This is a genomic window from Streptomyces sp. NPDC087310 (genome assembly GCF_044744405.1).
GTDB lineage: Bacteria > Actinomycetota > Actinomycetes > Streptomycetales > Streptomycetaceae > Streptomyces.
On the sequence record NZ_JBIUYF010000013.1, the window covers coordinates 1 to 54,524 of the forward strand.

Annotated in this window: 59 protein-coding genes (1 of these 59 running past the window's edge); 27 read left to right on the plus strand and 32 right to left on the minus strand. The window is 70.9% G+C overall.

The features are described from left to right. Positions 1-398: 398 nt before the first annotated feature. Entirely contained in the window at positions 399-1,040 is a 642-nt protein-coding gene (locus ACIO3P_RS36515) for a DNA-3-methyladenine glycosylase (protein ID WP_329826299.1), read from the minus strand. A gap of 85 nt (positions 1,041-1,125) precedes the next feature. Here ACIO3P_RS36515 and ACIO3P_RS36520 point away from each other — a divergent pair, with 85 nt between their 5' ends. The 3 genes from ACIO3P_RS36520 (at position 1,126) to ACIO3P_RS36530 (ending at position 3,196) form a co-directional block, all read left to right on the plus strand. Further along, positions 1,126-1,908: a sporulation protein gene (locus ACIO3P_RS36520; protein WP_401850206.1), complete on the plus strand. Its 783-nt coding sequence runs from the start codon at positions 1,126-1,128 to the stop codon at positions 1,906-1,908. A gap of 67 nt (positions 1,909-1,975) precedes the next feature. Next, positions 1,976-2,515, plus strand: coding sequence for a YbhB/YbcL family Raf kinase inhibitor-like protein (locus ACIO3P_RS36525; RefSeq protein ID WP_401850207.1), 540 nt, complete (start codon positions 1,976-1,978; stop codon positions 2,513-2,515). 162 nt (positions 2,516-2,677) lie between these two features. After that, on the plus strand, positions 2,678-3,196 hold the full coding sequence (locus tag ACIO3P_RS36530) for an HNH endonuclease (RefSeq protein ID WP_329826296.1): 519 nt from the start codon (positions 2,678-2,680) through the stop codon (positions 3,194-3,196). Between the two features lie 3 nt (positions 3,197-3,199). On the opposite strand, the gene ACIO3P_RS36535 is transcribed toward ACIO3P_RS36530, so the two are convergent. The 4 genes from ACIO3P_RS36535 to ACIO3P_RS36550 form a co-directional block, all read right to left on the minus strand. Next, positions 3,200-3,976, minus strand: coding sequence for a sulfite exporter TauE/SafE family protein (locus tag ACIO3P_RS36535; RefSeq protein WP_401850209.1), 777 nt, complete (start codon positions 3,974-3,976; stop codon positions 3,200-3,202). An 88-nt stretch (positions 3,977-4,064) separates the two neighbouring features. Continuing rightward, positions 4,065-4,994 carry an SPFH domain-containing protein gene (locus ACIO3P_RS36540; protein ID WP_030353811.1) on the minus strand — a complete coding sequence of 310 codons (930 nt, stop codon included), beginning with the start codon at positions 4,992-4,994 and terminating at the stop codon, positions 4,065-4,067. Positions 4,995-5,086: 92 nt separating this feature from the next. Beyond that, positions 5,087-5,518, minus strand: a complete 432-nt coding sequence (locus tag ACIO3P_RS36545) for an NfeD family protein (RefSeq protein ID WP_329826294.1) — start codon at positions 5,516-5,518, stop codon at positions 5,087-5,089. 77 nt (positions 5,519-5,595) lie between these two features. Beyond that, positions 5,596-6,387, minus strand: a complete 792-nt coding sequence (locus ACIO3P_RS36550; RefSeq protein WP_329826293.1) for an ABC transporter ATP-binding protein — start codon at positions 6,385-6,387, stop codon at positions 5,596-5,598. 127 nt (positions 6,388-6,514) lie between these two features. On the opposite strand from ACIO3P_RS36550, the gene ACIO3P_RS36555 reads away from it, so the two are divergent. After that, complete coding sequence (locus ACIO3P_RS36555; RefSeq protein WP_329826292.1) at positions 6,515-7,315, plus strand: hypothetical protein; 801 nt, start codon at positions 6,515-6,517, stop codon at positions 7,313-7,315. Between the two features lie 217 nt (positions 7,316-7,532). Here the strand turns inward: ACIO3P_RS36555 and ACIO3P_RS36560 are convergent, their stop codons facing one another. The 3 genes from ACIO3P_RS36560 to ACIO3P_RS36570 all read right to left on the minus strand — a co-directional run bounded on the left by ACIO3P_RS36560 (position 7,533) and on the right by ACIO3P_RS36570 (position 9,793). Then, positions 7,533-7,781 carry a chaplin gene (locus ACIO3P_RS36560; RefSeq protein WP_329826291.1) on the minus strand — a complete coding sequence of 83 codons (249 nt, stop codon included), beginning with the start codon at positions 7,779-7,781 and terminating at the stop codon, positions 7,533-7,535. 175 nt (positions 7,782-7,956) lie between these two features. After that, positions 7,957-8,586, minus strand: coding sequence for a response regulator transcription factor (locus ACIO3P_RS36565; protein ID WP_329826336.1), 630 nt, complete (start codon positions 8,584-8,586; stop codon positions 7,957-7,959). A 61-nt stretch (positions 8,587-8,647) separates the two neighbouring features. Beyond that, entirely contained in the window at positions 8,648-9,793 is a 1,146-nt protein-coding gene (locus tag ACIO3P_RS36570) for a GAF domain-containing sensor histidine kinase (RefSeq protein WP_329826290.1), read from the minus strand. A 293-nt stretch (positions 9,794-10,086) separates the two neighbouring features. On the opposite strand from ACIO3P_RS36570, the gene ACIO3P_RS36575 reads away from it, so the two are divergent. The 3 genes from ACIO3P_RS36575 to ACIO3P_RS36585 all read left to right on the plus strand — a co-directional run bounded on the left by ACIO3P_RS36575 (position 10,087) and on the right by ACIO3P_RS36585 (position 13,048). After that, a complete protein-coding gene (locus ACIO3P_RS36575) occupies positions 10,087-10,785 on the plus strand; it encodes an SDR family oxidoreductase (RefSeq protein WP_329826289.1) in 699 nt (232 codons plus the stop codon). Next, the gene (locus ACIO3P_RS36580; RefSeq protein WP_329826288.1) at positions 10,782-11,984 is read left to right on the plus strand and encodes an S-adenosylmethionine:tRNA ribosyltransferase-isomerase; all 1,203 of its coding nucleotides are present in this window, start codon (positions 10,782-10,784) and stop codon (positions 11,982-11,984) included. The genes ACIO3P_RS36575 and ACIO3P_RS36580 overlap by 4 nt, the downstream gene beginning before the upstream one ends. A 281-nt stretch (positions 11,985-12,265) precedes the next feature. Then, positions 12,266-13,048 (plus strand): transglycosylase SLT domain-containing protein, encoded by a 783-nt coding sequence (locus ACIO3P_RS36585; protein ID WP_329826287.1) that lies wholly within the window; start codon positions 12,266-12,268, stop codon positions 13,046-13,048. 171 nt (positions 13,049-13,219) lie between these two features. Here ACIO3P_RS36585 and ACIO3P_RS36590 read toward each other — a convergent pair whose 3' ends face one another. Then, entirely contained in the window at positions 13,220-15,841 is a 2,622-nt protein-coding gene (locus ACIO3P_RS36590; RefSeq protein WP_329826286.1) for an FHA domain-containing protein, read from the minus strand. Positions 15,842-16,377: 536 nt separating this feature from the next. On the opposite strand from ACIO3P_RS36590, the gene serB reads away from it, so the two are divergent. Then, complete coding sequence (gene serB / locus ACIO3P_RS36595; protein WP_329826285.1) at positions 16,378-17,643, plus strand: phosphoserine phosphatase SerB; 1,266 nt, start codon at positions 16,378-16,380, stop codon at positions 17,641-17,643. A 131-nt stretch (positions 17,644-17,774) separates the two neighbouring features. Here serB and ACIO3P_RS36600 read toward each other — a convergent pair whose 3' ends face one another. From ACIO3P_RS36600 to ACIO3P_RS36615, 4 genes are all read right to left on the minus strand, one after another. Next, positions 17,775-18,293 (minus strand): histidine phosphatase family protein, encoded by a 519-nt coding sequence (locus ACIO3P_RS36600; RefSeq protein WP_329826284.1) that lies wholly within the window; start codon positions 18,291-18,293, stop codon positions 17,775-17,777. A 93-nt stretch (positions 18,294-18,386) separates the two neighbouring features. After that, positions 18,387-18,596, minus strand: a complete 210-nt coding sequence (locus ACIO3P_RS36605) for a hypothetical protein (RefSeq protein WP_329826283.1) — start codon at positions 18,594-18,596, stop codon at positions 18,387-18,389. Positions 18,597-18,758: 162 nt separating this feature from the next. Further along, positions 18,759-18,875 carry an SGM_5486 family transporter-associated protein gene (locus ACIO3P_RS36610; RefSeq protein WP_267899034.1) on the minus strand — a complete coding sequence of 39 codons (117 nt, stop codon included), beginning with the start codon at positions 18,873-18,875 and terminating at the stop codon, positions 18,759-18,761. Between the two features lie 4 nt (positions 18,876-18,879). Continuing rightward, complete coding sequence (locus tag ACIO3P_RS36615) at positions 18,880-20,259, minus strand: CynX/NimT family MFS transporter (protein ID WP_401850211.1); 1,380 nt, start codon at positions 20,257-20,259, stop codon at positions 18,880-18,882. Positions 20,260-20,376: 117 nt separating this feature from the next. On the opposite strand from ACIO3P_RS36615, the gene ACIO3P_RS36620 reads away from it, so the two are divergent. After that, on the plus strand, positions 20,377-21,057 hold the full coding sequence (locus tag ACIO3P_RS36620) for a FadR/GntR family transcriptional regulator (RefSeq protein ID WP_329826281.1): 681 nt from the start codon (positions 20,377-20,379) through the stop codon (positions 21,055-21,057). On the opposite strand, the gene ACIO3P_RS36625 is transcribed toward ACIO3P_RS36620, so the two are convergent. The 5 genes from ACIO3P_RS36625 to ACIO3P_RS36645 all read right to left on the minus strand — a co-directional run bounded on the left by ACIO3P_RS36625 (position 21,038) and on the right by ACIO3P_RS36645 (position 24,898). Beyond that, entirely contained in the window at positions 21,038-21,376 is a 339-nt protein-coding gene (locus ACIO3P_RS36625) for a hypothetical protein (RefSeq protein ID WP_329826280.1), read from the minus strand. The two genes, ACIO3P_RS36620 and ACIO3P_RS36625, sit on opposite strands and share 20 nt — an antisense overlap. A gap of 181 nt (positions 21,377-21,557) precedes the next feature. Further along, entirely contained in the window at positions 21,558-22,328 is a 771-nt protein-coding gene (fabI, locus tag ACIO3P_RS36630; protein WP_329826279.1) for an enoyl-ACP reductase FabI, read from the minus strand. A gap of 4 nt (positions 22,329-22,332) precedes the next feature. After that, the gene (fabG, locus tag ACIO3P_RS36635; RefSeq protein ID WP_329826278.1) at positions 22,333-23,052 is read right to left on the minus strand and encodes a 3-oxoacyl-[acyl-carrier-protein] reductase; all 720 of its coding nucleotides are present in this window, start codon (positions 23,050-23,052) and stop codon (positions 22,333-22,335) included. A gap of 254 nt (positions 23,053-23,306) precedes the next feature. Beyond that, positions 23,307-24,359 (minus strand): helix-turn-helix transcriptional regulator, encoded by a 1,053-nt coding sequence (locus tag ACIO3P_RS36640; protein ID WP_329826277.1) that lies wholly within the window; start codon positions 24,357-24,359, stop codon positions 23,307-23,309. A gap of 191 nt (positions 24,360-24,550) precedes the next feature. Further along, the gene (locus ACIO3P_RS36645) at positions 24,551-24,898 is read right to left on the minus strand and encodes a hypothetical protein (protein WP_329826276.1); all 348 of its coding nucleotides are present in this window, start codon (positions 24,896-24,898) and stop codon (positions 24,551-24,553) included. Positions 24,899-25,287: 389 nt separating this feature from the next. Here ACIO3P_RS36645 and ACIO3P_RS36650 point away from each other — a divergent pair, with 389 nt between their 5' ends. The 3 genes from ACIO3P_RS36650 (at position 25,288) to tyrS (ending at position 29,576) form a co-directional block, all read left to right on the plus strand. Beyond that, a complete protein-coding gene (locus tag ACIO3P_RS36650; RefSeq protein WP_329826275.1) occupies positions 25,288-26,811 on the plus strand; it encodes a TldD/PmbA family protein in 1,524 nt (507 codons plus the stop codon). Next, entirely contained in the window at positions 26,808-28,223 is a 1,416-nt protein-coding gene (locus ACIO3P_RS36655; protein WP_401850213.1) for a metallopeptidase TldD-related protein, read from the plus strand. The genes ACIO3P_RS36650 and ACIO3P_RS36655 overlap by 4 nt, the downstream gene beginning before the upstream one ends. An 84-nt stretch (positions 28,224-28,307) precedes the next feature. Next, positions 28,308-29,576, plus strand: coding sequence for a tyrosine--tRNA ligase (gene tyrS, locus ACIO3P_RS36660; protein ID WP_401787690.1), 1,269 nt, complete (start codon positions 28,308-28,310; stop codon positions 29,574-29,576). A 73-nt stretch (positions 29,577-29,649) separates the two neighbouring features. Here tyrS and ACIO3P_RS36665 read toward each other — a convergent pair whose 3' ends face one another. Further along, the gene (locus ACIO3P_RS36665; RefSeq protein WP_329826272.1) at positions 29,650-29,949 is read right to left on the minus strand and encodes a GlsB/YeaQ/YmgE family stress response membrane protein; all 300 of its coding nucleotides are present in this window, start codon (positions 29,947-29,949) and stop codon (positions 29,650-29,652) included. A 242-nt stretch (positions 29,950-30,191) separates the two neighbouring features. Between ACIO3P_RS36665 and ACIO3P_RS36670 the strand changes: the two genes are divergently transcribed. Both ACIO3P_RS36670 and ACIO3P_RS36675 read left to right on the plus strand, forming a co-directional pair. Then, positions 30,192-30,581: a DUF3099 domain-containing protein gene (locus tag ACIO3P_RS36670; protein WP_329826271.1), complete on the plus strand. Its 390-nt coding sequence runs from the start codon at positions 30,192-30,194 to the stop codon at positions 30,579-30,581. A 287-nt stretch (positions 30,582-30,868) separates the two neighbouring features. Then, positions 30,869-31,177: a hypothetical protein gene (locus tag ACIO3P_RS36675; protein WP_329826270.1), complete on the plus strand. Its 309-nt coding sequence runs from the start codon at positions 30,869-30,871 to the stop codon at positions 31,175-31,177. Here the strand turns inward: ACIO3P_RS36675 and moaA are convergent. From moaA to ACIO3P_RS36690, 3 genes are all read right to left on the minus strand, one after another. After that, a complete protein-coding gene (moaA, locus tag ACIO3P_RS36680; RefSeq protein ID WP_329826269.1) occupies positions 31,160-32,149 on the minus strand; it encodes a GTP 3',8-cyclase MoaA in 990 nt (329 codons plus the stop codon). The two genes, ACIO3P_RS36675 and moaA, sit on opposite strands and share 18 nt — an antisense overlap. Before the next feature lie 213 nt (positions 32,150-32,362). Then, on the minus strand, positions 32,363-34,015 hold the full coding sequence (locus tag ACIO3P_RS36685; protein ID WP_329826268.1) for a cation acetate symporter: 1,653 nt from the start codon (positions 34,013-34,015) through the stop codon (positions 32,363-32,365). Beyond that, positions 34,012-34,353 (minus strand): DUF485 domain-containing protein, encoded by a 342-nt coding sequence (locus ACIO3P_RS36690; RefSeq protein WP_401850822.1) that lies wholly within the window; start codon positions 34,351-34,353, stop codon positions 34,012-34,014. Before ACIO3P_RS36690 ends, ACIO3P_RS36685 begins: the two co-directional genes overlap by 4 nt. A 356-nt stretch (positions 34,354-34,709) precedes the next feature. Between ACIO3P_RS36690 and ACIO3P_RS36695 the strand changes: the two genes are divergently transcribed. Further along, a complete protein-coding gene (locus ACIO3P_RS36695; protein WP_401850215.1) occupies positions 34,710-36,299 on the plus strand; it encodes a S8 family peptidase in 1,590 nt (529 codons plus the stop codon). 115 nt (positions 36,300-36,414) lie between these two features. Here the strand turns inward: ACIO3P_RS36695 and ACIO3P_RS36700 are convergent, their stop codons facing one another. Continuing rightward, the gene (locus ACIO3P_RS36700; protein ID WP_401850217.1) at positions 36,415-37,458 is read right to left on the minus strand and encodes a zinc-dependent alcohol dehydrogenase family protein; all 1,044 of its coding nucleotides are present in this window, start codon (positions 37,456-37,458) and stop codon (positions 36,415-36,417) included. Positions 37,459-37,631: 173 nt separating this feature from the next. On the opposite strand from ACIO3P_RS36700, the gene ACIO3P_RS36705 reads away from it, so the two are divergent. Continuing rightward, positions 37,632-40,562, plus strand: a complete 2,931-nt coding sequence (locus tag ACIO3P_RS36705; RefSeq protein ID WP_401850218.1) for an NACHT domain-containing protein — start codon at positions 37,632-37,634, stop codon at positions 40,560-40,562. On the opposite strand, the gene ACIO3P_RS36710 is transcribed toward ACIO3P_RS36705, so the two are convergent. Continuing rightward, positions 40,559-41,296 (minus strand): VIT family protein, encoded by a 738-nt coding sequence (locus tag ACIO3P_RS36710; RefSeq protein WP_329826262.1) that lies wholly within the window; start codon positions 41,294-41,296, stop codon positions 40,559-40,561. The genes ACIO3P_RS36705 and ACIO3P_RS36710 overlap by 4 nt on opposite strands. Positions 41,297-41,413: 117 nt before the next feature. On the opposite strand from ACIO3P_RS36710, the gene ACIO3P_RS36715 reads away from it, so the two are divergent. From ACIO3P_RS36715 to ACIO3P_RS36740, 6 genes are all read left to right on the plus strand, one after another. After that, positions 41,414-42,493 (plus strand): DEDDh family exonuclease, encoded by a 1,080-nt coding sequence (locus tag ACIO3P_RS36715; protein ID WP_401850220.1) that lies wholly within the window; start codon positions 41,414-41,416, stop codon positions 42,491-42,493. Positions 42,494-42,603: 110 nt separating this feature from the next. Beyond that, positions 42,604-42,837: a hypothetical protein gene (locus tag ACIO3P_RS36720; RefSeq protein WP_329826260.1), complete on the plus strand. Its 234-nt coding sequence runs from the start codon at positions 42,604-42,606 to the stop codon at positions 42,835-42,837. A gap of 108 nt (positions 42,838-42,945) precedes the next feature. After that, entirely contained in the window at positions 42,946-43,764 is an 819-nt protein-coding gene (locus ACIO3P_RS36725) for an SURF1 family protein (RefSeq protein WP_329826259.1), read from the plus strand. 75 nt (positions 43,765-43,839) lie between these two features. Beyond that, on the plus strand, positions 43,840-45,711 hold the full coding sequence (locus tag ACIO3P_RS36730; protein WP_401850221.1) for a glycoside hydrolase family 15 protein: 1,872 nt from the start codon (positions 43,840-43,842) through the stop codon (positions 45,709-45,711). A gap of 4 nt (positions 45,712-45,715) precedes the next feature. Then, entirely contained in the window at positions 45,716-46,471 is a 756-nt protein-coding gene (locus ACIO3P_RS36735; protein ID WP_329826257.1) for an SDR family oxidoreductase, read from the plus strand. 242 nt (positions 46,472-46,713) lie between these two features. Beyond that, complete coding sequence (locus ACIO3P_RS36740; RefSeq protein WP_401850222.1) at positions 46,714-46,938, plus strand: hypothetical protein; 225 nt, start codon at positions 46,714-46,716, stop codon at positions 46,936-46,938. 1 nt (position 46,939) lies between these two features. On the opposite strand, the gene ACIO3P_RS36745 is transcribed toward ACIO3P_RS36740, so the two are convergent. After that, on the minus strand, positions 46,940-47,344 hold the full coding sequence (locus tag ACIO3P_RS36745; RefSeq protein ID WP_329826256.1) for a hypothetical protein: 405 nt from the start codon (positions 47,342-47,344) through the stop codon (positions 46,940-46,942). Positions 47,345-47,538: 194 nt separating this feature from the next. On the opposite strand from ACIO3P_RS36745, the gene ACIO3P_RS36750 reads away from it, so the two are divergent. From ACIO3P_RS36750 to ACIO3P_RS36760, 3 genes are all read left to right on the plus strand, one after another. Beyond that, a complete protein-coding gene (locus tag ACIO3P_RS36750; protein WP_329826255.1) occupies positions 47,539-48,045 on the plus strand; it encodes a SigE family RNA polymerase sigma factor in 507 nt (168 codons plus the stop codon). Further along, complete coding sequence (locus ACIO3P_RS36755) at positions 48,035-48,667, plus strand: hypothetical protein (RefSeq protein WP_401850223.1); 633 nt, start codon at positions 48,035-48,037, stop codon at positions 48,665-48,667. The genes ACIO3P_RS36750 and ACIO3P_RS36755 overlap by 11 nt, the downstream gene beginning before the upstream one ends. Positions 48,668-48,954: 287 nt before the next feature. Next, entirely contained in the window at positions 48,955-49,371 is a 417-nt protein-coding gene (locus ACIO3P_RS36760) for a hypothetical protein (RefSeq protein WP_401850225.1), read from the plus strand. Positions 49,372-49,402: 31 nt separating this feature from the next. On the opposite strand, the gene ACIO3P_RS36765 is transcribed toward ACIO3P_RS36760, so the two are convergent. Both ACIO3P_RS36765 and ACIO3P_RS36770 read right to left on the minus strand, forming a co-directional pair. Beyond that, positions 49,403-50,524 (minus strand): NAD(P)/FAD-dependent oxidoreductase, encoded by a 1,122-nt coding sequence (locus ACIO3P_RS36765; protein WP_329826252.1) that lies wholly within the window; start codon positions 50,522-50,524, stop codon positions 49,403-49,405. A gap of 158 nt (positions 50,525-50,682) precedes the next feature. Continuing rightward, entirely contained in the window at positions 50,683-50,955 is a 273-nt protein-coding gene (locus ACIO3P_RS36770; protein ID WP_329826251.1) for a DUF4873 domain-containing protein, read from the minus strand. Positions 50,956-51,133: 178 nt separating this feature from the next. On the opposite strand from ACIO3P_RS36770, the gene ACIO3P_RS36775 reads away from it, so the two are divergent. Continuing rightward, positions 51,134-51,772, plus strand: coding sequence for an HAD family acid phosphatase (locus ACIO3P_RS36775; protein WP_401787725.1), 639 nt, complete (start codon positions 51,134-51,136; stop codon positions 51,770-51,772). A gap of 97 nt (positions 51,773-51,869) precedes the next feature. Here the strand turns inward: ACIO3P_RS36775 and amaP are convergent, their stop codons facing one another. The 5 genes from amaP to ACIO3P_RS36800 all read right to left on the minus strand — a co-directional run bounded on the left by amaP (position 51,870) and on the right by ACIO3P_RS36800 (position 54,254). Beyond that, positions 51,870-52,448 carry an alkaline shock response membrane anchor protein AmaP gene (gene amaP / locus ACIO3P_RS36780; protein WP_401850227.1) on the minus strand — a complete coding sequence of 193 codons (579 nt, stop codon included), beginning with the start codon at positions 52,446-52,448 and terminating at the stop codon, positions 51,870-51,872. 4 nt (positions 52,449-52,452) lie between these two features. Then, positions 52,453-53,145, minus strand: coding sequence for a DUF6286 domain-containing protein (locus ACIO3P_RS36785; protein WP_329826248.1), 693 nt, complete (start codon positions 53,143-53,145; stop codon positions 52,453-52,455). Continuing rightward, positions 53,142-53,519, minus strand: coding sequence for a hypothetical protein (locus ACIO3P_RS36790; protein WP_329826247.1), 378 nt, complete (start codon positions 53,517-53,519; stop codon positions 53,142-53,144). The genes ACIO3P_RS36785 and ACIO3P_RS36790 overlap by 4 nt, the downstream gene beginning before the upstream one ends. 6 nt (positions 53,520-53,525) lie before the next feature. Then, on the minus strand, positions 53,526-53,717 hold the full coding sequence (locus ACIO3P_RS36795; protein ID WP_329826246.1) for a hypothetical protein: 192 nt from the start codon (positions 53,715-53,717) through the stop codon (positions 53,526-53,528). A gap of 69 nt (positions 53,718-53,786) precedes the next feature. Continuing rightward, positions 53,787-54,254 (minus strand): Asp23/Gls24 family envelope stress response protein, encoded by a 468-nt coding sequence (locus ACIO3P_RS36800; protein WP_329826245.1) that lies wholly within the window; start codon positions 54,252-54,254, stop codon positions 53,787-53,789. A 95-nt stretch (positions 54,255-54,349) separates the two neighbouring features. On the opposite strand from ACIO3P_RS36800, the gene ACIO3P_RS36805 reads away from it, so the two are divergent. Next, on the plus strand, positions 54,350-54,524 hold the 5' portion of the coding sequence (locus ACIO3P_RS36805) for a hypothetical protein (RefSeq protein ID WP_401850229.1). Its footprint extends 578 nt past the window's final position; 175 of the gene's 753 nt are visible here — the first part of the coding sequence; it begins with the start codon at positions 54,350-54,352; its stop codon lies beyond the right edge, outside the window.

Genomic DNA, 54,524 nt, shown 5'->3' on the forward strand with positions numbered 1-54,524 from the left:
TTTGGCACGCTGTTGAGTTCTCAAGGAACGGACGCTTCCTTCGTACTCACCCGCAGAACATTGTCTGGGGCTTTCCTCCGGGCGCTTCCCTTCGGTGTTTCATTTTGTTCTGTACTTCGTTCCTGCGTTTCCGACTCTATCAGATTCATTCGGCGGTGTTTCCCGCTTCCAGAATTCCGACGGCCTTTGGATTGGCCCTTTGCCTTTCGGCTGCTCACTACTTTAACCGAATCCCCGCCCGGCTCATAATCGAGCCGATGGGCGCAGAATTTCGGCATGCCGAAACTCAGACCCGTAAGGGTTTGATCGTGTGTAGTGGGTGGCCGCTGCGGAGGCTGCTGAACAACAGGCTCCGTTGAAAGCGGCTCGGGCCACGTTAGGCGGACGAAACAGCGGAGTCAAGTTCGGCGGCGGCGCGGGGCGTGGGCCCGATAAGGGCTGACCGAGGGGTCGCCGTCGATCCAGAAGCGCCAGGGGTGAGGCGCCCCGTCGCCGCCCACCCCCGTACGGGGACCGCTGCGGACCTGGTCTTTGGTGACCGGGGTGCCGGTGAGTATCGACAGGGGCTGGTCCGGGCCGGCGCAGACGTCCGTGCCGTTGAGTGCGCGGTCCACGTCCAGGGCGGTGGCCAGGCGGGCCGGGCCTTTGGCCAGTTCTCTGTCGTGACGGGCCGAGATGCGACGGGTGCGTGCCAGTTCCGCGCCCACGCCGATCTCGCCGGCCCGGAGCAGGACCCCGCTCGCCCGGCCCTCGGGCCCGCACACCAGGTTGAGGCAGTGCCACATCCCGTAGGTGAAGTAGACGTACGCGTGACCGGGCGGGCCGAACATCACCGCGTTGCGGGGCGTGCGGCCCCGGAAGGCGTGCGAGCCCGGGTCCACCTCGCCCGCGTACGCCTCCACTTCTGTGAGCCGTAGCTCGATGGGGCCGTCGTCCGTCTCCCGTACCAGCGTCCGGCCGAGGAGATCGGGTGCGACGTCGAGGACCGCCCGGTCGAAGAAGTCCCTGGGCAACGGCATACGGTCGGGGCTCGCCATCATGGCGTCCGAGCGTACCGGGGAACCGTCCGTGGCCGGATCGCGTATGTAGGGGTCAGGGACCCGAAGGATTTAGTAGGAGTGACATATGGGCTTCAAGAAGCTGCTCGCGAGCCTGGGCGCCGGTGGGGCGACCGTCGAGACCGAGCTGACCGAGTCGAACGTGGTGCCCGGCGGAGTGGTGCAGGGTGAGGTGCGGCTTGAGGGCGGCTCCGTGAACCAGCGGATCCAGGGGCTCTCCGTCGGACTCCAGGCACGGGTCGAGGTGGAGGGAAACGACCAGGAGACCAAGCAGAACATCGAGTTCACCCGGCAGAGCATCGGCGGCGCCTTCGAGGTGGAGGCGGGCGCGGTGCACGTGGTGCCGTTCGGCCTGGAGATCCCGTGGGAGACCCCGGTCACGACCATCGACGGGCAGCCGCTGCGCAACATGAACATCGGGGTGACCACGGAGCTGGACATCGCGCGGGCGCTGGACAACAGCGATCTCGACCCGATCAACGTCCACCCGCTCCCGGCCCAGCAGGCCATCCTGGACGCCTTCATCCACCTCGGTTTCCGCTTCAAGAGCGCGGACATGGAGAAGGGGCACATCCGCGGGACGCGGCAGCGGCTGCCGTTCTACCAGGAGATCGAGTTCTTCGCGCCGCAGCAGTACCGCGGGCTGAACCAGGTCGAGCTGACCTTCGTCGCGGACGACCGCGAGATGGACGTCATCCTGGAGATGGACAAGAAGCCGGGGCTGTTCACCGAGGGCAGCGACTCCTTCCGCTCGTTCCAGGTGGGGCTGGGTGACTTCCAGGGCACCGACTGGGCCGCCTATCTGAACCAGTGGCTCGCCGAGGTGGGTGGCCGTCGCAACTGGTTCTGAGCGAAGCCTTTAGGCTCGGGGTCGCCGACAGACGACATGACGACAGCCGACATCCGGAGGTTCAGACGTGACCGAGGCGACGAGGGCGCCGCTCCCTCATGACTTCCATCCGAAGGTGCCGTCGTTCACCGTGGTGAGCGACGACGTCGCGCCCGGGGCGGTCCTGAAGGACGCCCAGGTCCAGGCCGCCGGGAACACCTCGCCGCATCTGCGGTGGGAGGGTTTCCCCGCGGAGACCGGAAGCTTCGCCGTGACGTGCTTCGATCCCGACGCCCCGACCGGCAGCGGGTTCTGGCACTGGGTGGTCTTCGACATCCCCGCGTCGGTCACGGAGCTTCCGGTGGCCGCGGGCAGCGGCTCGTTCGAGAGGCTGCCCAAGGGTGCCGTACAGGCACGCAACGACTACGGCTCGAAGGACTTCGGGGGCGCCGCGCCGCCGCCCGGGGACCCGGCGCACCGCTATGTGTTCACGGTGTACGCGGTGGACAGTGAGCGGCTCGGTCCGGACAGCGACGCCTCCCCCGCGGTGGTCGGGTTCAATCTGCGTTTCCACACGCTGGCGCGCGCCCAGCTCGTCGGGGAGTACGCGGCCCCCGCCGCTGGCTGACCGTTTGCTTTTTGTTTGCCCTGCCCTGGTCTTGGAGAGATCAGGGCAGGGCATTTTTTATTGTGTTGTCCCTCTCGGCGCGCCCGGCCAGAGTTGATCCAAGCCCACCGCCTTGTCAGCCATGTCAGGGGGTCGGGCGGCGAAACACGGGAGGTGGACGGGATGCGGGACACGCTGGTACTGAATGCGAGCTTCGAGCCGCTGTCGACGGTGACGCTCAACCGTGCGGTCGTTCTGGTGCTCCAGGACAAGGCCGTCGTCGAGCAGGCCCATCCCGGTCTCCGTGTGCGTGCCGCCGCCGTGGAGCTTCCGGTGCCGCGGGTGATCAGACTCTGCCGGTATGTCCGGGTGCCCTTCCGAAGACAAGCTCCGTGGTCGAGGCGTGGGGTCCTGATACGGGACCAGCACCGGTGCGCGTACTGCGGCCGGCGCGCCACGACGGTGGACCATGTGGTGCCGCGGTCCCGGGGTGGCGCGGACAGTTGGCTGAATACGGTGGCTTCGTGCGCCGAGGACAACCACCGGAAGGCGGACCGTACGCCGGATCAGGCGGGGATGCCGCTGCTGCACGCGCCGTTCGTACCGTCGCCGGCGGAGGCGATGCTGCTGTCGCTGCGGGTCGGTGAGCGCTCCGAGCTGCCGCAGTGGCTCGCGGGGGTGCAGGTACAGCCCGCCGCGTGACCGTCAGCCGTACCTGCGGATCAGAAGCTGGACGATGGCGACCACGCCGACCGTCACGACCAGCGCGCGCAGGGCGGCCGGCGGCAGCTTGCGGCCGAACTTGGCGCCGAGCTGGCCGCCGATGGCCGAACCGACCGCGATGAGTACGACAGCCGTCCAGTCGAACTCGGCGACGAAGAGGAAGAAGAGCGCGGCGACGCTGTTGACGACGGCGGAGAGGATGTTCTTCACCGCGTTGAGGCGCTGGAGGGTGTCGTCGAGCAGCATGCCCATCAGGGAGAGGTAGATGATCCCCTGGGCGGCGGTGAAGTAGCCGCCGTAGACGCTGGCGAGCAGCAGTCCGGCGAACAGGAGCGGGCCGCCGTTGGGTCCCGCGCTGGTGCCCTTGCGGGTGCGGCGGGCCTGGACGGCGCGGGCGAGCCGGGGCTGGAGGATCACCAGGACGAGGGCGAGGGTGACCAGCACGGGCACGACCGTCTCGAAGGCCGTGGAGGGCAGGACCAGCAGCAGGGTGGCGCCGGTCAGTCCGCCGAGGAGCGCGGCGACGCTCAGGCGCAGGACGCGGGGGCGCTGGCCGGTGAGTTCGGCGCGGTAGCCGATGGCTCCGCTGATCGAACCGGGTATCAGGCCGAGGGCGTTGGAGACGGTCGCCGTGACCGGGGGAAGCCCGGTCGCCAGCAGGACGGGGAAGGTGATGAGCGTGCCGGAGCCGACGACGGTGTTGATGGCCCCCGCGCTGATGCCCGCAGCGAAGACGGCGAGCATCTCCCAGATGGTCACGGTGTGCTGCCCTTCGTGCTGATCGGTGCCGGATGCACCGACCATTGATCATGCACGAAGGGCAGCGGTGTTCGGTCGAGCGGGGTGTTCAGTCGAGCGGGGTGTCCTGCCTGCGCTCCTTGCCGGTGTTGAAGCCGGGCATGCCGCCGCCGAGGTTGTCGAAGGCGCCGCTGAGTCCCTTGAGCGCGTCGCCGATCTCGCTGGGCACGATCCAGAGCTTGTTGGCGTCGCCCTCGGCGATCTTGGGGAGCATCTGGAGGTACTGGTAGGCGAGGAGCTTCTGGTCGGGGTCGCCGGCGTGGATGGACTCGAAGACCGTACGGATGGCCTGGGCCTCGCCCTCGGCGCGCAGGGCGGCGGCCTTGGCCTCACCTTCGGCGCGCAGGATCGCGGACTGCTTCTCGCCCTCCGCGGTGAGGATCTGCGACTGGCGGATACCTTCGGCGGTGAGGATCGCGGCGCGCTTGTCACGGTCGGCGCGCATCTGCTTCTCCATCGAGTCCTGGATGGAGGTGGGCGGCTCGATGGCCTTGAGCTCGACGCGGTTGACGCGGATGCCCCACTTGCCGGTGGCCTCGTCGAGGACGCCGCGCAGGGCCGCGTTGATCTCCTCGCGGGAGGTGAGGGTGCGCTCCAGGTCCATGCCACCGATGATGTTGCGCAGCGTGGTGACGGTGAGCTGCTCGATCGCCTGGATGTAGCTGGCGACTTCGTACGTGGCGGCGCGGGCGTCGGTGACCTGGTAGTAGATGACGGTGTCGATATTGACGACCAGGTTGTCCTGGGTGATCACCGGTTGGGGCGGGAAGGGGACGACCTGTTCACGGAGGTCGATCCGGTTACGGATCGAGTCGATGAACGGGACCACGATGTTCAGGCCCGCGTTGAGCGTGCGCGTGTAGCGGCCGAACCGTTCGACGATGGCGGCGCTTGCCTGCGGGATGACCTGGATCGTCTTGATCAGGGCGATGAATACAAGCACCACCAGGATGACCAGGACGATGATGATTGATGGCATCGCGTTTCTCGGGCCCTTCTCTGCCGGATGTTCTGATGATCCAGTTTCTCAGACCGGAGGTGAACGTGGTGACCGTTCGCCCGGGTTGAGCCTCACATGACGACGGCTGTCGCTCCGTCGATCTCGACCACGTCGACCTGCTGGCCGGGTTCGAAGGAGGTGGCCTCGTCGTAGGTGCGCGCCGACCACACCTCGCCGGCCAGTTTGATCCGGCCGCCTCTGGCGTCCACCCGTTCCAGGACGACGGCTTGACGGCCTTTCAACGCGTCGATCCCGGTGGCGGACCCCGGGCTGGATCCGGCGCGCTGCCGGGCGGCGTACGGGCGTACGGCGGCGACGAGCGCCACGGACACCACGACGAAGACGAGGACTTGGATCACCACGCCGCCGCCGAGGGCCGCGGTGATCGCGCCGGCGACCGCACCGGCGGAGAACATGCCGAACTCGGGCATCGCCGTGATGACGAGGGGAATGCCCAGTCCTACGGCGCCGATCAGCCACCACACCCACGCGTCGATTTCCACATGGTCATGGTAGGGGCGCGGGTCCCTGTCCCGACAGGGGCGATATCGGGTCAGAAGGCCGCCGATATGACGGAGGTTCAGCCGAGGGGCAGACCGTGCGCCGTCCAGCGGTCGTTGGTGCGCTCGACGACGAGCGGGAGCCCGAAGCAGAGCGAGAGGTTGCGGGAGGTCAGCTCGGTCTCCATGGGGCCGGCGGCGAGCACCTTGCCCTGGCGGATCATGAGGACGTGGGTGAAGCCGGGCGCGATCTCCTCGACATGGTGGGTGACCATGATCATGGAGGGGGCGTACGGGTCGCGGGCGAGACGGCCGAGGCGGCGTACGAGGTCCTCACGGCCTCCGAGGTCGAGGCCGGCCGCGGGCTCGTCGAGGAGGAGGAGCTCGGGGTCGGTCATCATCGCGCGGGCGATGAGGGTGCGCTTGCGCTCGCCTTCGGAGAGTGTCCCGAACTTGCGGTCCAGGTAGTCGGTCATGCCGAGCCGGTCGAGGAAGGCGCGGGCGCGCCGCTCGTCGACCTCGTCGTAGTCCTCGTTCCAGGTGGCGGTCATGCCGTACGCGGCCGTGAGGACGGTCTGGAGGACGGTCTGGCGCTTGGGCAGCTTCTCGGACATGGCGATGCCCGCCACGCCGATCCGCGGGCGCAGTTCGAAGACGTCGACCTCGCCGAGCTTCTCGCCGAGGATCCGGACCTGGCCGGTGGTCGGGAAGAGGTAGCTGGAGGCGAGGTTGAGCAGGGTGGTCTTGCCCGCGCCGTTGGGGCCGAGGATGACCCAGCGCTCCCCCTCCTTGACCGACCAGGAGACATCGTCCACCAGAGCGCGTCCGTCGCGGACCACGGTTACGTCCACCAGCTCCAGTACATCGCTCATGAGCGCGTTGTCTCCCCATGCAATCGTCTTGAGGTTTCGGGTGCGCCTGTAGACGCGGACCCCCAGGGAAAACCTACGCCACCGGTCGAGTGGTCCGGCCGTGAGGTCTGTTACCTAGGCTGTGACCATGCTTTCGCAACCACGCTCAGGACTACTGGCCGCTTGGGGAAATGCCCTGTTGGCCGGATTTGTATCGCCGGACGACGCGGTGCTCGCCGTGGTCGGCGAGGACGCGCTGCACCGGGTGGAGGGGCTGCCGGGCGAGACGGCGCCCGTGGGGCTGACGCTGGCGCTGGGGCGGCTGCGGTCGCTCGGGGTGACCGGGTACCGGGTCGCGCTGCCCGCCCCGGGGCATCCGCTGGGGCTGTGCGGACCGCCGGAGTTCAATGCCCGCGCCCTGGAGGCGGAGGAGGCCGTGATCGCCGTGGGGGCGCCGTACGGGCTGGTGCCCGAGGTGTCCGCGGTGGGTCCCGAGGGCGACCGTCATGTCGAGGTCCTCTGGCACTGTCTGCCGGTACGGGAGGCCCCGCCGGCGGACGTGCCCTCGCTCGGGGAGGCGGAGCGGGAGCTGTCGGAGGCGCTGCGGGAGGCGGCGGAGGTGCTGTCCGGGCTGGACGTGGCGGCGTCGGGGCCGGTGGCCGAGGCGATCGTGGACGCGTACCGGGCACGGGCCGAGGCGGGGCGCGAGGTGCTGGCCCCGGGTTATCCGCAGCGGGCCGTGCGGGTGCTGGAGCAGGCGCAGCGGGTGGGGCTGATGATCGAGCTGGCGTACCAGCACGGGCACGGGGGCGCGGTGAGCGCGTCGGAGATGGCGGCGCGGGGTGAGGCGCTGCGGCCGGTGGAGCGGTTCGCGCGGCGGGCGCAGGTGGCGTCGTACAACGCGTACGTGGAGGAGCGGGAGCGGAACGGCCCCGGCGCGGGCGTCTGACACACCCGGGGCCGACGCCTCCCCGCTGGGCAAGCGCGCCGAGCGGGGAGGCTCCAGCACCGGATCATCGGCCCGACTGCGCGCCAGGCCGGCGAGTGAGCCGAAGGGGCGCGCCGCTGTCGAAAGGGAGAGCGCGCGCAGGTTCGTGAGGAACGAACGAACCGAGCACGGTCGACCGTCGACAGCGGCATAAAGCGCCCCGGAGGCGAACCGAGCCCTAGAAATTAACCGCGTGGTTGCCGAATGCCGGGTTCAGCAGGCCGATCACGGTGACCGTGTTGCCGGTGAGGTTCACCGGGATGTGCACCGGGACCTGGACGGCGTTGCCGGAGCCGACGCCCGGGGAGTGCTGGGCCAGGCCGTCGGCGTGGGCGCCCCCCTCGGTGGCGAACGCGGCGCCGGCGGAGGCGCCCGCGGCGAGTCCGGCGGTGACGAGGACCAGGGCGGCCTTCTTGGCAACCTTCATGGGGTGTTCCTTAATCGCGTGATCAACAGCCGCGGCGGTATGCGGCGGCACGCCTTGGAGAACGCGCGACCGGCGCTCAGGATGCGCCGTGTGGGTGACATACACCCGACAGTATGAATCTCAGATCGGAAGATGACCTTCCGTTTTTTGCGCCGGGCCCGCCGGTAGCGCCGTATCAGCCGGTCACCCCGTGACGTACGGCCCACAGCGCCGCCTGCGTACGGTCCGAGAGGTCCAGCTTCATCAGGATGTTCGACACATGCGTCTTGACCGTCTTCTCGGAGAGCACCAGCGCGCGGGCGATCTCCCGGTTGGAACGCCCGTCGGCGATGAGGGTGAGCACCTCGCGCTCCCGTTCGGTGAGCGACGTGCCCCTCCCCTGGCCCATGGCCGGGTCGTCCTGGGCCAGCAGCGCGCCCGCCACCTCGGGCTGGAGCAGGACGTGCCCCGCGTGGACGGAGCGGATCGCCCCGGCCAGCGCCTCGGGGTCGACGTCCTTGTAGACATAGCCGGAGGCCCCTGCGCGCAGCGCGGGGACGACGGTGCGCTGCTCCGTGAAGCTGGTGACGATCAGCACCCGGGCCGGGTTGCCGAGGTCGCGGAGCCTGCGCAGCGCCTCGATCCCGTCCGAGCCGGGCATCTTGATGTCCATCAGGACGACATCGGGGCGCAGCTCCTCGGTGCGGGCGACGCCCTCGGCGCCGTCGGACGCCTCCCCCACGACCTCGATGTCGGGCTGGATCTCCAGGAACGTACGGAGTCCGCGCCGTACCACCTGGTGGTCGTCGACCAGCAGTACGCGGATGGCCCGCCCGTCGCCTGCCCCCGCCCTGCCGTCGAAGCCCTGCGCGCCGCCCTTGTCGTCTTCAGCCACCGGGCACCTCCATCTCGATCGTGGTGCCCCGTCCGGGCGCCGATTGCACCCGGAGTCTGCCGCCCACTCCGCTGGCCCGGTCCCGCATCGAGACCAGTCCGAGGTGGCGCCCGGCCCGGCGGATCACACGGGGCTCGAAGCCCTTGCCGTTGTCGGTGACGCTGAGGACCGCGCCCTGGGCGCGGCGGGCGAGCGTGACGTCGACGCGGTCGCCGCCGGAGTGGCGCAGCGCGTTGTGCAGGGCCTCCTGGGCCACGCGCAGCAGCGCCTCCTCCTGGGCGGCGGGCAGCGCACGTACCGCCGAGCTGTCGAAGGTGACCCGGGCGGCGTGGGCGCGGTCGAGCACCTGGATCTGGGTGCGGAGCGTGGCGACCAGGCCGTCCTCGTCCAGGGCGGCGGGGCGCAGCTCGACCACGGCGGCGCGCAGCTCGTCGGCGGCCTCCGCGGCGAGGGCGGCGACCTGCTGGAGCTCGTCCTTGGCGCGGGCGGGGTCGCGGTCGACGAGGGCGGCGGCGGCCTGGGCGGTGAGCCGCAGGGAGAAGAGCTTCTGGCTGACGGCATCGTGCAGCTCGTGGGCGAGGCGGGAGCGTTCCTCGACGATGGTGAGTTCGCGGCTGCGCTCGTAGAGCCGGGCGTTGGTCAGGGCGATCGCGGCGTGCTGGGCGAGGATCGAGAGGAGTTCCTCGTCCTCCTCGGTGAATCCGCAGCCGCCGTCCGGCTTGGGGCAGCGTTTGTTGGCGAGGAAGAGCGCGGCGATGGTCTCGTCGCCGTCCCTGACCGGCAGGCCCAGGAAGTCGGACATGTCGGGGTGGGCGGAGGGCCAGCCCTCGAAGCGGGGGTCCTGTCGTACGTCGGCGAGGCGCTCGGCCTTCTCCTCGTGGAGCATCGCGGCGAGGATGCCGTGCTGGCGCGGGAGCGGGCCGATGGCCTTCCACTGTTCGTCGCTGACGCCGTCGACGACGAACTGGGCGAAGCCGCCGTGGTCGTCCGGCACACCGAGGGCCGCGTACTCGGCGTCGAGCAGCTCCCGGGCGGAGACGACGATCGTCTTGAGGACGTCGTGCACCTCCAGACGCCTGCTCATGGCGAGGAGTGCGGTGCTCACGGCGGCGAGGCCGGAGCTGGGTCGGTGGCTCATGTGGCCACCGTATCCCCGGGCCGGTACGCGGCGTATCGGCCCGGGGACGGTCCGCGGCCGGGGCCCTTGGGACTAGGACCCGGGCGCCCCGGCCTAGGTCCCCGGCGCCCCGGCCTAGGGCGAAGTGCCCGCGTGGGTCCGGGCCCGCGCACGAGGCGGTGGGGGCGGGGGCGTTCCTACGTTGGACGTGTCACAGAGTCACAGAGTCACAGGGTCACGGCGCCGCGGAGTCACGGAGTCACGGCAGGCGGGTGACCGGTGACCGGGAACGCCGACGCGGAGGAGCGGACGTCATGCCGGTAGCGGTCATCACGGGGGCATCGAAGGGGCTGGGGCGCGCACTGGCCGAGGCGCTGGCGCGGCGCGGCTGGGATCTGGTGCTGGACGCCAGGACCGCGCACGTACTGGAGGGGACGGCCCGCGCGGCCGGGGCTCACGGGACGCGGGTGGTGGCGCTCGCCGGGGATGTGACGGACGCCACGCACCGGGCGGAGCTGGTGGCCGCCGCGGCGGGGCTCGGCTCGCTGGACCTGCTGGTGAGCAACGCCAGCGCACTGGGCGCGGAGCCGCTGGTACGGCTGGACGCGCTGCCGCCGGCGGGGCTGCGGGCCGCGCTGGAGACCAATGTGGTGGCGGCGCTCGGGCTGGTGCAGGAGGCGCTGCCGCTGCTGCGGGAGAGCGCGGCGGGCGCGGTGATCGCGGTCAGCTCGGACGCGGCGGCGGAGGCGTACGAGACCTGGGGCGGGTACGGGGCGTCCAAGGCGGCGCTGGACCACCTCGCGGCCGTGCTGGCGGTCGAGGAGCCGGGGCTGCGGGTGTGGGCGGTCGATCCGGGGGACATGGGGACGGATCTGTACGCGGCGGCCGTGCCGGACGACACGGATCCGCGTCCCGCGCCCGGGACGGTGGTGCCCGGCTTCCTGCGGCTGCTGGACCGGCGGCCGGCGAGCGGCCGGTACGCGGCGCCCGCGCTGCTGGAGGCGACGGCATGAGGATGCCGGACGCTCCCGGCGAGCTGTCGGCACGGATGCCGGACGTGCCCGAGGAGCTGTCGGCGCGGGTTCCGGCGGAGCAGCGCGGGGCGGGCCGGGACGATGTACGGCTGCTGGTGTCCCGGGGGACGCGGGTGAGCCACCACGCCTTCCGGGAGCTGCCGGGGCTGCTGCGGGCCGGGGACGTCCTGGTGGTCAACACGTCGGCGACGCTGCCCGCGGCGGTGGACGGGCGGATCGGGCCCGATCCGGGCGGTGAACGGGTGGTCGTGCACTTCTCGACGCGGGGTGACGACGGCAGGTGGGCGGTCGAGCTGCGGACGCCACGCGGCCCGGCCGGAACGGGGGCGGGAGCCGGGACGAGGACCGGAGCGGGGGCGGGAGCCGTAGACCGAGCGGGGGCCCTAGACCGAGCGGGGGCCGGGGCGGGAGCGGGGGCCGGGACGACGCTGCCCCGGCCCGGTGGCCCGGTGGGCGCGGTCGTACGGCTGCCGGACGGGGGCCGGCTCGTCCTGGAGGAGCCGCTGGACCCGGCGGGGGCCAGGCTCTGGTGGGCGCGGACCCCGGACACCGATGTGCCGGGGCTGCTGGGGCGCCGCGGCCGGCCCATCCGGTACGGGTACACGGAGCGGGATCAGCCGCTCTCCGCGTACCAGACGGTCTTCGCGCTCCCCTCCCCCGACGGCCGGGGCTCGGCGGAGATGCCGAGCGCGGGGCGGCCCTTCACGGCGGGGCTGGTCGCGGAGCTGGTGAGCCGGGGCGTGCAGTTCGCGCCGCTGGTCCTGCACACGGGGGTGGCGTCGGCGGAGGCGCACGAGCCGCCGTACCCGGAGCGCTTCGCGGTGCCGGAGCCGACGGCGCGGCTGGTGAACGCCGCCGCTGCGGCGGGCGGCGCGGTCGTCGCGGTCGGTACGACGGCGGTGCGCGCCCTGGAGTCGGCGGCGGGCCCGGACGGGGTGGTGCGGGCGTCGTCCGGCTGGACGGACCTGGTGGTGACGCCCCGGCGCGGGGTGCGCGTGGTGGACGGGCTGCTGACCGGGCTGCACGAGCCCGCGGCCTCGCATCTGCTGATGCTGGAGGCGATCGCCGGGCGGGCGGCGCTGACCAGGGGATACGAGGCGGCGCTGCGCTGCCGCTACCTCTGGCACGAGTTCGGGGACGTCCATCTCGTCCTGCCCGGAAAAACGCTCACTCCTTGAATTGCTGGAGCAACACGGGGTCATGCCGAGGGGGGCCCGATGTGAGCCCCGGCATAGGACGCAGGTCACTTACGAGCGGGATTAGTCGACGGATAAAGGCCGCGTGAGCATGGCATAACCGGACATTGGGGCGCCTTCCAGGCGCCCCTTCGCACTATCCGGGGTCGTACGTCACACCTTTGCCAGGGCATTTTGCGGCCGCTAACAATTGCCGACGTCGCCGCCGAGATGGCTGGCCGTCCGGCCTCCGCGACTCCCGCTATTCGAAGAGGTACGTCTCTATGTTCTCGTCACGCACCCCTGGCCTCAGCCGTCTGAACAAGACCCACAGGGCATCGATCGCCGGCGTCGCAGCCGCCGGAGCCGCGGCTCTGACGTTCACCCTCGTCCCCGGGGGCCACGGCGCCGCCGAGGCCAAGCCCGAGGCCCAGGCCAAGTCCTCCGCCGCCACTCAGGTGGCGTGGACGTCGGCGACGGACAGCACCCAGGCATCGACCGTGCACTCGATCGTCGCCAAGCAGCACACCAACGCCCTCGACGGCGTGGCCCAGGTCCAGAACACCGGCATCTCGAAGTCGGACTCCGAGTCCAAGGCCAAGTCCGCCGCGAAGGAGAAGGCCGAGGCGAAGGCGAAGGCCGCCGCCAAGGCCAAGGCCGCCGCCAAGGCGAAGGCCAAGGCCGAGGCGAAGAAGCGCGCCAAGACCACGTCCGCCAGCCGCTCGACCGTGCGCAAGCCGGTCTACGCGAACAACCTGGACGGCTGGATCCGTGAGTCGCTGGCCATCATGAAGAAGCACGGCATCCCGGGCAGCTACAACGGGATCCACCGCAACATCATCCGTGAGTCGAGCGGTAACCCGAACGCGATCAACAACTGGGACATCAACGCCCAGAACGGCATCCCCTCGAAGGGGCTGCTGCAGGTGATCCCGCCGACCTTCAAGGCGTACCACGTCAAGGGAACGCCCAACAACATCTACAACCCGGTCTCGAACATCGTGGCCGCGTGCAACTACGCCGCGGACAAGTACGGCTCGATGGACAACGTCAACAGCGCGTACTGACCGTCACGGACCCGTCCGGAGCGATCCGGGCAGCCGTGTGAACGAACGCCGGAGGGCGGCACCCCCACTGCGGGGGTGCCGCCCTCCGGCGCGTTCCGTACGTACAGCGTTCCGTACGTACGGGCACGTCACGTACGGATCCGGCGCCTCAGGCCGGGTCGCGGTCCGGCGTCACTTGCGCATGACCTCGGGCTCGTGGCGGCGCAGCAGCCGCGCGACCGCGAAGCCGCAGACGACCCCGATCAGCAGCAGGACCGAGATGTTCAGGACCCACTGGCCCGCCGCGTGCTCCCACAGCGGGTCCAGGTTCGTCGGGTCGTTGACGTCCCACGGCGCCATCAGGTGCGAGAGGTCCAGGGTGGTGCCCGCGCCGGCGATGGCCCAGCGGGACGGCATCAGCCAGGCGAGCTGTTCCAGGCCCGGCGAGTCGTAGAGCTGGAAGAGGACGCCCGTGAACACGACCTGGACGATCGCGAACATGACGAGCAGCGGCATCGTCTTCTCGGCGGTCTTCACCAGCGAGGAGATGACCAGGCCGAACATCATCGAGGTGAAGCCGAGGGCGATCACGACCAGGCAGATCTCGACGGCCGGCGGCATGATCAGGCCCTCTTCGGGCAGCACGCGGGGCGCGAAGCCGATACCGCAGATGATGACGCCCTGGAAGGCCGTGATCACACCGAGTGTGATCACCTTGGACATCAGATAGGCGGAGCGGGAGAGGCCGGTGGCCCGTTCCCGTTCGTAGATCACCCTCTCCTTGATCAGTTCACGAACGGAGTTGGCCGCGCCCGAGAAGCACATGCCGACCGTGAGGATCAGCATGATCGTGCCCGCGGCGCCGTTGAACCGGGTCGGCGCCTCGGGCGGCCCGAGGCCGAACTTGGCCGGGATCACGACGCTGACCACCCCGAGCACGGCGGGCAGGATCAGCATCAGCCCCATGAAGCCCTTGTCGGAGGCGATCACCGAGGAGTAGCGGCGGATCAGCGTCCAGAGCTGGGAGCCCCAGCTCTGCGCCTTCGGCGGGCGCAACTGCTGCGGGGGCGGCATGTGGACGGACTGGGCGGCGACGGAGTCGATGTCCGCGGCGTACATCTGGTAGTGCTGCGACCCGCGCCAGCGGCCCGCCCAGTCGTAGTCGCGGTAGTTCTCGAAGGCCGAGAAGACATCGGCCCAGGTGCTGTAGCCGAAGAAGTTGAGCGCTTCCTCCGGCGGGCCGAAGTACGCCACGGAGCCGCCGGGGGCCATCACGAGCAGCTTGTCGCAGATGCCCAGCTCGGCCACGGAGTGGGTGACCACCAGGACCGTACGGCCGTCGTCGGCGAGCCCGCGCAGAAGCTGCATGACATCGCGGTCCATGCCCGGGTCGAGGCCGGAGGTCGGCTCGTCCAGGAAGATCAGCGACGGCTTGGTGAGCAGCTCCAGGGCCACGGAGACGCGCTTGCGCTGACCACCGGAGAGCGAGGTGATCTTCTTGTCCTTGTGGATGTCGAGCTTCAGCTCGCCCAGCACCTCGCCGATCCGGGCCTCGCGCTCGGCCTCGGCGGTGTCGCCGGGGAAGCGGAGCTTGGCCGCGTACTTGAGCGCCTTCTTGACGGTCAGCTCCTTGTGCAGGATGTCGTCCTGCGGAACGAGACCGATGCGCTGGCGCAGCTCGGCGAACTGCTTGTACAGGTTCCGGTTGTCGTAGAGGACATCGCCCTGGTCGGCGGGGCGGTAGCCCGTGAGCGCCTTGAGCAGCGTGGACTTGCCGGAGCCCGAGGGGCCGATGACGGCGATGAGCGACTTCTCGGGGACGCCGAAGGAGACGTCCTTGAGGATCTGCTTGCCGCCGTCGACCGTCACCGTGAGGTGGCGGGCCGAGAAGGAGACCTCACCGGTGTCGACGAACTCCTCCAGCCGGTCCCCGACCAGCCGGAAGGTGGAGTGACCGACACCGACGATGTCGTTGGGGCCGAGGAGCACGGTGCCGGACTTGGCGATCGGCTGACCGTTGACGTACGTGCCGTTGTGGGATCCGAGGTCGTGGATCTCGAAACGGCCGTCGGGCGTCGCCGTGAACTCGGCGTGGTGACGCGAGACCTGGAGGTCCGAGACGACCAGTTCGTTCTCCAGCGCACGGCCGATGCGCATCACACGGCCGAGGGAGAACTGGTGGAAGGTGGTCGGGCTGCGGTCCCCGTGCGCGGACGGGGCCCCCGCCTCGCCGCCCGCGCCACCGCCCTGCGGCTGCCGTGATTGCTGGGGCTGCTGCGGCTTCTGTGACGGAGGCGCCTGCTGCGCGTAGTGGGGCGCAGGGGCCTGTACCTGCTGGGGTACGGGGGCCGCCTGTGCCTGCGGCGCCTGCTGCCAGCCCTGCTGCTGCGGCGGGGCGGCCTGCTGCTGGGGCTGCTGCCAGCTCTGCGGGGCCGGTGCCTGCTGGGCCCCCGCCTGCTGAGGTGCCGCCTGCTGGGATGCCGCGCTCTGCGCGCTGTACGCCCCCGCGCCCGCACCGACTCCCGCGCCGGTGAGACTGACGCGAGGGCCGTCGGTGGCGTTGCCGAGATGGACGGCGGAGCCGGCGGCTATCTCCATCTGCTGAATGCGCCGGCCCTGTACATAGGTGCCGTTGGTGCTGCCATGGTCCTCAATGACCCAGCCACGGCCTCCCCACCTCAGGGTGGCGTGGCGCCACGAGACCCGCGCGTCGTCGATCACGAGGTCGCCCTGTGGATCGCGGCCGAGGGTGTACGACCTGGACGGGTCGAGCGTCCAGGTCCTTCCGTTCAATTCCAGTACGAGTTCCGGCACTCCATGCCCCACTTGTTGTCCCCCGAGTTTCCCCCATCGCAGGGAGTCTAGGGATGGCGAACATCGTGGGGAACTATTTCAGGCTCACTCCCGTCTTTGAAAGTCGGGCCGTGTGCAATACCGGCACAAGCGTGTAACAGCCCCACCACAAAGGGCTGTCGGTGGGGAACAAAGAGCCACGGAAAGCAACAACACAGACAAACCACAGGGGTGATGGGGCAATCCGTCGCCGCGAACTCCTTTCGGTGTCCGGGGGCCGGGGCGTCCGAAGCGGCGCCGGAGAGCGTGAAGGCGGGATTCAACCGTCGATTTCCCGCCAATCGCGGACCGCCGGTACGGCCGTACCGGAGTCAGGGAATCCGGTTCGCCGGTTACGTACGGTGCGGCGGACGGTCCGTACGGCACGCCATCGAATGGCCCCGGAACCGGCGACGCACCGTACCCGCAGGTCACCCCCTCTATCACCCCATGATCGCTGTCCGGTACGCGGGACGGCTGGCCGGTTTCCGCGCCTCGCCCGATACGGTGGAACCACCATGAGCGCATCTCAGCCCCGTCTGCACTCCGACGTCCCGACCCTCCTCGTCAAGATCTTCGGGAAAGACCGCCCGGGGATCACCGCCGGGCTCTTCGACACCCTCGCCGCCTTCTCCGTCGACGTGATCGACATCGAGCAGGTCGTCACCCGTGGCCGTATCGTCCTGTGCGTACTCGTCACCGCGCCGACCGCGGGCGGCACCAGCGAGGGCGAGCTGCGGTCCACCGTGCACAGTTGGACCGAATCCCTCAAACTCCAGGCCGAGATCATCTCCGGCACGGGCGACAACCGCCCGCGCGGCAGCGGCCGTTCCCATGTCACCGTCCTCGGAAACCCGCTGACCGCCGAGTCGACGGCGGCCATAGCCGCCAGCATCACCGGGACCGGCGGCAACATCGACCGGATCTTCCGGCTCGCGAAGTACCCGGTCACGGCGGTCGAGTTCGCCGTGTCCGGTGTGGAGACCGAACCGCTGCGCACCGCTCTCGCCACCGAGGCGGCCGAGATCGGGGTGGATGTCGCCGTCATCTCGGCCGGACTGCACCGCCGGGCCCAGCGGCTGGTGGTCATGGACGTGGACTCGACCCTGATCCAGGACGAGGTCATCGAGCTGTTCGCGGCGCACGCCGGCTGTGAGGCCGAGGTCGCCGAGGTGACCGCCCGGGCCATGCTCGGCGAGCTGGACTTCGAGCAGTCCCTGCACGCCCGGGTGGCGCTGCTGGCCGGGCTCGACGCGTCGGTGGTGGAGAAGGTACGGGCCGAGGTACGGCTCACCCCCGGTGCCCGCACCCTGGTCCGTACGCTCAAGCGGCTCGGCTACCAGGTGGGCGTGGTCTCCGGCGGATTCACCCAGGTCACCGACGCCCTCCAGGTGCAGCTCGGGCTGGACTTCGCCGCCGCCAACACCCTGGAGATCGTGGACGGCAAGCTCACGGGACGGGTCGTGGGCGAGATCGTCGACCGGGCGGGCAAGGCCCGGCTGCTGCGCCGGTTCGCGGCCGAGGCCGGGGTGCCGCTGGCGCAGACGGTGGCCATCGGCGACGGCGCGAACGATCTCGACATGCTGAACGCGGCCGGACTCGGGGTGGCCTTCAACGCCAAGCCGGTGGTCCGCAAGGCCGCCCACACGGCGGTGAACGTACCGTTCCTGGACACCGTGCTCTATCTGCTGGGCATCACCCGGGAAGAGGTCGAGATCGCGGACGGTGAGGACGGCCTCGAAGAGCCGGTCGAGCCGGCCCCGCTGGACGGCCGGGCGGGCTGACCCGCGCGGCGGAGAACGAAGACGTACGTACAAAGATCAAAGAACAAGGATGAAAGAAGGCCCCGGTGGGGATCCGGCGAACACGCCGGGCTCCCCGCCGGGGCCTTCTCCGTCCGTGGGTACGCCGCCGGTCAGCCCCGCGGCGTCCAGAACTCGACGAGCTTGGCCACGCCGTGCTCGACCGACTTCCAGGTGCCGTCGAACGCGAGGACGGCGAGAGCCGCGGTGGGGAAGCCGCTGCTGTTCATCCGCGCGAGGGCGTCGCCCTCCGAGGAACCCGCGAGGGCGTCCGCGAGGGCGTGCGTACCCGGGTTGTGGCCGACGAGAAGGAGGTCGCGCACGTCGTCGGGGACCTCGTTGACGACGGCGATCAGCTCGCCGAGGGATGCATCGTAGAGCCGGTCCTCGTAGACGGTCCTGGGGCGCTGCGGCAGCTCGGCCACCGCGAGTTTCCAGGTCTCTCGCGTTCTGGCCGCGGTCGAGCAGAGAGCCAGATCGAAGGCGATACCCGTCGCGGCCAGCTCACGGCCGGCGATGGGGGCATCCGCACGGCCCCGGTCGGCGAGCGGCCTGTCGTGGTCGGCCACGTCAGGCCAGTCGGCCTTCGCGTGCCGGAGGAGGACGATCCTGCGGGGTGTTTCGACGCTCATGCTTCCCAGCTTCGCATGAAATGAGCCAGCGGGCGCAGGGTGTTGACGTGCTCACCCGGCACGGGTGAACGGCACCGCCGCCGCTGACCGGTACTACCGGGCCAGGCTCAGATGCAGGTGCTCAAGGATCCTGCCGACCGTGGGGTCGGTGGTCGCGGCATGCGCCTGCCCGGGGTCCGTCATCAGCAGGAACAGGACCACGAAGGCTATGGCGGGCAGGGCGACTGACCACCACGGCAGCCGGGTGTCGACGCTGCCGGAGGAGGCCGGGGAGTGGAGCCGGGAGTGGGTACGGGCCGGCATGGCCGCCTCCGGGAGTCGGTGAAATGGGTCTGCGACCCGTGATGCTTCCACGCTACGGATCACGGGGCCCGGTTCCCATCCGGTGACCCACCCACTTGACCCTGACCCAGGCCCCCTAGGGGATGGGGGGCTAGCCCCACCCCGGGGCGTCACGGCGGACGGTCAGGGGCTGGCGATGGTGGCGACGATGCTGATGATCACCATGATGCCGATGATCGTGCCGAAGACGAGCAGCAGTTTCCGCTGGCCGTTCTGGGGGTTCGGGTCAAGGACTGGCATGCGGTCAGTCTCGCATCCGCGTCTCGTCCTCGATCGTCCGGTCCCGCCCCGCGATGACGCCCATCGCCATCTGCGGTACGAGGAACCCGGCCATCAGCGCGATCGGCAGCCCCCAGCCGCCGGAGTACTCGTACACCATTCCCACCAGCACGGGTCCTGGGATCGAGATCAGATAGCCGGTGCTCTGGGCGAAGGCGGAGAGGCGTCCGACGCCGGCGCCGGTCCTCGACCGCAGGCCGATCATGGTGAGGGCCAGCGGGAACGCGCAGTTCGAGACGCCCAGCAGCACGGCCCAGACCCACGCTCCCCCGACCGGCGCGAGATACAGCCCGGCGTAGGCGGTCAGCCCGCAGAGCCCGAGGGCGACGACGATCGGCCCCTGGTTGGTCATACGGGTGGCCACCCGGGGGATCACGAAGGCCAGCGGCACACCCATCGCCATGATCACGGCGAGCAGCAGCCCCGCCGTGCCCGCCGGGACCCCTGCGTCCCGGAAGATCTGCGGCATCCAGCCCATGGTGATGTACGCGCCGGTGGCCTGGAGGCCGAAGAAACAGGCGAGCGCCCAGGCCGTACGGCTGCGCCCGAGCCGGAGACCGGGCGCGCCACCGCTGCCGCCCGGCGCCCCGGTCGCGTCCGTAGCCGCAGACGGAGCCGGGGCCGGGGCCGGGGAGCCGGCGGCGGTCGCCGAACGGTCGCGCGCCAGGACGATCCACGGCAGTACGGCCACGGCGGCGAGCACCGCCCAGACGCCCAGCCCGGTACGCCAACTGCCGCCGAGCGCCTGGGTCATGGGGACGGTCACGGCGGCCGCCGCGGCGGTGCCGAGCGCCAGTCCCATGGAGTACAGGCCGGTCATGGTGCCGACCCGGTCGGGGAAGTCGCGCTTGACGATCACCGGCATCAGCACATTGCTGACGGCGATCCCCATGAGCGCGAAGGCGCTGGCGGCGAGGAAGCCGGCCGTACCGCCGGCGAACGGGCGGAGCGCCACACCCGCGGTGATCGCCACCATCCCGGCGAGGACGACGGCGCCGGGGCCGAAGCGCCGCGCCAGCCGGGGCGCGGCGAAGCCGAAGACGGCGAAGCAGAGCGGCGGCACGGAGGTGAGGACGCCCGCGAGGGTGCCGCTCATGTGCAGCCCGTCCCGTACCTCTTCGAGGAGGGCGCCGAGGCTGGTGATGGCGGGGCGGAGGTTGAGGGCGGCGAGGACGAGCCCGGCGACCAGGAGCCGGGTGCGCCACTTCGCCGACGGCGCTGTCGACGACGGCGCTGTCGGCGCGGTGGGGACGGAAGGCGTGGCGGGGACGGAAAGGGCGGTGGGCGCGGACGCCGGTATGCGCCGGGTCTGCGGGTGGAGAGAGGTGTGCGGCTCGTCGGACATGGGGCCATCATAGAATGATGGGATGTTTTACTGTCCATCCGCAGGGACGCCGTCCTCCTGCGGACGCTGTCCCTCCCCGAGCCCCTCCCCGAGACCCTCCCTGAGACCAGGAGCACCATGGCACTGACCTCTCCCCGGCGCTCCGCGCTCTCCGATCAGGTGATCACCGAGCTGCGGAACCAGATCACGTCGGGCGCGTGGCCGGTGGGCTCACGCATCCCGACCGAGCCCGAGCTGGTCGAACAGCTCGGGGTGGCCCGCAACACCGTCCGCGAGGCGGTCCGCGCGCTCGCCCACAACGGGCTGCTGGCCATCCGGCAGGGCTCGGGGACGTATGTCGTCGCGACCAGCGAGCTGGCCGGGGTGATGCACCGCAGATTCGCCGGGGCCGACCCGGTGCACATCGCCGAGCTGCGTTCCACGCTGGAGTCGTCGGCCGCGCGGCTGGCCGCCCAGCGCCGTACGGAACGCGATCTGCGGCAGCTCGACACGCTCCTCGCGCGACGCGAGGAGGCATGGGCCGCGGGGGACGCGGACCGTTTCGTGACGGCTGACGCGACGCTGCATCTCGCGGTCGTCGCGGCGTCGCACAACGACGTGCTGACCGCGCTCTACGCGGATCTGGGCCATCTCCTGCGCGACTGGCTGCGGGACGACGTGGGCCGGGAGCTGCGCCCCGAGAACCACATGGACCACGCGCGGCTGGTGGTGGCGATCCGGGCGGGGGACGCGGAGACGGCGGCGGCCGAGGCGGCGAGCTACACCCGGCACTGCCTGGTCACGGACGTGTGTGGCTGACCCGTACCGACCTGATCTCCTTCCAGCACCGGTCGGCGAGCCGGACGTACCCGGCGGCCCTGATGTCCACGGGCGCGCCGACGGCGTCGATGTCCCACCAGCGCGCGCAGTCCACGTGCAGCCGGACCCGGTCCGTCTCGGGGTACGGGTTGTGGCAGTACGCGACGGCGCGGGAGCCCTGGATGTCCGTACGGCAGGTGGCGTGGAAGCGGTCGGGGGCCGGGCGGTCCCGGCCGGGGCGGTCGGCGGCGACCGCGAACGCCGAGGCGATCAGCGTGGCCGCCACGAGAGCGGCCGTACGGTGGCGCCGCGGACGCATACGGACCCCTCCTCCCCCGGCGGAAGAGCCGTAGGGACAGCCCCGTCATGAGCCGTCCCGCCCAGTGTGCGGGGAAGCGCCGCTCTTTTCGACTCGGGGAGGAGCAGCGGGCGGACGGGGGAACAAGAAGGCCGCGCGCTCCGAAAGGGAACGCGCGGCCTTCTCAGTGCTGCCGAGGGTGTCAGGCACCCATCATGTGCACGCCACCGTCGACGTGGACGATCTCGCCGGTCGTCTTCGGGAAGAAGTCCGACAGCAGGGCGACGACACCGCGGCCGGCCGGCTCCGGGTCCGAGAGGTCCCAGTCGATCGCGGCACGCTCGTTCCAGACATCCGCGAAGGTCTCGAAGCCCGGGATCGACTTGGCCGCCATCGACTTGAGCGGACCGGCCGAGATCAGGTTGCAGCGGATGTTCCGCTCGCCCAGGTCACGCGCGAGGTAGCGGTTGGTGGACTCCAGGGCCGCCTTGGCGACGCCCATCCAGTCGTACTTGGGCCAGGCGAACTGCGCGTCGAAGGTGAGCCCGACGACCGAGCCGCCGCGCTCCATCAGCGGCAGGCAGGCCATGGTGAGCGACTTCAGGGAGTACGCGGAGACGTGCACCGCCGTGGAGACGTCCTCCCAGCTCCCCTCCAGGAAGTTGAAGGCGCCCTGCGGGCCGAAGGCGATCGAGTGCACGATGCCGTCGATCCCGGCGCCCTCGCCCTGGAGCTCACGGATCTTGTCGGCCAGCCCGTCCAGGTGCTCCTGGTTGGTGACGTCCAGCTCGATGACCGGGGCGGGCTTGGGCAGCCGCTTGGCGATGCGCTCGACGAGCGTGAGCCTGCCGAAGCCGGTGAGGATGACCTCGGCGCCCTCGTTCTGTGCCACCTTGGCGGCGTGGAACGCGATGGAGCCCTCGGTGAGGACGCCCGTCACGAGAATGCGCTTGCCGGCGAGGATTCCACTCATGTGATCAGTGACCCATGCCCAATCCGCCGTCAACGGGAATGACGGCTCCAGTGATGTACGAGGCGTCGTCGGAGGCGAGGAACCGCACCGTCGCGGCGATCTCCTCCGGCTGCGCATAACGGCCGAGCGGCACCTGCGAGACGATGCCCGCGCGCTGCTCGTCGGTGAGTACCTTCGTCATGTCGGTGTCGACGAAGCCGGGCGCGACGACATTGAAGGTGATGTTCCGCGAACCCAGCTCACGGGCGAGGGACCGGGCGAACCCGACCAGACCGGCCTTGGACGCGGCGTAGTTCGCCTGCCCCGCCGAACCGAGCAGCCCGACCACGGACGAGATCAGGACGACCCGGCCCTTCTTGGCGCGCAGCATCGCGCGGTTGGCGCGCTTGACGACGCGGAAGGTGCCGGTGAGGTTGGTGTCGAGCACGGACGCGAAGTCCTCCTCGGACATCCGCATCAGCAACTGGTCCTTGGTGATGCCGGCGTTGGCCACCAGCACCTCCACGGGACCGTGCTTCTCCTCGATCTCCTTGTATGCCTGCTCCACCTGCTCGCTGTCGGTGATGTCGCAGCGGACCGCCAGGCAGCCCAGCTCCGTGAGCGCTTGCGGCGGCTCGCCGGAGCGGTAGGTGATGGCGACCTTGTCGCCGTTGTCGGCGAAGGCACGGGCGATGGCGAGGCCGATGCCCCGGTTTCCTCCGGTGACGAGAACCGAGCGGCTCAACGGATCAGCCTTTCCTCAAGGGGTCTGGTACCCCTGAAAACCTATAGGTCCCACCCGGCCCGCGGGGAATCGGCCCCTGACAGGGCCTCGGTGCGGTCCCTGTCGGGTCCCTACAGAAACGGGCCTCCGGCCGATGCTGTACGGGCTCACTCCCCCGCCGTACAGCCCGGAAAGAATCCCGACAGCCGGACAGCCGGAGTGAGGCGTCACCGAAGTGACCCCTCACCGCAGCGAGGGGTCACCGGGGTGAGGGGTCACCCGCCGCCCAGGATCGCCATGAGTTCGTCCCGGCCGTGGGTGTTCGTCTTACGGAAGACCGCTTTCAGGTGATCACTGACGGTGTAGGGCGACAGACCGAGCCGATGCGCGATCTGCTTCTGCGCCAGCCCGTCCCGGAGATGACCGACGACGCACCGTTCGCGTGGCGTGAGCCCGTACCAGGCGGCGAAGGCGGGCAGCAGCAGCTCTCCGGTGGCGGCCTGGACCACGACAGCCACGTCCGCGCCGCCCCCGCCCTCGAAGGGCTGGGCCTGTAGGGCGACCCACCGCCCGGCGTGGGCCGCGGGCACACAGATCATCGGACGCGCACCGGACGGTGGGTCCGGGGCGGGCGATGTCGCGGCGGCCAGTGCCACCGCGGCCCCCTCCGGGGCGAACAACCAGTCCGAGACCCCGGCGTCCCGCAACTCCGCGAGCCAGGCCCTGGCCTGGGCGGTGACCCCCCGTACGACGTGGTCGCCGCCGACCACGATCACCCCCGACGGCAGCGCCGGTCCGGCCGGCGCCCGCCCTGCTCTCACATACCCGCGCAGAGCGGCGGAGAGCAACGGGGAGAGACGTACGAGCCGATCGGCGTCGTCCGCCCCGAACACCGGACGGCCCGCCTCCCGGAACAGGCAGAGAACCCCCCACAGGTTCGGGCCGTCGCGCAGCAGCAACCGCAGTTCGCAGGTGACCCCGTGCGCGGACAGGATGCTCCCCGCCCGCCCCCGTTCCGCCCGGCCGTGGCTCTCGGCGCACACCATTCCGACCGGTACCTGGCGCCGGGCGAGATCGATCGGCCGCAGCGCGTCGTCCCCGAGAAAGGCGTTGAGCATTTGCGCCCGCGCCAGATCCCACGGATACCGATGCCAGAAGCCGAAGGAAACCGTGCCCGACAGGGGATCCAGCCCGACCAGGTTCAGCGCGTCGTGCGGCACCCACAGCGCCACCTCGCGAGAGACCAACTCGCCCATCGATTCTCTCGTCACCCCGTCGGCGACGGCGCTGATCAGCCGACGCAAGGGCACGCCCGGATCTGCTGGCATGCGGCCGACCGTATCGGCCGCAATTCCCGCCTGAATTGGTTACCCGCCCATGTTCATCCGACCGAGTGAATGGCAGGGGAGACGAGAAGCCTTCGTCGCGCGTCTGATTCCGAACACACCTGACAACGCGGGGACTTCAGGTGGGCGCGGGCGGCACACCCGTGAAGGGCATGCCGCCCGGCCCGCCGCTCTCAGCCGAAGTACAGGCTGACGCGGGTGAGGAGATCGGTGTCCCAGTCGATCTCGCCTCGGATCGTCACCAGGCCGTTGCCGGGAACGACGTTGTAGGTGTGCATGGTCGCCGACCCCAGGAACGGGGTGTTGCTGCCGGCCGCGCACTCCGTCAGGGACGCGAACACCAGGTTCCCGGGTACGGCGCCGGGGATGTTGACCCGCAGGTTGAAGATGCGGTGCGCGGTGAAGAAGGCCCACCACGCGCCCGTGGCGGCCGCGGCGGACGCCACGTCGGGAGCCCGACTCGCGTTGACCGTGATCACGCCATCGGCCCCGGTCACCTGTTCCAGCTTCTTGGGTGTCATCTTTCTCTTCCCCTTCCAGGGCGGAACCGCCCTCTGTGCCAGAGCGCGTTGACGTGCGTGCGATGTCACGCGCGAGCGCCTGGTGACTATGAGGGTGGCCCGGAGGAAGGCCCGGGAGTATCCCGAGAATTGGGGATGGCCGTCCGCGCTGTGCGCAGTACGCTCCTGGCCGGCCGCCGGCCGCCGGGCGTGCCTCGGCATCGGCTCCGGTGACGCGGCTCCCTGGCCACGGGAAGCGATCAGCGGCCACGGGAAGTGATCAGCCTACTGCTACGTGCCCATTCAGGACATCGGAAACGGGTGGCCCGCGTCCGGCCCCGCACGGCATGGTTCACTCCGTATCACCAGTACTCAAGAGCGCGAGAAGGATGCGAGAAGGAGAGCAGCACGTGCCCCACGAGGTAGATCAGTCGTTCCTGGCGCTGCCGCTGCGGGCGCTCGCCGACGCGGCGCTCGCGCGGGCGCGGGCGCTCGGTGCCCAGCACGCGGATTTCCGGTTCGAGCGGGTGCGCGGCGCGGCCTGGCGGCTGCGGGACGGGAAGCCCGCCGGGTCGTCGGACACCACGGATCTCGGCTACGCGGTCCGGGTGGTGCACGGCGGGGCCTGGGGGTTCGCGTCCGGGGTGGATCTGACCATGGACGCGGCGGCGCGGGTCGCCGGGCAGGCCGTGGCGATGGCGAAGCTGTCCGCGAAGGTGATCGCGGCGGCGGGGTCCGACGAGCGGGTGGAGCTGGCCGAGGAGCCGGTGCACGCCGAGAAGACCTGGGTGTCGGCGTACGAGATCGATCCGTTCACCGTGCCCGACGAGGAGAAGAGCGGGCTGCTCGCCGAGTGGAGCGCGCGGCTGCTGCGGGCGGAGGGCGTGGCGCATGTGGACGCCTCGCTGCTCACCGTCCACGAGAACAAGTTCTACGCGGACACGGCGGGCACCGTCACCACGCAGCAGCGCGTGCGGTTGCATCCGCAGCTCACGGCGGTCGCGGTCGACGGCAAGAGCGGCGAGTTCGACTCGATGCGGACGATCGCGCCGCCGGCCGGCCGGGGCTGGGAGTACCTGACCGGGACCGGCTGGGACTGGGACGCGGAGCTGGAGCGCATCCCCGGGCTGCTCGCGGAGAAGATGCGCGCGCCGAGCGTCGAGGCCGGTACGTACGACCTGGTCGTCGACCCGTCCAACCTGTGGCTGACGATCCACGAGTCGATCGGCCACGCCACCGAGCTGGACCGGGCGCTGGGGTACGAGGCGGCGTACGCGGGGACGTCCTTCGCCACCTTCGACCAGCTCGGGACGTTGGCGTACGGCTCCTCCGTGATGAATGTGACGGGTGACCGCACCGCCGAGCACGGCCTCGCCACGATCGGGTACGACGACGAGGGCGTCGAGGCGCAGTCGTGGGACCTGGTCAAGGACGGCACGCTGGTGGGCTATCAGCTCGACCGCCGGATCGCGAAGCTCACCGGCCTCGGCCGCTCCAACGGCTGCGCGTACGCCGACTCGCCGGGGCACGTACCGGTGCAGCGCATGGCCAATGTGTCGCTGCGGCCGGATCCGGGCGGGCTCGCCACGGAGGATCTGATCGGCGGGGTGGAGCGCGGGATCTATGTGGTCGGCGACCGGTCGTGGTCGATCGACATGCAGCGCTACAACTTCCAGTTCACGGGCCAGCGGTTCTTCCGGATCGAGAACGGCAGGCTGGCGGGCCAGCTCCGCGATGTCGCCTACCAGGCGACGACCACGGACTTCTGGGGCTCGATGGAGGCGGTCGGCGGACCGCAGACGTATGTCCTGGGCGGCGCCTTCAACTGCGGCAAGGCGCAGCCGGGCCAGGTGGCGGCGGTCTCCCACGGCTGCCCGTCGGCGCTGTTCCGCGGCGTCAACATCCTCAACACCACGCAGGAGGCAGGCCGATGACTTCCCCGACGCCCCCCACCAGCCGCGTCAGCAGGCCGCACGAGATCGTGGAGCGCGCCCTCGAACTGTCCACCGCCGACGGGTGCGTGGTCATCGCCGACGAGCAGTCCTCCGCCAATCTGCGCTGGGCGGGCAACGCGCTGACGACCAACGGGGTCACCCGGGGCCGTACGCTCACCGTCATCGCGACCGTGGACGGCGCGCAGGGCACCGCCTCGGGGGTCGTGTCGCGCTCCGCCGTCACCGCCGACGACCTGGAGCCGCTGGTACGGGCGGCCGAGGCCGCCGCGCGGGGGGCCGGGCCCGCCGAGGACGCGCAGCCGCTGGTCGGTGCCGCAGGTCCGGCGTCGGCGGGCTTCACGGACGCGCCCGTCGAGACGACCTCCGCCGTCTTCGCGGACTTCGCGCCGGCGCTCGGGGAGTCCTTCGCGCGGGCCCGGGCGGGCGGCCGTGAGCTGTACGGTTTCGCGAACCATGAGCTGACCTCCACGTATCTCGGTACGTCGACGGGGGTGCGGCTGCGCCACGACCAGCCCAACGGCACGCTGGAGCTGAACGCGAAGTCGCCGGACCGCTCACGCTCCGCCTGGGCGGGGCGGGCCACGCGGGACTTCAAGGATGTGGACCCGGCCGCTCTCGACGCCGAGCTGGCCCGGCGTCTCGCCTGGGCCGAGCGCAAGGTGGAGCTGCCCGCCGGGCGGTACGAGACGCTGCTGCCGCCGACCGCCGTGGCCGATCTGCTGATCTACCAGTTCTGGTCGTCCGCGGCCCGGGACGCGGTGGAGGGCCGTACGGTCTTCTCGCTGCCGGGGGGCGGCACCCGCGTCGGGGAGAAGCTGTCCGAGCTGCCGCTCACGCTGCGCAGCGACCCGTACGAGCCGGGTCTCGAGTCCGCGCCGTTCGTGATCGCGCACGCCTCCGGCGACGACGCCTCCGTCTTCGACAACGGGCTGCCGCTCGCGCCGACGGAGTGGGTGCGCGGCGGCACGCTGGACCGGCTCGTCTCCACCCGGCACAGCGCCGCGCTGACCGGGCTCCCGGTCGCGCCCGGGATCGGCAATCTGATCCTGGACGGCGGGGGCGAGCGCTCGCTGGACGAGATGGTGGCGAACACCTCGCGCGGGCTGCTGCTGACCTGCCTCTGGTACATCCGCGAGGTCGATCCGGCGACGCTGCTGCTCACGGGGTTGACCCGGGACGGCGTCTATCTGGTCGAGGACGGCGAGGTGGTCGGCGAGGTGAACAATTTCCGGTTCAACGAGTCGCCGGTCGATCTGCTGTCGCGGGCCGCGGAGGCCGGCCGTACGGAGAAGACGCTGCCGCGTGAGTGGGGCGACTGGTTCACCCGGGCCGCGATGCCCGCCCTGCGCATCCCGGACTTCAACATGAGCTCGGTCAGCCAGGGTGTGTGACCCCCATAGACTGGTGATTCACCACCGCACCATCCACGACATCCGAGACATCCGCGTGTGCACCACCCGAGGAGAGAAACGACCGTGACGGACATCGTCGACGACCTGAAGTGGCGCGGGCTGTTCGCCCAGTCCACCGACGAGGACGCCCTGCGCAAGGCGCTCGCGGACGGTCCGGTCACGTTCTATTGCGGCTTCGACCCCACCGCGGCCAGCCTGCACGTGGGCCATCTCGTGCAGGTGCTGACCGTACGCAGGCTCCAGCAGGCCGGGCACCGGCCGCTGGCGCTGGTGGGCGGGGCCACCGGGCAGATCGGTGACCCGCGGCCGACCGCCGAGCGGACGCTGAACGACCCGGAGACGGTGGCCGGCTGGGTGGAGCGGCTGCGGTCGCAGATCGAGCCGTTCCTCTCCTTCGAGGGGCCGAACGCGGCGACCATGGTCAACAACCTGGACTGGACCGCGGGTCTGTCCGCGATCGAGTTCCTGCGGGACATCGGGAAGCACTTCCGCGTCAACAGGATGCTGACGAAGGACTCGATCGCCCGCCGGCTGGAGTCCGACGAGGGCATCAGCTACACCGAGTTCAGCTACCAGCTCCTCCAGTCCATGGACTTCCTGGAGCTGTACCGGCGGTACGGCTGTGTCCTCCAGCAGGGCGGCAGCGACCAGTGGGGCAATCTCACCGCCGGTCTGGACCTGATCCACCGCCTGGAGCCGGGCGCCGAGGTGCACGCGCTGGCGACGCCGCTGATGACGAAGGCGGACGGCACCAAGTTCGGCAAGACGGAGGGCGGCGCGGTCTGGCTCGACCCGGCGATGACCACGCCGTACGCGTTCTACCAGTTCTGGCTGAACGTGGACGACCGTGACGTCTCCGCGTACAGCCGCATCCTCAGCTTCCGGACCCGTGAGGAGCTGGAGGAGCTGGAGCGCGCCACGGCGGAGCGTCCGCAGGCGCGCGCCGCGCAGCGGGCGCTGGCGGAGGAGCTGACGACGCTGGTGCACGGCGCGGAGCAGTGCGCGGCGGTCATCTCCGCGTCCCGGGCGCTGTTCGGCCAGGGCGAGCTGACGGGGCTGGACGAGGCGACGCTGGGCGCGGCGCTCTCCGAGGTGCCGCGTGCCGAGGTCACGGAGCTGGCGTCGGTGGTGGATCTGCTCGCCGCGGTGGGTCTGGCGCCGAGCAAGTCGGCGGCGCGGCGCACCGTCAAGGAGGGCGGGGCGTACGTGAACAACGTCAAGGTCGTGGACGGCGAGGCGGTTCCGGAGCGTACGGAGCTGCTGCACGGCCGCTGGCTGGTGCTCCGCCGCGGGAAGAAGAACCTGGCCGCGATCGAGGTCACGGCGGGCTGACCGCGGGACGGCAACGACGGCTGCGGCCGGGTGCGTGGGCGGTGGCCCGTGCCCCCGGCCGCGGTGCTGTCCGTCAGATTCTCTCCCGTGTGCCCGTCCCCGTCGTGCCCCTGTTGCCGCGGATCGCCTGCCATAGCTTGGCGACCAGCGCGACCACGATGATGGCCCCGATGAGCTGGAGCACGTGCCGGGTCCAGTCGATGCCCTTGGTGTTGGCGACCCCGAGCCAGCCGGCGACGGCGTTGCCGAGCACGCTGCCCAGGATGCCGCACAGAACCGTCAGCCACAGAGGGATGTTCTGCTTGCCGGGGATGATCGCTTTGGCGATCAGGCCGAGCACCAGGCCCACAACGATGACCCACAACCAACTCATGGTCGCCTCCTCACGTGGCGCGATATGCGCATGAGGCCACTCTGTGGCGATCGGCCATACGGCGCATGTCGGACGCGGCCGTACGGGGGCGCGACGAGCCGTGACGGCGGGGCGGCGAGGGGCACCGGTCACGCTGGGGGGTGACCCCCTCTCGTGGCCGCCGCACGGTCGGCGTACCGTGAAGGGTGTCCGGTCCGGGGAGAGTTCCGGGAGAGTGCCGGCGGCAGAGATCGGGGTGGAGCGTGACGCGGAAACAGGGCGGCGCGGAGGTCTTCCGGATCACCGGGGCCCGTACGGGACTGGCCGAGGATGTACGTGGCCGGCAGCGCCGGTATGTGATCTCGATGAGTGTGCGGACGCTCGCCGTGGTCGCGACGGTGGCCCTGTGGAACGTGCAGCGGCCGATCGCGATCGTGACGCTCGCCCTCGGGGTGCTGCTGCCCTATGTGGCGGTGGTGATCGCCAACGCGGGCCGGGAGAACTCCCCCGCGCTGCCCTCCACTTTCGTCGCGGCGCCGATGCTGCCCCCGATGATCGCGGCGTCGCCGGCACCGGGCGCGGCACAGACGGGTGCCAGGACCACCGGCCGGGAGTACGGTGAGGGGCCTTCGCCGACGCGCGAACCGGCGTGAGGCGAACCGGCGTGATGTGAGGGGGCGGACGCCGACGGGAGTGGATTCCCAGCGTCCGCACAACGCGGGAAAAGCCTCAAGAAAAGCTCAGATCAATCGTGAAGTTCCGGTGCACGGCACCCCGTTGCCCGTGACATACTTTGCAAGCGCTCCGCATCCCCCGTCGGAGCGACGGACCGACGCCGGGCAGCTCCCCCCGTGGCTGCTCGGCGTCGCCTTTTTCGGGGTCGTCACCACCGGGAACGCCACCACCGCGGCCCGTCACCGCGACGCCCTAGGGTGGGTGGGTGAACTTCCCCCTCTTCCCCGCTCCTGGCTCCCCTGATTCCCCCGGCTCCCCCGGCTCCCCCGACTCCCCCGATGACGACGCGCCGCCGGTCTGCTCCGCGAAGGGCTGCCGCGACGCCGCCGTCTGGGTCCTCGCCTGGAACAACCCCAAGCTGCACACGCCGGAGCGCCGCAAGACCTGGCTGGCCTGCGACGCGCACCGCGAGCATCTGTCGTCGTTCCTGGGGGTGCGCGGGTTCCTCAAGGATGTGGTGACCCTGGAGGAGTGGGAGGGTCGCGAGGAGCACGGTTCAGCCGCCGATGGCTGACATCGGGCGGTCGGGCTGGAGGAAGGCGGGATCGTCCAGACCTGAACCGGCCTTCTTTCCCCACATCGCCAGCTTCCAGAGCGTGGCTATCTCCTCGTCGGGGGCGCCCGAGCGCAGGGCCGCCCGCAGGTCCGTCTCCTCCCGGGCGAACAGGCACGTACGCACCTGGCCGTCGGCGGTCAGCCGGGTGCGGTCGCAGGCGCGGCAGAAGGGGCGGGTGACGGAGGCGATCACCCCGACGCGGTGCGGTCCGCCGTCCACGAGCCAGCGCTCGGCGGGCGCCGAGCCCCGTACGCCCCCGCCCTCCTCGGTCAGGGTGAACCGGGTGCGCAGCGAGGCCAGGATGTCACCGGCCGTGATCATGTTGTCGCGCTTCCAGCCGTGCTGCGCGTCGAGGGGCATCTGCTCGATGAACCGCAGCTCGTAGCCGTGCTCCACGGCCCAGGCCAGCAGATCGGGCGCCTCGTCCTCGTTGAGCCCCGGCATCAGCACCGTATTGACCTTGACGGGGGTCAGCCCGGCGTCACGGGCCGCGCGCAGCCCGTCGAGGACGTCCTGGTGCCGGTCGCGGCGGGTGAGGGTCTTGAAGGCGTCGGGGCGCAGGGTGTCGAGCGAGACATTGACCCGGTCCAGCCCGGCGGCCTTCAGCGCGGCGGCCGTACGCCTGAGGCCGATGCCGTTGGTGGTCAGGGACATCCTGGGGCGCGGCTCCAGCGCGGCGCACCGCTCCACGATCCCGACGAGTCCCGGCCTGAGCAGCGGCTCACCACCGGTGAAGCGGACCTCTTCGATGCCCAGGCGTGTCACGGCCATCCCGATCAGCCGGACGATCTCGTCGTCGGTCAGCAGATCGGTCTTGGTGAGCCACTGGAGACCTTCCTCCGGCATGCAGTAGGTGCACCGCAGGTTGCACCGGTCCGTGAGCGACACGCGAAGATCCGTGGCGACACGGTCGTAGGTGTCGATGAGCACTGTGGCCCCTCCCCGTGGTTCCTGATGGTCGGTGTGGCTCCCCGGTGATCGGATCCGGCTCCTTCGAGCCTACGTCAGACCTCCGACACCACCGGGCGCCGTGTACGACGACGAGCCACCCGGGGCGGGGAGCCCGACGGGGGACGGGGAGCCGCGAGGCCGCGTCGCGGGACTCCACGACGCGGCCTCGGAGGCTCGTACGACGGCTCGGGGTCAGTGCGCCCCCGTACCGGTGAGGGACTTGACCTCCAGCTCGGCGTACTTCCCGGTGTCCGGCTCCTCCTTGGACAGTACGGTGCCCAGCCAGCCGAGCAGGAAGCCCAGCGGGATGGAGATCAGCCCGGGGTTCTCCAGCGGGAAGAAGTGGAAGTCGACGTCCGGGAACATCGAGGTGGGCTTGCCCGAGACGACCGGCGAGAAGAGCACCAGCAGCACGGACGAGGAGAGACCGCCGTAGATCGACCACAGGGCGCCCTGGGTGGTGAACTTCTTCCAGAACAGGCTGTAGAGGATCGTCGGCAGGTTGGCCGAGGCGGCGACGGCGAAGGCGAGCGCGACCAGTCCGGCCACGTTGAGGTCGCGGGCCATGGCGCCGAGTCCGATGGAGACGACACCGATGGCGACGGTCGCCCAGCGGGCCGCGCGGACCTCCTCCTTCTCGGTCGCCTCCCCCTTGCGGATCACGTTGGCGTAGATGTCGTGCGCGAACGACGAGGACGAGGCCAGCGTCAGCCCCGCGACCACCGCGAGGATGGTGGCGAAGGCGACCGCCGAGATCACGGCCAGCAGGATCGCGCCGCCCGTCGACCCGGCTCCGCCGCCGATCTCCAGGGCCGCCAGGGGAGCCGCCGTGTTGCCCGCCTTGTTGGAGGCGATGATGTCGCCGGGCTTGAGGAGCGCGGCGGCACCGAAGCCGAGGACGATCGTCATCAGGTAGAAGGCGCCGATGATGCCGATGGCCCAGATGACCGACTTCCGGGCTGCCTGCGCGGTCGGCACGGTGTAGAAGCGGATCAGGATGTGCGGCAGTCCCGCCGTACCGAGGACGAGCGCGATCCCGAGCGAGATGAAGTCCAGCTTCGAGGTGGCCGTCGCCCCGTACTTGAGACCGGGCTCCAGGAAGGCCGCGCCCTTGCCGCTGTTGCTCGCCGCCGTGCCCAGCAGGTCGGAGAGGTTGAAGTGGAACTTCCACAGGATCAGGAAAGTGATCAGCAGGGTGCCCGCGATGAGCAGGACGGCCTTGACCATCTGCACCCAGGTGGTGCCCTTCATGCCGCCGATCGTGACGTACACGATCATCAGCAGGCCGACCAGCGCGACGATGGCGATCTTCCCGGCGTCGCTGGTGATGCCGAGCAGCAGGGAGACGAGCACGCCCGCGCCGGCCATCTGCGCCAGCAGGTAGAAGATCGAGACGACGATGGTGGAGGTGCCCGCGGCGGTACGGACCGGGCGCTGGCGCATGCGGTACGCGAGGACGTCGCCCATCGTGTACCGGCCGGAGTTGCGCAGCGGTTCGGCGACGAGGAGCAGCGCGACCAGCCAGGCGACGAGGAAGCCGATGGAGTAGAGGAAGCCGTCGTAACCGAAGAGCGCGATGGCCCCGGCGATCCCGAGGAACGACGCGGCGGACATGTAGTCGCCGGAGACGGCGAGGCCGTTCTGGAAGCCGGTGAACTGCCGGCCGCCCGCGTAGAAGTCCGAGGCGCTCTTGGTCTGGCGGCCGGCCCAGACGGTGATGATCAGGGTCGCCACGACGAAGAGCCCGAAGAGCGTGATGATCAGCGGCCGGTGCTCGCTGGCGTCCCCGGCGGCGGCGAGCCGGACCGGGGCCGACTGGCTGAGGAGAGTGACCGGGTGGCTCATGCGTCCGCCTCCATACGGGACTTGATGGCGTCGGCCTTCGGGTCGAGCTGCCGTGCCGCGTGCCGCGAGTAGATCCAGGCGATGAGGAAGGTGGTGGCGAACTGTGCGAGGCCGAGGACCAGCGCGACGTTGATGTTGCCGAAGAGCTTGGTGCCCATGAAGTCGCCGGCGTAGTTGGACAGCAGGACGTACAGCAGGTACCAGGCGATGAAGGCGACGGTCAGCGGGAAGGCGAAGGAGCGGTAGGTGCGGCGCAGTTCGCCGAACTCCTCGCTCTCCTGCACCTCGACGAACCGGGCCGTCGTGGGCTGGGCGGGTGCGGCCCCGTCCTTGGTGATCCGGACCGGCGGGGCCCCGTCCTTCGGGGCCCCCTCGGGTGTGGACGGGGCGGTGCTGGTGTCCGTACCGCCCTCGGGCGGCGGCGGTGTGTCGGAAGCCACGGACTCTCCTCGTGACGCGGGTGCGGTGGGGTGGGTCATGGGGCGGGAAACCTCACAGGGGACGCGTAGGTACTGGTCCCCCTGACAACGGCACGGGAGGCATGGCGAAGCGGTTCAACACCGGCCTTTTTGTTGCGGAAAGGATTCGGGAAGTGATTGATGACCACGGCTGGTCGGAGATAACTTCACTGGTCATGTACCCGTCCAGGCGTAGCCCGCGCCGGGACGGCTCTCACGGATGATGTGGAGAACCCATGGCTCATCTGGGATCCAGACGGCGGCGTGTCCTCGCGCTGCCCGTAGGTCTGGCCCTCACGGTCTCGCTCGGCTTCCTGCCGACCGGCACGGCCACGGCCGCCGACTCGGCCGCGGCGGGCGGTCCGTCCGCCCCGGTGGTGACGGACGGACCGAAGCTCTCGTACGTGGTCAACACCCGCGGCGGGCGCTCGACGACCCGGTCGGTCGAGAAGGCGATAGGCAAGGCCGGCGGCACGGTGGTGACGACGTACGACCGGATCGGGGTCATCGTCGTCACGTCGCAGAACCCCGACTTCGCCAAAACGGTCCGCAAGGTCAGGGGCGTCGACTCGGCCGGTGCGACCCGTACCGCGCCGCTGCCCTCGCAGTCCACGACGGACCTCGGGGCGCCTCAGCAGGTGACGGCCGAGGAGATGGCGGCGGCGACCGCGAAGGCCGAGCGCGCGAACCAGCGGGCCGGGGGCGCGGCCGGGGGGTCCGGCAAGGCCCTGGCCCAGGACCCGCTGGAGCCGTTGCAGTGGGACCTGCCCGCCATCAAGGCGGACAAGGCGCACGAGAAGACGCTCGGCAGCAGGAACGTCACTGTCGCGGTCATCGACACGGGTGTCGACGACACGCACCCGGACATCGCGCCGAACTTCGACCGTGCCGCCTCGGTCAACTGCGTGAGCGGCAAGCCCGACACGGCGGACGGCGCCTGGCGGCCGACCTCCGAGGAGAGCCCGCACGGCACGCATGTGGCGGGCGAGATCGCCGGGGCGAAGAACGGCGTGGGGATCACCGGTGTCGCGCCGGGCGTGAAGGTGGCCGGCATCAAGGCGTCCACCCCGGCCGGGTACTTCTTCACCGAGGCCGTCGTGTGCAGCTTCGTCTGGGCCGCCGAGCACGGCGTGGACGTGACGAACAACAGCTACTACACCGACCCGTGGTACTTCAACTGCACGACCGACCCGGACCAGAAGGCCCTGGTCGACGCGATCACCCGGGCCACCCGGTACGCGGAGAACAAGGGCACGGTCAACGTGGCCGCGGCGGGCAACGAGAACTACGACCTCGCGGCCGACTCGATCACCGACCCGAGCAGCCCGAACGACTCGACGCCCGGTGAGCGGGTCGTCGACCCGTCCAAGTGCCTCGACATACCCACGCAGTTGCCCGGCGTGGTGACGGTCGCCTCCACCGGCGCCAAGAGCCTGAAGTCCTCGTTCTCCAACCACGGTCTGGGGATCATCGACGTCGCGGCCCCGGGCGGCGACTCCACCCGCTACCAGACGCCCGCCCCGCCGGCGACCAGCGGTCTGATCCTCGGCCCGCTGCCGGGCGGCACGTGGGGCTACATGGCCGGTACGTCGATGGCCTCCCCGCACGCCGCGGGCGTGGCGGCGCTGCTGAAGTCGACGCACCCGCACGCACCCGCGTGGGCCATCAAGGCGCTGCTGAAGGTGCAGGCGGACGACGTGGCCTGCCCGGAGGCGTACGACATCGACGGTGACGGACAGGTCGACGCCGTCTGCGAGGGCGGCAAGCGCTACAACAGCTTCTACGGTGCGGGTCTGGTCGACGCCCTGGCCGCGGTCAGCAAGTAAGCGAGTAAGCGAATAAGCAAGTAACGGCCGGTAGGACGAACAGAAGCGCGGGCCGCCCTTACGGGTGGCCCGCGCTTCCTGCTTCGTACATCCCTGAGGACGACTGAGAAGGGCGTCAGACGGCGATGAGCACCTTGAGGGCGGTGCGCGCGTCCATCGCCTTGTAGCCGGCGGCAACGTCGTCCAGCCCCACCCGCAGGTCGAAGACGGGCGACGGGTCGATCGTGCCGTTCAGCACGTCGGGAAGCAGCTCGGGCAGGTAGGCGCGGGCGGGCGCGACGCCGCCGCGCAGGGCGATGTTCCGCGCGAACATGTGGCTCAGGTCGAGACCGGTGGCGCTGCCGTGCGGCACCCCGACGTAGCCGATCGTGCCGCCGTCGCGGGTGATCTTCACCGAGGTGAGCATGGACTGCTCGGTGCCGACCGCCTCGATCACGGAGTGCGCTCCCTGCCCACCGGTCAGCTCCCGTACGGCCGCCACGGCCGCGTCGCCGCGCTCGGCGACGACATCGGTGGCGCCGAAGCTCCTGGCGATGTCCGTACGGGCCTGGTGACGCCCGAGCGCGATGATCCGCTCGGCGCCGAGCCGCTTGGCGGCCAGCACGCCGCAGAGCCCGACCGCGCCGTCCCCGACGACGGCGACCGTGGATCCTGGCCGTACGCCGGCGCCGACGGCGGCGTGGTGACCGGTGCCCATCACGTCGGAGAGCGCGAGCAGCGCGGTCAGCAGCCGGTCGTCGGAGGCGGCGTCGGCGGGGAGCTTGACGAGCGTGCCGTCGGCGTGGGGGACCCGTACCGCCTCGCCCTGTCCGCCGTCGGAGCCGGACTGGCCCCAGATGCCGCCCTCGGGGCAGGAGGTCTGGATGCCGTCGTGGCAGAACTCACAGACACCGTCGGACCAGGCGAAGGGCGCGACGACGAGATCGCCGGACGCGAATCCGCCCACGCCGGAGCCGGTCTCCTCGATCACGCCGAGGAACTCGTGGCCTATCCGCTGCGAGGGCCCGGTGGGTCCCTCGCCCCGGTACGGCCACAGGTCGCTGCCGCAGATGCAGGAGCGCAGGACCCGTACCACCGCGTCGGTGGGCTGCTGGATCGCCGCGTCCGGTACCTCCTCGACACGGATGTCGCCGGGTGCGTGAATGACGGTGGCGCGCATGCGGGGGGTTCCTCTTCCTGTGGCTTCCTGTGACTTCCCGGCATTGATTGGTACGACCATCCAATGACCGACCATCCACCGTAAGCCCACCCGTGGGGTCGGGGGCAAACGCGCCGCCCGGCATCCCCCGACAGCCGTACGATCTTCCGCACCGGCACTGGGGGGAGTCTGCTGTGGCAGGTCTGGAACTGTTACTGGTCCGTCTCGCGGGTACGGTCGCGGGCGCGATCGCCAAGTCCCTGCTGACCCCACGGCCGGGCGCGGCCCTGGTCGGGGACCCTGTCCGGGCTCTCCCCCGGCCGCTGGGCCAGGACGCCCCACGCCGGCTGGCGAAGGTGCTGGCCGAACGCCTCTCCGACGCGTACGCCGCGCTCCCCGAGCACGAGCGGCAGGCGGCGGCCGACTCCGTACAGGACACCTTCGCGGCGGCGGACGCCCTCGACGCGGAGTCGCTCTTCGCGCTGGACCTGGACCCGGCCCGGCTGTCCGCCCGGCTGCGGGCGCCGGCGGCGGGGCTGAGCGAGCGCGGAGTCGGTCTGTACGACGAACTGCTCGGCCTGTGCTGCGCGCATGTGGTGGAGCAACTGACGGCGCACCCCTCGTTCGCGGCCCGCGCCGCGGTGGAACAGACCCGGGCGGCGGGGCGTACCCGGGAGCTGGTGGAGGACGTACGGGACCGCCTCGGCCCGCGCCCCGAGGCGGCCACGGTGGAGTTCGAGAGGCGGTACGCGGAGTATGTGGCGGCCACGCAGAGCCGGCTGGAGCTGTTCGGGCTGACGCTGGGCCGCTCGGCGAGCGAATGGCCGCTGGACACGGCCTACATCAGCCTCGCGGTGACCAACGAGCGGGCCGGGGACCGGTGGACCGGGGACCGGTGGGAACTCCCCGGGGCCGGAGTCGTCGACCGGGGCCCGGTCAAGGCCGAACTGGCGCTGAAGGGCGCGCACCGGGTGGTGCTGCGCGGCCCGGCGGGCTCCGGCAAGAGCACGCTGGTGCAGTGGCTGGCGCTCAACGCGGCCCGGCGCACCTTCCCCGCCGAGCTGGCCGAGTGGAACATGTGCGTACCGTTCGTGCTGCGGCTGCGCGCCTTCACGACCTCCGACACGCTCCCGCTGCCCGCCGACTTCCTGCGGGCGGCGGGGGTGCCGCTGTACGGCCAGGCACCCGCGGGGTGGGCGGAGAACCTGCTGACCAGCGGCCGGGCACTGGTGCTGGTGGACGGCGTGGACGAGGTACCGACACGGCTGCGGGCCCGTACGGAGAGCTGGCTGAAGTCCCTGATCGCGGCGTTTCCGGCGGCGCGGTACGTGGTGACGACCCGGCCCTCCGCCGTACCGGAGGACTGGCTGAAGGGCCACGCCTTCACCGCGCACTCACTGCTACCGATGGAACGCGGCGACATCCGCGCGTTCGTCGCGCACTGGCACGACGCGGCCCGCCAGGAGTGCCCGCCGGACGCGGCCCTGCTCGACACGTACGAACAGTCCCTGCTCCAGGCGGTGGCGGGCCGCCGCGACCTGGGCCGGCTGGCGACGAACCCGCTGATGTGCGCGCTGCTGTGCGCCCTGAACCGGGACCGCAGGATGCGACTGCCACGAGCGCGCAAGGAGTTGTACGACGCGGCCCTGGACCTGCTGCTCGTACGCCGCGACACGGAGCGCGAGGTGGTCGGCGTCGAGGGCGTCGACCTGACGCGCGACGAACAGACGGCGCTGCTCCAGCGGCTGGCCTACTGGCTGATCCGCAACGGCCAGGTGGAGGCGGCCCGCGAGGAGGCCGTGGAGATGGTGGGCGAATGGCTGTCCGCGATGCCCCAGGTGGAGGGCGACGCGGACCAGGTCTTCGCCCACCTGCTGATCCGCAGCGGCCTCCTGCGCGAACCGGTCCCCGGCGCCGTCGACTTCGTCCACCGGACCTTCCAGGACTACCTGGGCGCGAAGGCGGCGGTCGAGGCACGCGACTTCGGCGTGCTGGTACGCCACGCACACGACGACCAGTGGGACGACGTGGTCCGGATGGCGGTGGGCCACGCGCGGGCCGACGAACGGGTGCGGCTGCTGAAGCAGTTGCTCCGCCGCGCGGACAAGGTCCAGCGGCACAGGAACCGGCTGGTGCTGCTGGCGGCGGCGTCACTGGAGCACGCGCCGGAGCTGGATCCGGCGATGCGGGAGGAGATCGAGAGGCGGACGGCGGAGTTGATCCCGCCACGTGGCCCCGAGGAGGCTCTGGAACTGGCGAAAGCCGGTGAGCTGGTGCTGGAGCTGCTGCCGGGGCCGGAGGGGCTGGACGAGATGAGCGCGGCGGCGGTGGTGCGGACGGCCGGGCTGGTGGGCGGCGATGCGGCGCTGGAGGTGATCTCACGGTTCCGGGAGGACAAGCGTTTCCGGGTCGGCGTCGAGGTGTCGTCGGCTTGGGGCAACTTCGACACGGAGGCGTACGCCCGGTCGGAGTTGGCCCCCCGTGAGTGGTCAGAGGTCACCCTCCATGTACGGACAGAGGATCAGCTCCGGGCGCTGTGGCTGCTTCCGGAGGTGCGGGACCTCTCGCTCCTCGGCTCCTTGGCCGATTTGTCACCTCTGGGCGCTCTCCCCGCTCTCGAAAGGCTCTACGTGGGCAACAACCCGCTGGTGACGGACCTCTCCCCCTTGGCGGAGCTGCCCTCACTGCAAACGCTGGACCTGTATCGGTGCACAGCGCTTCAAGACCTGTCGCCGCTGCGGCGAATGGACCAACTCGTCAACCTCACGCTCGACTCCTCTGTGACGGCAGCGAGTGCTAACGGACTCAACAGCCTTCGCTCCCCCCTCCCTGTGTCCCTTCTTCAACTGGTAAGGGAAAACGATCTGCACCTCGACTGGTTGACCGGTTGGCATTCACTGACGCACCTCGGACTGATGTCCTGTCATATCGTCAGCGGGTTGGAGCCCCTGGCAGAGCTTCCGAAGCTCCGGACTCTCAGGCTCCATGACTGCACTCACGCCGCCGAGGCGATCGACCTGTCCCCTTTGGCAGTTCTGGACGACCTGGCAATCGGTCTGTACGGAGACACCTCGGTGCAAGGCGAGGACGCCTTCCCACCCGGCCGGATCATTTACCTCGGCTAAACCCCCGCCGCCCCCAGCAACGCCCCCGCCCCGTACGTCACCCCCATCGCCACCGCTCCCCCGGCCATGTTGCGCAGCAGTGCGGGGCCCACCGCCGCCGAGCCCAGGCGGGCGCTGCCCCAGCCCGTCAGGGCCAGGGCCGCCAGGACGGACAGGACCGTGATCCAGAGCCGCAGGGACGCGGGCGGGAGCACCATGGCCAGGAGGGGGAGCAGGGCGCCCGCTGTGAAGGCGAGGAAGCTGGCGCCCGCCGCGTGCCAGGGGTTGGTGAGGGCGTCGGGGTCGATGCCCAGTTCCACGCTCGCGTGGGCGCGCAACGCGTCGCGTTGGGTGAGCTGTTCCGCGGCTTCCCGTGCCACGTCCCGCGAGAGTCCACGGTCCGCCAGCATGTTCGTCAGTTCGTCGAGTTCGGCCCGTGGCTGTTCGCGCAGTTCCCGTTTCTCGACCTCCAGCGCCGCCTTCTCCGAGTCGCGCTGGGTCGAGACCGATACGTACTCGCCGGCCGCCATCGACATCGATCCGGCCAGCAGCCCGGCGAGCCCCGCCGTGAGCAGGGTGCCGCGCGCGCTCGTGGCGCCCGCCACCCCGACGACGATTCCCGCCGTGGAGACGATGCCGTCGTTCGCGCCGAGGACGGCCGCGCGCAGCCAGTTGAGGCGGGGGCCGAGGGAGTCGCCGTGGGGTTCGTCGTGCGGTTCGCCATACGGTTCGTCATGCGGTGTGGTGTCGGTCACCCGGCCAAGGTCTCACCCCCACCCCGCGCCGCCCGTGGACCGACCCGCCCCTCAAGGGCCTTGACGGGGCAACGGCTGACCGGGCAACAGCACTGTCAGTCGTGGCCCGTATTCTCTGTGACCATGCTTGACGACCAGACGCAGACGACTTCAGCGGCATGGCCGACCGCCTATCCACAGGGGTACGCGGTCGTTGACGTCGAGACCACCGGTCTCGCGCGCGACGACCGGATAATCTCCGCTGCCGTCTACCGCCTGGACGCTCTCGGCAATGTCGAGGACCACTGGTACACGCTCGTCAACCCGGAGCGCGATCCGGGGCCCGTGTGGATCCATGGTCTGACGAGTGAGGTGCTGGAGGGTGCGCCGCTCTTCCCCGAGGTGGCGGAGGAACTGGCCGAGCGGCTGGACGGGCGGGTGCTCGTGGCGCACAACGCGATCTTCGACTGGTCGATGATCGCCCGGGAGTACGCGCGCGCCGAGCGCACCGCGCCGACCCGGCAGCGGCTGTGCACCATCGCGCTCTCCAAGGAGCTGGGGCTGCCCCTGCCCAACCACAAGCTGGAGTCGCTCGCCGCGCACTTCGGTGTCGTGCAGCAGCGCGCGCACCACGCGCTGGACGACGCGCGGGTGCTGGCCGAGGCGTTCCGGCCGAGTCTGCACGCGGCGGCCAGGGGCGGCGTACGGCTGCCGCTGCTGGAGTGCCGGCCGCTGACCGAGTGGTCGGACGCGCCGTCGCGGCCCCGGGTCGGTTATCAGCCGTCGTCCCGGCAGGGGAGCTGGCGGCCGTCGCGCAAGCGGCCCGCCTGTCCGTATCCGAATCCGGGGCGGTACGAGCCGGGCGGGACGCTGCGGCAGGGGATGCGGGTGGCGTTCTCGGGTGACACGTCGATCGACCGGGAGCTGCTGGAGGACCGGGCGGTGGAGGCGGGGTTGCATGTGGCGTCGAGTGTGTCCCGGCTGACCAGTCTGCTGGTGACGAACGATCCGGGGTCCTCGACGTCGAAGACGGTCAAGGCGGCGTCGTTCGGTACCCCGGTCGTCGACGAGGCGGCCTTCACGCAGCTCCTGCGGGACGTGACGCTCGCGGGGGCCGGGCCGGCGGAGCGTTCCGTACCGGCGGAGCACTCCGTGCCGGCGGGTCGCCCCGTACCCCCGCAGGAGTCGGCGCCCGGACTGTTCCCCGTGGACGAGTGACCGGACGAGTGCCGGACGGGTGCCGGACGGATGACCAGACGGGTGAATTGACGCGCGACTCGCCACCGCTCCGCTCGCGCCCCGGTCCCCGGCGCTCCACTCTGTGGCGCATGGCACGTTGTGAGGTCTGCGGAAACGATTACGGCATGTCCTTCGAGGTGCACGCGCAGGGCGTGGTGCATGTCTTCGACTGTTTCGCCTGCGCCATCCACCGGATGGCGCCGATCTGTGAGCACTGCCGGGTCCAGGTCATCGGGCAGGGCGTAGAGGTGGACGGTCACTGGTTCTGCGGCGGTCACTGCGCCCGCGCCGACGGCAGGGTGGGCATCGTCGACCGCGTCTGAGGCTCGCCCAGCAGCACTCTCTCTGCCCGCTCCCGCCACCGGCGCCCGAGGCGTCCCATCCCCACCCCCGGGTCCGGCCGCCGGGACCCGCCGGGTACCGTCGATGGCGTGTACCGCTTCCTGTTGTCCCGGCAATGGGTGATCCTCACCCTCCTTGCCCTCGCGCTCATCCCCACGATGATCGAGCTGGGCTTCTGGCAGTTTCACCGCCATGAACACAAGGTCGCCCAGAACGCGCTGATCTCGGCCAACCTCGCGGCGAAGCCCGTACCGGTCACGGAGCTGACGTCCCCCGGGCACACCGTCCCGCGCTCCGACTACTGGCGTGGCGTCACCGTCACCGGCACGTTCGACCCCGCGCACGAGGTCGTCGTACGGCGCAGGACCTCCAACGACGACCGGGTCGGCTACCACGTCCTGATCCCGTTGATCATGAAGGACGGCCGGGCGGTCATCGTCAACCGGGGCTGGATCCCGGCAGACGGCGACCAGCACGCCTTCCCGAAGATCCCCGCCGCCCCGAAGGGCGAGGTCACCATCGCGGGCCGGCTGAAGGCCGACGAGACCTCGGCGGTCACCGGCATCCGGGACGTGGGCGGTCTGCCGCCCCGTCAGGTGATGCTGATCAACAGCCGTCAGCAGCAGGAGTCCCTGGACCGTACGGTCCTCGGCGGCTACGTCGAGCTGACCTCCCCCGTGCCGGCGGGCGACAGTCCGCAGCCGATCCAGAACCCCGACGACGGCTCGATCGGCCCGCACATGGCGTATGCGATCCAGTGGTGGCTGTTCGTGGCCGCCGTGCCGGTCGGCTGGTGGATTCTCGTACGCAACGAGAAGCGCGACCGCGCCGCCGCTGCCGCCGCCGCGAAGAGCGCCGCGGAGACGGACACCGACTCCGAGCCCGAGCCTGAGCCCGCACACGCCTGACATCCGGTCCCGCCGCGTCATCCCCCTGCCCCATCCCGCTGCTTAACGCGGCCGCCGTACGGGAAAAGCCCTGGCGTGACCCAACGCATCGAGGATTACGCACTCATCGGCGATCTCCAGACCGCCGCCCTGGTCGGCAGGAACGGCTCCATCGACTGGTTGTGCCTTCCTCGCTTCGACTCGGCGGCCTGCTTCGCCGCGCTGCTCGGCACCGAGGACAACGGCCACTGGCGGCTCGCCCCCGCCGGGGCCGGGACATGCACCCGGCGCGGCTATCTGGGTGAGTCGCTGGTGCTGGAATCGGTGTGGGAGACCAGGACCGGCACCGTCAAGGTCACGGACTTCATGCCGCAGCGCGAGCGGGCCCCCGACATCGTGCGGATCGTCGAGGGCGTCAGCGGCTCGGTGGAGATGACGGGCACCCTCCGGCTGCGCTTCGACTACGGCTCGGTGGTGCCGTGGATGCGGCGCGCGGACGGCCACCGGGTCGCGGTCGCGGGTCCCGACTCCGTCTGGCTGCGCAGCGAGCCTCAGGTGAAAACCTGGGGGCAGCACTTCAGTACCTGTTCGTCGTTCACGGTCGGGCCGGGCGAGAAGGTGGCGTTCGTCCTCACCTGGCATCCCTCCCACGAGCCGCGCCCGGCGCGCGTCGATCCGTACGACGCGCTGACGCACAGCCTGGAGGACTGGGAGGCGTGGGCGGCCCGCTGCTGCTACCAAGGCCCGCACCGCGCGGCCGTCATGCGCTCGCTCATCACGCTCAAGGCGCTCACGTACGGGCCGACGGGCGGCATCGTCGCCGCGCTCACCACCTCCCTGCCGGAGGAGCTGGGCGGCGTACGGAACTGGGACTACCGCTACTGCTGGCTGCGCGACTCCACGCTGGTGCTGGGGGCGCTGGTCTCCGTCGGCTATCTGGAGGAGGCGGCGGCCTGGCGCGACTGGCTGCTGCGCGCGGTGGCCGGCGACCCGGCCGATCTTCAGATCATGTACGGGATCGGCGGTGAGCGCCGGCTCCCGGAGAGCGAGCTGCCGTGGCTGCGCGGCTACGCGGGCTCCGCCCCGGTCCGTACCGGCAACGGCGCGGTCGACCAGCTCCAGCTCGACGTGTACGGGGAGGTCATGGACTCCCTGAACGTGGCGCGTACGGCGGGGCTCGCCTCGAAGCCGCACGCCTGGAACCTCCAGCTCAGCCTGCTGGGCTTCCTGGAGTCGAAGTGGCGCGAGCCCGACGAGGGGCTGTGGGAGGTACGGGGCCCACGCCGGCACTTCGTGCACTCCAAGGTGATGGCGTGGGTCGCCGCTGACCGTGCCGTACGGACCCTGGAGGAGGACCCCTCGCTCCGCGGCGACGTACGGCGGTGGCGGGCGATGCGGGACGAGGTGCACCGGGAGGTGTGCGAGAAGGGGTACGACCCGGAACGCAACACCTTCACCCAGTCGTACGGCTCGACGGAACTGGACGCGGCGACGCTGCTCATCCCGCGCGTCGGCTTTCTGCCGCCGGACGATCCGCGGGTGACCGGCACGGTCGACGCGGTACGGGCGGAGCTCGGGCAGGACGGTTTCCTGCGGCGTTACAGCGCGACCGGCTCGGCGGTGGACGGGCTGCCGGGCGACGAGGGAACGTTTCTGGTGTGCTCCTTCTGGCTGGCCGACGCGCTCCACCTCACGGGACGCACGGCGGAGGCCGAGGAACTGTTCGAGCGGCTGCTCGCGCTGCGCAACGATGTCGGGCTGCTCGCGGAGGAGTACGACCCGGTGGCGCGGCGGCAGCTCGGCAACTATCCGCAGGCGTTCAGCCATATCGGCCTGGTGGTGACGGCGCTGACGCTGACGGGGGTGGACCCGGCCGCCGGCGACGGCGGAGGGGACGGAGACGGGGACGGCGAAACGGACGGGGACGGGCTCGGGGACGACAGCGCGGGGGCCGGCACGGCAGGATAGGACCATGGATCTTGGACTGAAGGACCGCGTCTACGTCGTCACCGGTGGCTCGCGAGGGCTGGGCCGGGCCACCGCCGAAGCGCTCGTGGCGGACGGCGCGAAGGTCGTCGTCTCGGGGCGCGACGAGAAGAGCATCACCGCCGCGGCGGCGGAGTTGGGGCCCGGGGCGCACGGAGTCGCCGCGGACAACGCGGACCCGGCCGTGGCGGAGCACCTGATCGCCGCCGCGAAGGAACGATTCGGCCGCTTCGACGGCATCCTGATCAGCGTCGGCGGCCCGGCGCCCGGGTCGGCCGCGGACAACACGGACGAGCAGTGGCGTACGGCGTTCGAGTCGGTCTTCCTGGGCGCGGTACGGCTGGCCCGCACGGCGGCGGCCGAACTGACCGAGGGCGGGGTCGTCGGCTTCGTGCTCTCGGCCTCGGTCCATGAGTCGATTCCGGGCCTGACCATCTCCAACGGGCTGCGCCCCGGGCTGGCCGGCTTCGCGAAGTCCCTGGCCAACGAGGTCGGGCCGCGCGGCATCCGGGTGCTGGGCCTGCTGCCGTCCCGGATCGACACGGACCGGGTCCGCGAGCTGGACGCGCTGTCCGGCGACGCGGAGGCGGCGCGGGCGGCGAACGAGTCCCGCATTCCGCTGCGGCGGTACGGGACGCCGGAGGAGTTCGGCAGGACGGCGGCGTTCCTGCTGTCGCCCGCCGCGTCGTATCTGACGGGCGTGATGCTCCCGGTGGACGGCGGCGCGCGCCACGGCTTCTAGGAGTCGTCTTCAAGCTCAGGTCCGGAGCGTGATCGAGGCGTTGGTGATGGCGGCCTGGTAGGACTCGCGGGTCTTGTCATAGCGGGTGGCGGGAGCGCGCCGTTGCTTGGGGCGGTTGAAGCAGCGCTCGACGACGTTGCGGCGACGGTGGACGCGCCGGTCGAAGCCGGGCGGGCGGGCCGCCGCGTGTGCCGCGGCCCGGCCGGCCGGCCGAGGATCTGATCGGCCCGTTCGGGGATCGTGTGCGCGATGCCGCGCCGTCGCGGGTAGCTCCGGAGGTCGCCGACCGCCGGCACCTGCTGCAGAACCTCGGCGCGGCCGTGGCGAAAACCTGCCACCAGCACCGCTCCTGCCTGCGAAAACAAGCAGAGGAGGAGAAGACCGGCGAAGACCCCGGTGACGACCAGGACGATGAGTGGCGGCCGCCATCGACACCGCCAAGGCGGGCCGACGCGGCCGTTCAGTGAATCAACCCCGACCGTCGACGGAGTTGCCGGCGCCCGCGGGCGGGGGAACGGGTGCGTCGGCGGGCGGGACGGTCGGGGAGACCGTTGCGCCGACGGGGGTGGCGGGGGGAACCGGTGCGTCGGCGGGCGGGGCGGTCGGGGAAGCCGCTGCGTCGACGGAGTTGCCGGCGCCCGCGGGCGGGGGAACGGGTGCGTCGGCGGGCGGGGCGGTCGGGGAGACCGTTGCGCCGACGGGGGTGGCGGGGGGAACCGGTGCGTCGATCACGGACGCCGGGGCCGGCGAGTCCGATGCGCTGGCCTGGGCGCTCGCTCCCAGCGCCAGGCTGCCGAGCGCGAATGCACCGATGGCGACGGTCTTGATCTTGGTCACTGCTTCGCTGTTCTTACGGGGGGAAGCGTGGCGCACGGTATTTCCTTCGCTGTCGATCCGCTGTGGACAACGTGAATACGCACCGCGCGAACTCCTGCGCGACAGCGGTTGGTTGTGATCCACCTCACAGGCGATCGATGTAGCGAGGGTGGCCTTGAGGTGCGTACTCCCCCGGGGGCAATCCCACCGCCGTTCCTCGAACGGATGTGAGTGGCAGAGAAAGAGTGGCGATGAGTGCGACGGAAAAGGAGTTCGATGACTTCTACGCGTTGGCCTACCCCAGGCTCGTCCGGCAGATACACGCGATGACCGGAGACCTTCCCGAGGCACAGGATGTCGCCCAGGAGGCATTCATCAGAGCCTGGGACCGGCATGAACAGTTCATGAACGCCACTTCTCAGGAAGCCTGGATCCGCACCACGGCCTGGCGGCTCGCCGTATCGCGCTTCCGGCGTATGCGGCGCGGACTGCATCTGGTGCAGCGCCATCACCAACAACGCCATGTAGAAGGCCCTGGTCCGGAACACGTGGCTCTCGTCGCCGCGCTGCGCACGCTGCCGACGAGACATCGCAGCGTGATCGTCCTGTATCACTTGTGTGATCTGAGCGTCGAACAGATAAGCGCCGAAACGGGCTGGGCAGCCGGCAGCGTCAGGACCTGGCTGGTTCGCGGCAGGCAGTCACTCGCCCGTCAGCTGATGCCCCTACAGGACAAGGAGGTCGGCCATGCCGGATGAGCGGGAAATCCACGTCTGGCTCACCGAGAGCGCGGCACGGCTCAACACACTGCCGATCGGCGCAACACCGCCGGCGCCGGAGATACGCAGACTGGGCAGCCGGCGGCGGAAGCGACGGGCACTCTCCCTCGCCGCCGCGGGTATCGCCGCGGCGTTCGGTGCGACCTCCTACATGATCTCCCTGAGCGCGCAGCAGACGGCGGCGAACCCTGCGGCTCCCGCCACGAGTACCGCTCAGCGAGAGAAGGCCCGCGAAACGCTGCGGGCCTACTACACCGCCCTGCCGGATGCTCTGGCCTCACCGGACAAGGACAAGGCGCTGACCGAACTGATGTCAACGTACGTCAGCCCTTCCGCGCTGAGGAGTAACGCCTCCGCCGGACAGGACGGTAGTACCCATCCGGCGGCCACCTGTGAAGCGGTGACGGCACGCACCATCTTCTCCGTCGGCGACCCACGCGGCGTCGGCACGCACACCGTGCGCATCGAGGTGACCAGCAGCAGCGGAGCCGGCCCGATCGGCGTGACCTTCGACCTGCGCACCAAGCGCATATCGAAATGGACGTGCCCCCTGGAACCCGCTGACACACCGCGGACCACGATCAGTCCGAGCAGCCCGTAACAGCCGGAGCTGTGGCTTCGGCAAGCTGCCTTCTCCTTGCGGGAGGCGCGTGTTCACCGGTGGTTGCGGAAGAGATCGGTGAGGCCGCGTGCGAGGAATTTCGGTTCTTCGTTGCCCTCCCACCCGCCGCGAACCCACTCGTCGGCCCCCAGTCACTGGCTGGTGTCGGTCGACTCCACCATCGTGCGGGCTCACCGACATGCCGCCGGCGGCAGAAGGGGCAGTCGGCAGGGACGGAGCGGGTGATCACGCCCTCGGCCGGTCCCGTGGTGGACTGAGCCACGAAAGTGCACCTGGCCTGCGACGGCCTCGGCCGCCCTCCCGGCTTCGTCCTGTCGGGCGGCAATGCCGACGACTGCGCTCGCTTCGAGCAGGTGAGGGGCTCGATCAGCGTGGCCGGAGCCGAGTCCGGGCGTCCGCGGACCCGGCCCGGCCATGTGGTGGCCGACAAGGGCTGCCTGCGACGGCGCGGCATCGCGCACATGATCCCCGAACGGGCCGATCAGATCCCCGGCCGGCCGGGCCGCGGCACACGCGGTGGCCGCCCGCCCGGCCTCGACCGGCGCGTCCACCGCCACCGCCACGTCGTCGAGCGCTGCTTCAACCGCCCCAAGCAACGGCGCGCTCCCGCCACCCGCTACGACAAGACCCGCGAGTCCTACCAGGCCGCCATCACCATCGCCTCGATCACGCTCCGGACCTGAGCTTTGAAGACGACTCCCAGGGCTGGACCTTCTAAGGCTGGACCTCGTCGAAGAGGGCGAGGGCTGCGGAGGGGTCCGGGCTCACGAGGCGTTCCAGGCCGGCCGTCGTGATCTCCGCCCACCTGCCCGCCCGTGCCCACATCTGTTCCTCGAAGGCGCGGACGGCCTCGTCCAGTTCCCCGGGGCCGGAGGCGGCGGCGATGGACTCGGCGAGTTCGGCGCCGTCCAGCATCGCGAGGTTCGCGCCCGCCCCCAGCGGGGGCATCAGGTGGGCGGCGTCGCCCAGGAGCGTCACCCCGGGGACATGGGCCCAGGTGTGGGACACGGGAAGGGCGTAGAGGGGACGGTGGACGAAAGCCGTGCCGTGGCGGATGAGGTCGAGGACGGGCGCGGCCCAGCCGTCGAACAGGGCCAGCAGGCGTGACCGCACGGCCTCGGTGTCGGTGTCGGTGTCGGCCGGGCCCTGGCCCTGGTCCGCGCGGAACTGGGCGTACACCTTGACGTGGCCGCCGCTGTTGCGCTGGGCGACGAGCGCGCGGTTCACGCCGTACACAGCCACGGAACCGTCGCCGACCAGCCGGGCGAGGTCGGGGTGGCGGGTGTCGACGTCGTCCAGGGAGGTCTCGACCAAGGTGACGCCGGTGTACCGTGGCGTCGCGGACGAGACCGCCGGGCGGACCCGGGACCAGGCACCGTCCGCGCCGATCACCAGGTCGAACGTCTCCTGCCGCCCGTCCGCGAAATGGACCAGCACGCCGTCCCGGCTCGCCGGCACCACCTCCGTCACACCCCGCCCCCACTGCACGTCCAGATCCTCGAGCAACAGGTCACGGAGCTGCCCGCGGTCGATCTCCGGATTGGCCAGATCACCCGGTCGAGGCTGCCAGTCGCGCAGGACGGTCCCGTCCACGTCCAGGATGCGCATGGCCTGCCCCTCGGGACGGGACAGCGCCCGGAACTCCGCCAGCAGCCCCGCCTTCTCCAGCGCCAACTGGCCCAGTCCCTCGTGCAGGTCCAGCGTTCCGCCCGCGGGACGGGCGTCGCGCGCGGAATCGCGTTCGAGGACGGTGACGGGGTGACCATGACGGTGCAGGACGCGGGCGAGGCCAAGGCCGGCCGGGCCACTGCCGATCACGGCGATACGGGGTCTCATGCCGCCACAACGTACGGCCCCCCGCCGAGCCGGTCCCGCCCCGTCACCGAACCGGAACGACGGCGTGACAGCGGACGGACGATCCGACCGCGGGCCGACGACCTCCGTATCCCGTTCCCTCACCCGGCCTTGTCCGGCTCTCGTCCGGCCCGTCCGGGCTAGAACGGGATCTCGCCGCTTCCCGACACCTTCAGCCGTCCGCTGCCGATGGCCGTGTGCGTGGCCACGACCGGCCCCTCCCGGCCGTCGGGGAACCGGATTCTGAGATCGGCGCTGTCCAGCGCCGGACCGGCCGCCTCCTCCGCGTCGCCCGTCTGTACGCTGCCGCCCCACTGCCACGTCTCACCGTCCAGGCTCCCGCTCAGCGTGGCCTCGACCTGAATCTCGGACGCGCCGGCGACGAGTGTCGCGGGCCCTTGGTAGTTGCTCATGGGCCCAGTGTGCGCCCCCTGGCCCTGGCCTCCCACCGCACCGGCGCATGGGCGGGGCAACAGGGCCTGGCTCAGGGCGAGTTCGACTATTGGCCGACCGGACTCTACCCATCGGTAACCCTTGGCTGCCACGATGTGCCCGACACATCGGCCCCACCCCTCACCCAAGGAGACCGATATGGCGGCACCCGGCCTGCTCAGAAGCCTCACCACGACCGCGGTTCTCACCACGGCGATCGTGGCGGGCACCGCTCTGCCCGCCCTGGCCGCGCCCCCCGCACTCGCGGCCACCCCGATCGCCGCCACCACCACGGCTGCCGCGAAGCCCGACTACGCGACCTGGCAGGCCGATATCGCCGCCGTCATGGACCAGGCCGACTCCTACGTCGCCGGACGCCTCGCCTCGGTGCCCGCCGGCCAGAAGCCCGCGATCGTCCTGGACATCGACAACACCTCGCTGGAAACCGACTATTCTTCGGCCGTGCCGACCCCGGCGATCCGGCGGACCCTCGCCCTGGCGGACTTCGCGCACGACCGGGGCGTCAAGATCTTCTTCGTGTCGGCCCGCCCGGACCTCATCCAGGCGATCACCAAGGCCAACCTGACGTCGGTCGGCTACACGATCGACGGGCTCTACGGCCGGTCGATAGGCGACCTGTTCACCGAGGTGAGCGCGTTCAAGACGGCCCAGCGCGTGAAGATCGAGAAGAACGGCTACACGATCATCGCCAACATCGGCAACAACACGACCGACCTGACCGGCGGTCACGCCGAACGCACCTTCAAGCTCCCCGACTACGACGGCCAGCTCTCCTGATCTGAGCACCTGACTGACCTCGTCGTTGCCGGAGGAGGTCCGGGAGAAAGTCCCGGAGCGAGGGGCGAGGAGCGACGGCCGCGCCCGGCGTCGTCCCTCAGCTCACCCGCTCCGCCCGGTGCTTCACCGCCCCCAGCCGTACCTCCGCCGGCAGCGACGCCAGTCCCGCCGAACTCCGCGCCTGCGCCAGGGATTCGTCCGACAGCCCGCGCAGCGTCTCGTCCGGCCGCGCGTGCGGTTCCAGGAGGAGGCGTACGCGGGCCGACGGGCCGGTGCGCCTGCCCGTCAGGCGGACGGCCGCGCGGGCCACGCCGCGCAGGGACTCCGCGTCGTCCGCGAGTACGTTCTCCAGCGCCCGGCCGCGCAGCACCGCGCCCTCGCCGTCACCGCCGTTGACCAGGATCTCCGGCAGCCGGGCGCGGCGCAGTTGGGACAGCAGCCACCACAGGGCCAGGACGACAAGGATCGCGAGGGCGGCGATGATCACGGGCCACCACCAGCCGTCGTCCCGGTAGCGGAGCCGGTTCGCGCGGCTCAGCAGGACGCCGCGCGGTCCGGCGTACGGCCACCAGGACGGCACCGGCATCCCCGTGCCGGCCGCGAGAACCATGCCGCCCGCGCACAGCAGGACCAGGCCGATGAGAGCGAGCAGTACCCGGTTGACCAGGCGGATCATCCCGTCACCCCTTCTTCGCCGGCCGGTGGACCCGTACCGTCAGGGACGGCCGCCGGTCGAGGCCCAGTTCGCCGATGCCGTCGTCCAGCGCCCGCTCCAGGTCGGCCCGTACCTGGTCGAGCGCGCGGAAGTGCGCGGCGGCGTTCACCTTCGCGCGGGAGCGCCGCAGCCGTACGCGCGCGGACCGGACGCCGGAGACCTCCATGGCCCGGTCGCGGAGCGCGAGTTCGGCGGCTTCGCGGTCGAGTCCGGCGCGGACCGGCACGGACTCCCGCCGCATGGGCAGCAGTCGGCGCAGTCCCGGGGTGAGGGCGAGGGCGAGCAGCCACAGACCGAGGGCCGTCGCGACGGCGGCGGCCACGAGGATCCACACGTCCTCCAGTGGCCGGCGGGCCAGTTGGCCGGCGAGCGCGCGGCGCCAGTACATGGTCTGGTGGCCGGCGCGTACGGCGGCGATGTCGTACAGCAGCAGTCCGGTCGCGCCGAGCAGGATCAGCGCGGCCAGTGCGGCGGGGACGCGGCGCTGGGACCAGAAGCGTCGGGCGCGCGCCACTCCGCCCCGGCCGGTGTCGCCCGCGTCGTAACCGTCGAGGGTGGGCCTGGGCCCGTCGCCGGCGCCGATTCCCCTGTCGTCCAGGTCCGGTGGGCCGCTCCTGTCGACGTCCCGGTATCCCCCGGGTGCGGGCCCCTCGCTCATCGGATCCTCCCCCGCGCCGCGCCGCGCGACCGGTCGGAGTGCAGTCGTTCGACCCGTACGTCCACCTCGGGCACCTCCATCCCCACCAGCGTTCGCACCCGGTGGACGACCTGCCGGCGCACCGCGCCGCACTGGGTGCCGATGTCGGAGGGGTACTCCAGCTCGACACCGACCCGTACCCGCGCGCTGTCGTGGCGCACCGTCACGGAGGCGTACGGCGGAGTGCCGCCTTCCGGTACGCCGCCGAGCGCTTCCCTGGCCGCCTGCGCGGCGATCTTCGCGACGACCCGGTCGGCGATCGTGGTCGCGCCTCGTCCGGCCGCCGCCACCCGGTCCCTGACCACCTGGTCACCGGCCATCCGGTCACCGGCCATCCGCTGTCACCGCCGCCGGTCGTCGCGGTCGCGGGGACGGAAGAAGTCGCCGGGTTCCAGATCGCCGTCGACGAACTTCCCTGCCAGAAAACCGACCGCGCCCAGCACGGCCACCACCACAAAGGCTCCGAAACCACCGAAGTATCCGGCGAATCCGAGCACCATTCCGGCCACCAGGCCGACCGCCGCCATACTCATCGTGCACTCCTCTTCCGCTGCTCGGGCCAGGCCCCCGGCGATTCCGTACGACGGCGCAGGCGCCGGCCGCTACTGGAGCCGTGATTCCGGCTCTTCGTCATCTTCCTCGTCGGGGAGCTTCACGTCGCTGACCGCGATGTTGACCTCGACGACTTCGAGGCCCGTCATCCGTTCGACCGCGGCGACCACGTTCTCCCTGACGGCGGCGGCGACCTGGGTGATCGAGACGCCGTAGTCGACGACGATCTCCAGATCGAGCGCCGTCTGCACCTCTCCGACCTCGGCCTTCACTCCGCGGCTGACGGACTTGCCGCTGCCGGGGACCCGGTCGCGTACGGCGCCGAAGGTACGGGAGACCCCGCTGCCCATGGCGTGCACACCGAGGACGTCTCTGGCGGCGAGGCCCGCGATCTTCTCCACGACGCCGTCGGCGATGGTCGTACGGCCACGCGAGCCCGGGGCTCCGCCGCCGCGCTTGGTGAGGGGGGAGGCGCCCCCCTTCTCGTCGGCCCGACTGCGGGGTGCGGTGTCTGACATCGCCACTCATCCCTTTCCGCGCGGTGGTTTGACTCCTTTGCCCACATTAGGTGCGCTTGCCCCGTCCCGCGCCGTGGATGGGGCAGGGTGGAGGAATGACGACTGGGCACGGTACCGAGGGATGGACGGCGGCCGTACGGCAACGGCTCGCCCTGGGCAGACTGCTCGCGCTGGGCGAAGCGGCCGACGGCGCGTGGCTGGCCGAACGGGCGGCGACGGCGGAGCTGCGGCGGGCCGCGGCGGCCGTGCCGGGGGCCGTGCTCGGCTCCG

Excerpts from the sequence above, each read along its gene's own strand:
- ACIO3P_RS36615 (WP_401850211.1), bottom strand. The coding sequence starts at position 20,259 with ATGTCCGACGAGCCGCACACCTCTCTCCACCCGCAGACCCGGCGCATA.
- ACIO3P_RS36645 (WP_329826276.1), bottom strand. The coding sequence starts at position 24,898 with ATGACACCCAAGAAGCTGGAACAGGTGACCGGGGCCGATGGCGTGATC.
- ACIO3P_RS36665 (WP_329826272.1), bottom strand. The coding sequence starts at position 29,949 with ATGAGTTGGTTGTGGGTCATCGTTGTGGGCCTGGTGCTCGGCCTGATC.
- ACIO3P_RS36625 (WP_329826280.1), bottom strand. The coding sequence starts at position 21,376 with ATGCGTCCGCGGCGCCACCGTACGGCCGCTCTCGTGGCGGCCACGCTG.
- ACIO3P_RS36575 (WP_329826289.1), top strand. The coding sequence starts at position 10,087 with ATGCCGGTAGCGGTCATCACGGGGGCATCGAAGGGGCTGGGGCGCGCA.
- ACIO3P_RS36795 (WP_329826246.1), bottom strand. The coding sequence starts at position 53,717 with ATGAGTATGGCGGCGGTCGGCCTGGTGGCCGGAATGGTGCTCGGATTC.
- fabI (WP_329826279.1), bottom strand. The coding sequence starts at position 22,328 with ATGAGTGGAATCCTCGCCGGCAAGCGCATTCTCGTGACGGGCGTCCTC.
- ACIO3P_RS36720 (WP_329826260.1), top strand. The coding sequence starts at position 42,604 with ATGGCACGTTGTGAGGTCTGCGGAAACGATTACGGCATGTCCTTCGAG.
- ACIO3P_RS36775 (WP_401787725.1), top strand. The coding sequence starts at position 51,134 with ATGGCGGCACCCGGCCTGCTCAGAAGCCTCACCACGACCGCGGTTCTC.
- ACIO3P_RS36755 (WP_401850223.1), top strand. The coding sequence starts at position 48,035 with ATGCCGGATGAGCGGGAAATCCACGTCTGGCTCACCGAGAGCGCGGCA.
- amaP (WP_401850227.1), bottom strand. The coding sequence starts at position 52,448 with ATGATCCGCCTGGTCAACCGGGTACTGCTCGCTCTCATCGGCCTGGTC.
- ACIO3P_RS36610 (WP_267899034.1), bottom strand. The coding sequence starts at position 18,875 with ATGCCAGTCCTTGACCCGAACCCCCAGAACGGCCAGCGGAAACTGCTG.
- ACIO3P_RS36640 (WP_329826277.1), bottom strand. The coding sequence starts at position 24,359 with ATGCCAGCAGATCCGGGCGTGCCCTTGCGTCGGCTGATCAGCGCCGTC.
- ACIO3P_RS36585 (WP_329826287.1), top strand. The coding sequence starts at position 12,266 with ATGTTCTCGTCACGCACCCCTGGCCTCAGCCGTCTGAACAAGACCCAC.
- ACIO3P_RS36735 (WP_329826257.1), top strand. The coding sequence starts at position 45,716 with ATGGATCTTGGACTGAAGGACCGCGTCTACGTCGTCACCGGTGGCTCG.
- ACIO3P_RS36770 (WP_329826251.1), bottom strand. The coding sequence starts at position 50,955 with ATGAGCAACTACCAAGGGCCCGCGACACTCGTCGCCGGCGCGTCCGAG.
- ACIO3P_RS36570 (WP_329826290.1), bottom strand. The coding sequence starts at position 9,793 with ATGAGCCACCGACCCAGCTCCGGCCTCGCCGCCGTGAGCACCGCACTC.
- ACIO3P_RS36800 (WP_329826245.1), bottom strand. The coding sequence starts at position 54,254 with ATGTCAGACACCGCACCCCGCAGTCGGGCCGACGAGAAGGGGGGCGCC.
- ACIO3P_RS36750 (WP_329826255.1), top strand. The coding sequence starts at position 47,539 with ATGAGTGCGACGGAAAAGGAGTTCGATGACTTCTACGCGTTGGCCTAC.
- serB (WP_329826285.1), top strand. The coding sequence starts at position 16,378 with ATGAGCGCATCTCAGCCCCGTCTGCACTCCGACGTCCCGACCCTCCTC.
- ACIO3P_RS36620 (WP_329826281.1), top strand. The coding sequence starts at position 20,377 with ATGGCACTGACCTCTCCCCGGCGCTCCGCGCTCTCCGATCAGGTGATC.
- ACIO3P_RS36520 (WP_401850206.1), top strand. The coding sequence starts at position 1,126 with ATGGGCTTCAAGAAGCTGCTCGCGAGCCTGGGCGCCGGTGGGGCGACC.
- ACIO3P_RS36790 (WP_329826247.1), bottom strand. The coding sequence starts at position 53,519 with ATGGCCGGTGACCGGATGGCCGGTGACCAGGTGGTCAGGGACCGGGTG.
- ACIO3P_RS36605 (WP_329826283.1), bottom strand. The coding sequence starts at position 18,596 with ATGCCGGCCCGTACCCACTCCCGGCTCCACTCCCCGGCCTCCTCCGGC.
- ACIO3P_RS36580 (WP_329826288.1), top strand. The coding sequence starts at position 10,782 with ATGAGGATGCCGGACGCTCCCGGCGAGCTGTCGGCACGGATGCCGGAC.
- ACIO3P_RS36560 (WP_329826291.1), bottom strand. The coding sequence starts at position 7,781 with ATGAAGGTTGCCAAGAAGGCCGCCCTGGTCCTCGTCACCGCCGGACTC.
- ACIO3P_RS36785 (WP_329826248.1), bottom strand. The coding sequence starts at position 53,145 with ATGAGCGAGGGGCCCGCACCCGGGGGATACCGGGACGTCGACAGGAGC.
- ACIO3P_RS36655 (WP_401850213.1), top strand. The coding sequence starts at position 26,808 with ATGACTTCCCCGACGCCCCCCACCAGCCGCGTCAGCAGGCCGCACGAG.
- ACIO3P_RS36530 (WP_329826296.1), top strand. The coding sequence starts at position 2,678 with ATGCGGGACACGCTGGTACTGAATGCGAGCTTCGAGCCGCTGTCGACG.
- ACIO3P_RS36555 (WP_329826292.1), top strand. The coding sequence starts at position 6,515 with ATGCTTTCGCAACCACGCTCAGGACTACTGGCCGCTTGGGGAAATGCC.
- ACIO3P_RS36600 (WP_329826284.1), bottom strand. The coding sequence starts at position 18,293 with ATGAGCGTCGAAACACCCCGCAGGATCGTCCTCCTCCGGCACGCGAAG.
- ACIO3P_RS36540 (WP_030353811.1), bottom strand. The coding sequence starts at position 4,994 with ATGCCATCAATCATCATCGTCCTGGTCATCCTGGTGGTGCTTGTATTC.
- ACIO3P_RS36685 (WP_329826268.1), bottom strand. The coding sequence starts at position 34,015 with ATGAGCCACCCGGTCACTCTCCTCAGCCAGTCGGCCCCGGTCCGGCTC.
- ACIO3P_RS36550 (WP_329826293.1), bottom strand. The coding sequence starts at position 6,387 with ATGAGCGATGTACTGGAGCTGGTGGACGTAACCGTGGTCCGCGACGGA.
- ACIO3P_RS36695 (WP_401850215.1), top strand. The coding sequence starts at position 34,710 with ATGGCTCATCTGGGATCCAGACGGCGGCGTGTCCTCGCGCTGCCCGTA.
- ACIO3P_RS36765 (WP_329826252.1), bottom strand. The coding sequence starts at position 50,524 with ATGAGACCCCGTATCGCCGTGATCGGCAGTGGCCCGGCCGGCCTTGGC.
- ACIO3P_RS36515 (WP_329826299.1), bottom strand. The coding sequence starts at position 1,040 with ATGATGGCGAGCCCCGACCGTATGCCGTTGCCCAGGGACTTCTTCGAC.
- ACIO3P_RS36700 (WP_401850217.1), bottom strand. The coding sequence starts at position 37,458 with ATGCGCGCCACCGTCATTCACGCACCCGGCGACATCCGTGTCGAGGAG.